This is a genomic window from Nostoc sp., assembly GCF_036918015.1.
Classification (GTDB): Bacteria; Cyanobacteriota; Cyanobacteriia; order Cyanobacteriales; family Nostocaceae; genus Nostoc.
The window spans coordinates 1-57,671 of sequence record NZ_JBALEO010000098.1; the positions used below are offsets into that span (position 1 = coordinate 1).

The window sequence follows — 57,671 nt, forward strand, 5'->3', positions numbered from 1 at the left end:
TGCGCTCATCTAACTCTTGGAAGCGATTATCCACATCAACTATGCGCTCCTCCAACCCTTGGAAGCGATTATCCACATTAACTGTGCGCTCATCTAACCCTTGGAGGCGATTATCCACATCAACTATGCGCTCATCCAACCCTTGGATACTAGTATCTACTTGGGCTTTTAAAGTTGCAATTTGCTCTATTAGCTGGTGATTAAGTGCTACAGACTCTTTGAGAGAACTAATTATATTGAAATTGACTTCTCGTTGATCTTTAAAGAGAAAATTGATGATTTTTAGAATAAGTTTTTGTAACTTAGCACTGAAATTAAAAGGAAAGAAATTAAGCTTATCTGGCCACTTGGTACGTACATTTGAACGAAATTCTGCATTTTTAAGAAAATTTTCGATATAACTAATACTTAACTTCAGTTTTGATGTATCTAGATTAGACTCTGAATTTATTTCTTGAGAGTACACTTGACGTTTAACTACCTCTTGACGAATTTTATTCATTAACTCATCAACATTAATCTCAGGATTATTTGCTTCCATAATTTTTCACCCATTGAAAATAAATGACTTTTTTTTGCGAAGAAATTTTTTTGACTTGATTTACTTAGCTTCCATACATGAGCATCTATGACAAAGTGAGCCATTGTTAACTTTATAATTTTGGTTCTTCAGTACCTGCTATGCCAAATTATGAGTTAAACACCAAAACTAGACTTAAGAATAAAGGTCAAAAGCCCAAACCATTGCTAAACCGCTAAAATGTTAGTTAGTAAATAATGTTCGTTTTTATTGGATAGCAAGTGGTTCATGGTCTTGGAAATTTTATTTAGCATAATATTTAATGAAGAGCCATATTTTTTTATAAGAACATATGTAAATCTTGAAATAATAGTATAACTACCAAGTAAATGAAAGAGATATCAACAAATCCAGATTATTGATTATATTTTTTCCAGTTTCGGCACTATACCTTTATGTTCTTGGCTATCTAATTTGATTTTAGATTTTAAGTCTACTAAGCCCTCACAAAAAATGCTGTTATTTACTTCAAAAACGAGTAATTCATCGATCCAATCATAACTTAAACCTTCCTCAGAATGTATGCCTATAGTTACTGTATAAACTCCCTTATTCAAATAACATGGAAGCTGAAATATAACTGTTAACTGTTGTGTATTTTCTAAGTTTGGTAGTTTAATATTTAGTAAATGACTATTAGTTCCATAAATTACTAATCCCATCAAATTTCTAATTGAGATTCCTACAATTAAATCTGATATTTCGCTTTGTGCTTCTATTAAGACAGTAATATGATAAGTTTTACCTGTTTCTAGTTTTACAACTTTTTTGCCTTCTAAATCATTAATTTGAACATTCTTAATAAGAGCTAATTTATTTCCATGCCTATGTATATGATTATTTTCTTTATTTTTGGTTAAATCATTATCATTATTGACAATTTCTATTTCTTGTGGACTATTTTCTTCAAGTTGTGCTTCTGTTGGCGTTGAGCTTATTAAAGCAATGTAATGATTTACAACTTCTTTGGGATTACCTATTTCTAGCATTTTTCCATAATTCAATAGTACTGCACTTTTACACAACATCTTGACACTTCCAGAATCGTGAGAAACGAATAACAGAGTTACTCCTTGTTCTTTCATCTGACGAATCCTCTTCATACAGCGAGCTTGAAATTTTGCATCCCCTACGGCTAAAGCTTCATCTACAATTAAAATACTCGGTTCCGTGTTGGCAACGACTGCAAATGCTAGTCTTAATACCATGCCACTAGAATAAGTTTTAACGGGATGCTCTATAAAATCTCCAATCTCTGCAAAAGCAGCAATGTCATCAAATTTAGCTTGTATTTCGTCTCGACTTAACCCTAAAATTTGCCCATTAAAAAATACATTTTGCCTTCCCGTAAATTCGGGATTAAATCCGCTACCTAGTTCAAGTAAGGCTGAAACTCTACCGTTAACCCACACCTCGCCTGTAGTTGGTGTCAAGGTTCCGGCAATGATTTGTAGCAATGTACTTTTGCCGGAACCATTTTGACCAATAATTCCTAGTGTTTCTCCTTTAGGAATCTCTAAGTTAATATTATGTAATGCCCAAAATTCTTGAGCGTGGCTCTTGCCAGGTAGTAAAATTTCTTTGAGTCTATCTACTGGACGAGCATACCGCTTGTAGCACTTTGAGATATTCTTTAGCGAAATTGCAATTTCCTCACCCATAACACCGCATTATTATATTATTAAGAAATCTAATGTGTTTAAATTTTACTTACCGTTCAACTAAGTAATTAAAATTCTCTCTTTTGGTCGAATCATATCGCTATTTACTATACATTAGCATTTGCTTATTTTAAGAACAGTTGATAATCAAACTTGGCTACAACACATCGGCAAAAGCTGGATGCAAACGCTTGTATACCGTGAAACCACAACAAAATATAATTGTTGCTACGACAGAAGCAACTCCCCACTCTCCCCAGTGTTTGACCTCTCCGACTAACACTAGGTCACGATAAACTTCAGCGATCGCTGCTATTGGATTTAACCAGAATATCAAACTTCTCCATTGTTCTGGAATTGCTGATGCTGGATATACAAGCGGTGTCGCATAAAACCAAATATTTAAAATCACTCCTAAAGTCTGCGGGATGTCTCGTGAAAAAACCGTTATTCCCGCCGCTAAATAGCCCAACCCCGCTGTTAGCAATAACTGCGTTAGCCAAATTAAGGGTAATAGCGCCAAGGTAGTATGTAAAGTATGAGCATTTACCGCCACGAACAAAATCAACACCATTAAACCAAAGGAACTCTCAATGAATGTTGACAGAACTGGCACTAGGGGTAATAAAGCTAGAGGAAACACCACCTTCTTGACTAAATTCGGTTGTCCTAATACCGAACTAGAGGACTGCATTAGGCCACCACTAAAAGCAATCCAAGGAAGTAACCCTGCAAATAGCCACAAACCAAAGGTGAAATCATTTGCTGGTAATCCCTTGAGAGTAGTCAGCTTCACCTTTAGCACAGCAGAAAACACATAAGTATAAATCAGTAACTGTGATAGCTGATTTAGCAAAGGCCACAAGTTGCCCAAGATAGAACCCTTATACCGTGTCTCTAAATCCCTGCGTACTAGAGTTCTCAGTAAGTCGTACTTTACCCACGACTGGTTATCTATGGGCAAGATTCGTCTCAATCCCCCTATTTTATGTACAAACATCCGCATTGTTGGCAACAATTTTTGCTTCCTCGCTTACTACTCACTACCCACTCATCTAACTGCTCTTACTGAAGCCTCTTAATATTTATTTATGAAAGCTCCTTTTTTAGTGACTTTCAAATAAATAATAAATATCCAACTATTTATTGTGAGGAGGGCGTCTCATTTGGCTTTGGGCGGGCAGGATGTCCACCCCACCAGACACCAGATTGGATAATTTATTTGGTGGAAATCCTTTCTAGTATTTTTAGAATCTATCATCAATCACTAAAAAATTGTATCTAAATTATCTTGGTAATCATACTATACAGTGACTATTGCCAAGTGTATTTTTACTACAAATATAACTTCTGTTTGTCAGGCTCCTTCTTTGTTAAGGATGTGAGTTTTTGCTTAACTCAAGTTATCTGGATCAATTCCTTGCGATCGCAAATACTCTGCCAGTCTATCAGCCCGTTGGCGTTCCTGTTCTGCCCGTTGGCGTTCCTGTTCTGCTTGTTCTCTTCGAGTCGGCACCCAACCCGCAGAATTATACCAACGCAACCACAAACCTGTTGTCTGCTGATAACTACCTTGCCAAAGACCCAATCCTAGCTCTAACTCTGCCAAAAAGAAGCGGTTCTCTGATAAAGATATTGCCTCGTAGCGAGTACCACTGAGTTTAAAGGCACGCAAATGGTTTTCATAGCGATCGTAGATAACGTAGTAGGGAACCCGTAAAATCTGTTCATATACTTCCCACTTCGTTGGGGGTCGGTTTACTTCGCGCAGTGTTTTTCCTAAGTCTTCTTGTTCTGTACCAGGTGAAAGTAATTCAACTACTAAAAATGGATCAATTCCTTCTTGCCAAATAACGTAACTTAAGCGCAGGTCTTGCTGTTGGCTAGCACTAGGTAATCCTAAAACCATGTACCAATCAGGACGCTTGTACCACAAAGGATGGCGGGGATCGTAGTAAAGATTTAAGTCGCTAGCAAGCAAAATTTCCTCAGATGGATAAGCAAGAGGCTGACAAGTCTCACTGAGCAAATCTGCCTGAATTCGGTGAAATTCATCTGGCAAACCTGATTCCCCCACTAATTCACTGGGTAAATCATACATCGTAGGCATTGTTTCTTGTGGCGGACGGGGTGGATCTGTTTGATACATGATTACTACCTTTGTTGCTGAACTCAAGCTATTTGAAACAACTCTCTCCGATTTTTGACGACAACCAGCTTTGCGTCTAGATAAATTTTCCGCCTGCGATCGCAGTTATTCTTGTTATAACCATCATTGAACCTCAGAAGTCATTAGTCATTTACTATTCTCCTTTATATTCTCCAGTTCCCTCATCTCTACTGAATTTATGAGAGCAGAGTCACGGATTCCGCTACACTGAGACTTGGTTTATCTGAATTGTAATCAGGCATGGAAATCGGACAAAAGGTTAAAGTTTATCGTTTGCGCGATCGCGTTTCTCCCCCAGTTGTAAAAAAACTCGGACAAGTGGGTATTATCCAAGGCTACAAAGTCACCGATGGTGGTGGTATCGGTGTAGTGCTGCTGTTTGACGATAATTATTCCACTTGGTTTTTTGAAGATGAAATCAAACCTGTGTAGTAGTAAAGAACTCAGATCCAAGTTTTTCTTGGTATCTAAAATTTCCAGCACAGGTTGAGAGTCTTTGTTGAGTGCTAAGTTGGAGTTGAAAAGATCGGCGGTGAAAATAGGAATCAACTAATGGCTCTAATATTGACATTTTTGGGCAAAGGCGGCACCGCTCGTACCAAAATTGCGATCGCCGCCGCCAAATTATTGGCAAGTCAAGGCAAGCGCGTACTCCTAGCAGGACAAGCAGAACCAACATTGCAAATCCTGCTGGGCACTCCCATTGGTGCCGATCCCCAGGAAATCGCTCCCAATTTGCAAGTAGTCCAGTTTCAAGCATCTGTACTACTAGAACGCAACTGGGACGAAGTGAAGAAACTTGAGGCGCAATATCTCCGCACACCCATCTTCAAAGACGTTTTTGGTCAAGAACTGGTAGTATTGCCGGGGATGGACAACGCCCTGGCACTGAATTCTATCCGCGAATATGATGCCAGTGGGAAATATGATGCGATCGTCTACGATGGCACGGGCGACTCTTTAACGCTGCGAATGTTGGGTTTGCCAGAATCTCTGAGTTGGTATGTCCGGCGATTTCGGCAATTATTTGTCAACTCCGATTTGGGGAAGACAATTACTGAATCACCCTTGATTCAACCTCTGATTAGCAGTTTTTTCAATATCAACTGGACGGCAGATAACTTTGCCGCTCCCACTAACCAAGTCAATAATTTCTTAGAAAAGGGGAGAGCCGCTCTAGCAGATCCCAAGCGTCTCGCTGCTTTCTTAGTGACTACAGGAGATCCGATTGAGGTCGCAAATGCTCGTTATTTATGGGGTAGCGCTCAACAAATCGGTTTAACTGTTGGTGGTGTTCTGCTTGTGTCTAACGAGACAAATGTCAACCTGTCAGAGGAATTTATACCCCTACCTGTGAGCGTCGTTCCCAACTCGCCCACGGGTGATTGGCAACCACTGATAGACGCTCTACCAAACTTTGAAGCACAAGCTTTACAGGCTCCCAAACCGATTGAAATAGACATCCACAATCGTCAAGTACGCTTATTCTTGCCAGGATTTGACAAAAAACAGGTCAAACTTACCCAATATGGGCCAGAAGTCACTGTAGAAGCAGGAGATCAGCGGCGCAATATTCCTTTACCCCCGGCTCTGAGTGGCAGACCCGTTGCTGGAGCAAAGTTTCAGAATAATTATTTGATAATTTCGTTTTAAGTTATGGGACTGGGGACTAGGGACTGGGGACTGGGAAATAGGGACTGGGAATAGGGAAGAAACTTCATCACTAATGCCCAATGCCCAATGCCCTATTCCCAATGCCTAATGCCCTATGCCCAATGCCCTATTAATCAGTAAATTTTATGTCAGAATCAACTCCCATTACCCCAGACCCTAAACCGTCTGAAGCACTAGACTCAGTGGCAATTAATCCCAGTGAGCAAGCAACAGCAACGAGCGATCGCAGTGCGAAAACTAGGCAGCTGTTGGGAATGAAAGGTGCATCTGCTGGGGAAACTTCAATCTGGAAAATCCGTTTACAGCTAATGAAGCCCATCACCTGGATTCCCCTAATTTGGGGTGTAGTCTGTGGTGCGGCTTCTTCTGGTAACTATACTTGGACGCTGGAAAATGTGCTGAAGGTAGCAGCCTGTATGTTACTGGCTGGGCCATTGATGACAGGTTACACCCAAATCCTTAATGATTACTACGATCGCGAAATCGATGCCATCAATGAACCTTATCGCCCGATTCCCTCTGGTGCAATTCCCCTACCGCAGGTAATTATTCAGATTTGGGTGTTACTGATTGCTGGCATTAGTTTGGCATTTGTGCTGGATGTGTGGTCTGGTCATGAATTCCCCACAATTACAGCGATCGCGATTATCGGTTCTTTCATCGCTTATATTTATTCTGCGCCTCCTCTGAAACTCAAGCAAAACGGCTGGCTAGGTAGCTACGCCTTGGGTGCAAGCTATATCACCCTACCTTGGTCTACAGGACACGCTTTATTTGGCGAACTAAATTCTACAATTGTGATTTTGACAATGTTCTACAGCTTGGCTGGACTGGGCATTGCTATTGTCAATGATTTTAAGAGTGTAGAAGGCGATCGCCAGCTAGGATTAAATTCATTACCCGTAATGTTTGGTATCACCACCGCAGCATGGATTTGTGTAGTGACAATTGATGTCTTTCAAGGATTGATTGCAGCTTATCTTGTCAGCATCCACGAGAATTTGTATGCAGCAATATTAGTACTGTTAATCATCCCGCAAATTACCTTGCAGGATATGTATTTCCTACGTGACCCCGTGAAAAATGATGTTAAGTACCAAGCCAGCGCCCAACCTTTCCTTGTTCTGGGAATGCTGGTAACAGGTTTAGCCCTGGGTCATGCTGGCGTTTAATTTATACTTCTATGAAGTTAAGAATTAGGAGCGGAGCCGGAGACGCTCCGCCTCCGGTTAAGAGGTAATATACTTCTAATTCCTAATTTGTATCAGGACATACTGTGTTAAAAGCGATATTTTTCCTCCTTCATGGGATTCAACCTTTGTTAATCCCAATATGCTTTATCACTGCTTGGACTGTAACTATTCTCGTTGTTTTGAGTCTCTGGACGGCGGCGCGAGATAGCGTGGCTACAGCCAAGCAAATGCATCAAATCCCCTGTACTGGTTGCCAATTTTTTACTGACAATTACCGTCTTAAATGTACTGTACGCCCATCTATTGCCAATACAGAAGAAGCGATCAATTGTCTTGACTATCAACCGAAGACGAATCCTTATCTGTATTAGGGACTGGGGATTGGGGATTGGGGATTGGGAATTGGGGATTGGGGATTGGGGATTGGGGATTGGGGATTGGGGATTGGGGATTGGGGATTGGGGATTGGGGATTGAGGGAGAATAACCAATGACTAATGACCAATACTTCGGCTACGCTCAGTACAAGTGACCAATGACTAATGACCAATGACTAATGACCAATGACTAATGACCAATTTCTAACAATATTTTTAAAACACCCCGACTCTGGGCGTGTTCAAAAGCTGCAAGCCCTTCAATGAGGGGGTAAGTGGCATAAATCAGGGGTTTTACGTCAATTTGTCCTGTGGCTAGTAGCTGGAGGGCTGGGGTAAAGGGGCCACAACGGGAGCCGATGAGAGTGATTTCATCTACTACTAAAGAAGAAACATCTAGGCTGAGATTGCCAGCATAAGTACTTTTGAGTACGAGCGTACCACGGGGACGTAGGGCGCGACGAGCGATCGCAAATCCTCCTGGATTGCCAGTGCATTCTACTGAGATATCGAAATATCCATCTGTAACAGCATCGGCTAGACTCGTTTTTATCCCCCGTGCTTCTAAGTTAGCCAGTTTGTCTCGATGACGCCCCACAGCTAAGAGTTCACAGCCAGCTAGAGCTAGTGTCTGAGCTACTAACTGCCCTAGTTTCCCATCTCCAACCACTAGCACCCGATGGTTTGGATGTAATGGCACTTGCTGCTGAATTTCCAAAGCTGCTGCTATCGGTTCGGTAAATGTTGCTACTTCTGTCGGCACATTATCAGGTACGAGATGCAGATTCTGCACCGGCAAACAAAGATATTCACTAAAGGCTCCGTTGCGGTTGACAATACCCAGAACTGTACGATTTTCGCAGTGAGTTGGTTGTCCGCTACGACAAAACCGACAATGCCCACACACAGCGTTGATTTCTCCAACTACGCGTTGATTAACTAAGTATTCTGGCCCTTTTTCAACCACGCCGACAAATTCATGCCCCAAAATACCAGTGTAAGGATAGTAGCCTCTGAGTAGTTCCAGATCAGTGTTACAGATACCTGCACGCAAGACGCGTACCAAGGCTTCTCCTTGTGGCGGTTCAGGAATGGGAATATCTGTGCGTAATTGCAAATGCTTGTTTTCGAGCCAAAGTCCTTTCATTTCTCTTCACATCCTTGCCTAATTATGTTGTCATAATCACTTTGAAAAATGTTTACAAATATAGGGGCATATATTCTGTAACCCCATACCCACACCTATGTTTCTGTAGAAGGTATTTCTTTAATTTTGCTTACATCAACTTTGCTTAACCAAGTAACTAAGTCGTCTGAGCCAAGTGCAATCTCACTCCCCAAGGTTTTGATATAGAGAAGTCCGTCACTGATAATTAAATCTCTAATTGGGTACCATGAATCTCGTGTTCTAATCAGAAGTTCTAACGGAATCCCTTGTCTTGAACTATGCTTGCAATATTTCCACCAGGCTCGCCATAGAATGACACATTTAGTACAGTTCATCTGATAGCCTTTGGGAACTTCGCAGTATTGATACTGATAGAAACCCCGACTATCTACTTCTCCTTTGAGGATATAAGTATATTCTGCTAATGCCTGATTTATCAATTCCCACTGGGTTGATTTTGGAGAAATCGAGAATTCAGATAAGGTATTAGATAGTTGAGCAGTGGCAATTACACCTTCAGATTTTGCTGTCAGTTGGTTGATTCTATACACTGTTTGCGCTGTCAAAACAGGATTTGACAACAAAATATCTTTTTTTTGAATAGAGTTTTGCACAAACTCTCGAATTAAATCTAGATTAGACAACATAAAATTTTTTATACTAAATTAACCAGTGTAATGAAAGTCACAACACTACTTAAATTAATAACTACACTGGTTTTGCACTCAAATCAGGATTATTACCAGCTTTATTTATACTCAATTCTTTGTTTAACTAGGGTTTTGTTAAGTTTCATATCGGGTATGCTATTGTCCACTAGGCTAGTTGACAAAATCACTGTTTTTAGGTTTACAATCTGCAAATTAAATTTTTACACCTTCGAGAAAAGGTTGAAATACCGGAATTAATTCAGGACGACTAACCACAAGGGTGGGAAAAGAGCGATCGCTATAATCTTCTCCGGGTGACAATGGAAACGGTTCTGACTTCAGCGATGTCCAGACCCCACCAGCAGCCTGGACAATTACCCAAGCCCCGGCTATATCCCAAACTTTTGGTGTCGCCTCAATTCCACCGAGAGTAGCCCCAGTGGCAACTGTCAAAAAATTATAGCTAGCTACACCCAACATCCGAATTTTGCAGGGAAAGCCGTTTTTGATAGCTGCGGTGCTACGGGAACAGAGGTTAAAAAAGTGATTGTTGCTGGGACTATCGATACTAGTGTGGATGGGATGGTGGTTGAGAAATGCTCCTGTTGGTGTTGCTAAACTAGATGAACCTGCCCAGAAACCATGAAAAGCTTGATTCAGAGTTGGTGCGTAAACATACCCAAAAATGGGTGTACCGCGATACAGTAAACCCAGAGATATTGTCCAGATGGGAATGCCGCGCGTAAAGTTGGTTGTACCATCAAGAGGATCAATTACCCAGCACCACTCCGTACCGGGAAATGACTGATCGCTCTCTTCGCTCAAAATACCGTAACCAGAAAAATTAGAAGCGATCGCATCCCGAATTTCCCGATCTGCCCATTTATCTGCTTGCGTCACCAAACTACCATCAGCTTTTTGGTCAGCCTGTACTTTCCCAAAATCTTGCATTAACTGCTTGCCCACTCTGGTAGTGGTAGTTTGAGCAAAATCAAGAATTGTTGTCCAAAAATCATTCATTAGTCATTAGTCATTAGTCATTAGTCATTTGTCATTAGTCATTGGTCATTTGTCCCATGCCCAATGCCCTATACAGTTTAGTCTAAATCGCTTTCTAAAACAGATGCGATCGCTTGCTTGGTACTTGTTTGAAATTCTGTGATATTCACCCGATTCAGAAACCAAATCGACAGCACCATTCCCACTGCTTCTAGAACGAATACCAGTCCATAAGCTAACTCTAGGCTAGGTAATACCTTGCGTCCAATATCCAAAACTGTGCCTCCGATTACCACCGCTATTCCTCTAGAGATGGACTGCGCTAATCCCCATGCCCCAATAAACGTACCTGCGGCTTCTGCTGCGGTGAGATCCAACATCAAGCTAATTGCGGCTGTAGTTAAGAAACCTGTGGCTAAACCGAACAATACCAAACCTAATTTAAGAACTGCTGCATTAGCTGTAAATCCTGATATACCTAGCAATATTGCACAGAATGCTACCAACATACAGCCGAAACGTGCAGTTCTGCGCTTACCCAAACGCGGGACAATGTAAAAGCCCGTAACACCGTAGGCAATCAGTAGACCAGTTCCATAAAAAATATTTAATTTGGTACTTTCCGCTAGGGGCATTTTAAACACTTGACCCGCATAAGGTTCTAAAATGGGGTCTTGCATAAACAAACTGATAGTCATCACCAATAAAAAGGTGAAAAATATACCTGTTTGTGGGCTAGCTGTCAAAATTTTCCAAGCATTGCCTAGAGTAATGCTGTCTTCCCGGTTCACCAGTGTGGAACGGGTTAAGTATTGAGAGTACTTTTTTTCTACGCCAAATGTCGCTGCGATCGCTAAACCAAATACAATTGCTGGGACGATAGTAAACAACCTGTTGATGGCTGGCTGCAAGGTTTCTACAGTTGCTTCTGGCGTTAACTGTTTCAGCAAACTGGCACTAATAATCGCCCCAACAATAATCCCCACCATTAGCATCGACCAAACCACACCGACTACTTTAGAACGGTTATCTTCTTCAGATATATCCACCAATAAAGCAGCAAAAGCAGTACCGCTAGCACAAATTCCTAGACCGTATATAGCAAAAACTAAAGCCAAAAGCCCTGTCCAGCCGATTGTTTGGGTTGTCCATACCCAAGTACCTGCATTATTTCCAGCAATATTAAGCTGCCATATTACTTGTATAGCTAAAAATGCTGCGATCGCAAATATTGCCGCGCCCACCCAAACATAAGCTGTGCGGTGGTATCCCCATAACGGCTTGGCATCGGAAATCTGGCCGAACCAGATACGGGAAGGAGCAACAAATAAAGGCAGTGCTAGAACTACTGATACCAGCGTCGCCGGAATTGCTATTTCTTGAATCATGACTCTGTTGAGTACCCCCAGAGTCAAAATAGACATCATGCTCAACCCCATCTGAAATAAACCCAGCCGAAACATGGTCAGCAGGTTTACCCTTGGCACAGATAGGGATTTTGTTTTGGTATCAAATACTTCACCGCTTGCCATAGCTACTTTTTCGTATGGTTTATAGGATTTAATCTCTCTCTCTTTAAATAAAGATAAACCCTACTCGCTCGAAATCAGCGAACGAAAAGTTGAAGTTGCGATTTGGCAAGCGATTATACACCTCAATTAGGGTATGCTTCAGCCAAGTTAGGATTAATTTTTAGAACTTGGTTGTAATCTGCAATGTCTACGACGGTCACTGAGCGCAGCCGAAGTGCGGGCTACGCCTACGCATAACGAGAGAATTTTAGGATGAAATAGTGAAACGAGACTCCATTTACTATCAAATTTTTAAGCGCTTTCCTGGGTTACTCTTTGAACTGATTGATGTCCCTCCTCCTCAAGCACAAAACTATCGATTTGAATCACTTGAAGTCAAAGAAACGGCTTTCCGCATCGATGGTGTGTTTTTACCTCCAGAGGGTGCAACATCCAGAGTTATCTTTTTTGCTGAAGTTCAATTCCAAAGAGATGAAGCCCTCTACCATCGGTTCTTTACCGAGTCGCTGATGTACCTTAACCGGAATCGTTCTCAGTACGATGACTGGTTTTGTGTGGTAATTTTTTCATCACGCTCTTTGGAACCAAGCGATCAAAGAACTCATCGAATATTTCTCAACAGCGACCAAGTGCAGCGAATCTATTTAGATGAGTTAGGCGCGACTAATCAGCAGCCAATAGGCATCAACTTGATGCAGTTGACTCTAGCATCGGATGAAGTGATGGCAGAGCAAGCAAAGCAATTGATTGAGCGGGTAAAATTAGAGTCAACGGACATGCTGCCGAAAAACGAAATACTAGACATCATCACCACAATCGTCGTTTATAAGTTTTCAACCTTAAGTAGAGAGGAAGTTGAAGCTATGTTAGGACTAACTTTGGAGCAAACAAGGGTTTATCAGGAAGCCAAAGCCGAAGGTCGAGAAGAAGGTCGAGAAGAACGGGAAGCTGAAATGTTGAAACTTACCGTCCCTCTGTTACTAAAAACAGGGATGAGTGTGGAGCAGATTGCTCAACAACTCAATGTTGATATAGAAGCTGTCCAGATTGCCGCACAGTCAACCACATAGAATGAGGAAGTTAAAGCTATGCTGGGATTGACTTTGGAGCAAACAAGAGTTTATCAGGAAGCGAAAGCTGAGGGTCGAGAAGAACGGAAAACTGAAATGTTGAAACTTACTGTGCCTCTGTTACTAAAAACAGGCATGAGTGTGGAGCAGATTGCTCAACATCTAAATGTTGATATAGAAGCTGTCCAGCTTGCCACACAACAAAATATATAGAATGGACATTTTTCAACATTAATTGAGATAATTTTGCCAATGTACTCTTGTGTCTCAACTTTGGCACGGATACTTTTTTTTATTTGTACAACAACGCCTTAAGTTACTCTTGAGGCAGAAAATAGGGCTACGTAACGAGTTTTCAGCAGAGCATTACGCTTAGTAAGCAGTTATTGGCTATGCTTAAGAAGCTATTTACTGTCAAAAGACTCATTAATAATCCACTTGAGTTATTTTGCGACTATCTTAATCATTAGCTACTGGAACTTCTAGTTATGTTGCTAGGCGATCATTTGAATTCAACTAAGCTAAAATCATTTTCGATTAATGGCTTGTTTGGTTTTAAGAATGTAAAAATTCCTTTTGAGAAGGAAGCCGTTATTCTGATTGCAGAAAATGGTTCCGGGAAAACTACTATTTTAAATGCCTTATACTACTCAATCTCTTGCAATTTCCACAAGTTAAGCGCCATAGATTTTGACTCAGTAGTTCTTGAGTTTGAATCTGGAGTCAGTGTCGAGATCAAAAAAAGTGATTTAAAATCATATGATCAAGATGATATTTTTAAATTTATCTCTTTGCTCAGACCGTATTTACCTAGCCGAGAAATAGATAGATTGAAAATGGAGATTAAAAAAGGTTCATCGTCTGAACTTGTTCGCAAAGAGTTGTTTAAACTGATAGCTAAATATGGTTTACCCTCCAGATATATGGAAATAGCAGAAGAAATCGGTTTGAGACTTAGAAGTGATAAAGAAGAAGATCAAAAAAGTAAAATCGATAAAAATATAAAAACTATTCAAGAAAATCTAAATGAATCTATTCTATATTTTCCAACATATAGGAGGATCGAAGAAGATATAAAAAACTTGGGGTATGAAGAAGAGAAATTTGAGCGCCTGAACTTTAGTGAGGGGGAAGGTAAGCTTATTCAATTCGGAATGAATGATGTCATTGGCAAGTTTGATGAGATAAAAAAAGCCATTAAAGACTCAGCACTTAATCTCTTTTCAAAAGTAACGGGTGAAATTTTAACTCAGTTTGTTGAGGGGATTGAAATTAATCAAGAAATGAGAGACAGCATTCAGCCTGACACGTTGAATATAGTTTTAAGTCGTGTTGGCGAAAAAAATATATCAAAATCTGATAGAGAAAGAATTGAAAAGCTAGTAAGTTCAGGAGAAATAAATTCTCCTCAATATGATCAGCTCGTCTATTTTTTATCAAAATTAGTTGGTTTGTATGAACAGCAAAAAGAAAAAGATGAGTCCATAAACCAATTGGCCACAATATGCAACGAGTATTTAAATAAAAAACGTATTATTTATGATGAAGCTAATGTAGATATATCTATAGTCCAAACCAGAAATAGCAGCCCGATTGAGATTAGAAATCTTTCATCTGGAGAAAAGCAAATCATCTCCCTCTTTTCCAAGATTTATTTGGAGTCCTCTGAGGACTTCATTCTACTGTTTGATGAGCCAGAATTATCACTATCTATTGAATGGCAAAAGCTTTTACTTCCGGATATTTTGAAGTCAGGGAAATGTAGGCTACTTTTAGCAGTAACTCATTCCCCGTTTATCTTTGATAACGAGTTAGATTTGAATGCCAATGATCTAGATATTTTTGTGCGAGAGGAATGAATGTCAGTAGACAATTTAAGAGCTTCCCGTGGTAAAGCTGTCGTCGTTTTTACTGAATTCACTAGACTTTACAAGCAGTATGATTCTGCACTTTATTGCTTCTTTGAGGGAGAAGATAGTAAGTATTATGGGATTAGAATAAAGAACGTCACAAGACCTGAGAAAGATATTTACCTTAGCTGCAATGGTAAGGAAGGTGTTTTAGGTGTTCACAGAATGCTCTCATCCCGTAAACGTTATGCAAATGTTAAAGCGGCTTATTTTGTAGATAAAGATTTTGATATATCAATAAAAGAGACGAGTTTGAGTAGGATATATGAAACACCTTGTTACTCAGTAGAAAACTTCTATACATCAGTTCAATGCTTTTCTGAAATTTTGAGAAGTGAATTTAAGCTAACCGAGTCAGATGAAAATTTTCAAAGATGCATTTCTCTTTATACGAAACTACAAGAAGATTTTCATAACGGAGTAGAATTGCTAAATGCTTGGATAGCTTGTCAAAGAGAGCAGTCTAGTAAGTTAAACATTTCGGGGCTTAGTGTATTGGAATTTGTGCATATTGACTTAGATAAAATCACAGTAAAATATACAATTAATGATTTATATGACAGGTTTCCAAATGTATCTATTATTCCTCAACGGGAACTAGATATTAAGATATCTGAGCTACAATCCAACATTCGACAAAAAAGTTTTAGAGGTAAGTTTGAGATTGAGTTTTTATTTTATTTTCTTCAGAAACTTATGAACGAAGCTAATAATGGGAATTATCCATATTTCACTCGAAAGGTGAATGTTAAAATACATTTATCAAAAAAGACGATAATTTCTGATTTGTCTCAATACGCTGATACATCAAGCTGTCTCTATAGCTATCTTGAGTCTTTTGAAGTTGCCTATTGAAATGCTAACTGCTCGTGTTACTCTACTACATTCATTTTGAAATCAGGAGAGTAAAGCACATTTGTACGAAGTGTAGACGGCATAATCCTCTTGTCTCAGTCAAAAAGCTTGAACAAAGACTTATCACAATATTGAGCAATAACTAGCTAAAAAACAGCGATCGCACTCCAGCAACTACAATGAGAGTAAAAGATGCAATCCCCCTGATTACCTTGGTTTCTGTCCGTTGAAACATTATGAAAATGTGGTTTTAACTACGCTATTCCATTGAATTAGTAAGATAAACTTGCCGTATGTATGTCATCAAAATACTTACCTTCATCTAGTAACCAAAAAGGCATAAGCAATGAGTAAAGAACCAGTCAAAGTAATATTATGGGAAGAAAATCAAAAAGATTTTCTAAAAAAGTTCTACGATCTTCAATTTACTCCCAGAGTAGGAGAGGAAGTTTACCTAAAAAAGGAGAGATGGAAAGTAACCAGAGTTGAGCATGATGTAGAAATTAGCGAGATTAATGTCTACATGGAATTAATCAAAAAACCCAAGCAGGATAAATCATCTAATTCATAAATACAAGTAAATACACTGAACTATAGCAATCCTATTTGATTTGTGAGAATTGCGACCCGCAGATCCCCGACTTCTCGAAGAAGTCGGGGATCTTATTTATGCGCGTTTGATTCAGGTTTTAAATCTTTATGCAAGGTGCGATGTCTACACGGGCGTAGCTGCGACACCACAAGATTTGCAGACAAGTGGCGACGATCGCGCCCAATCTTGGCTATAACGATACACTATAAAAGTAAAGAAATGTAAATAAATTAAATTTTGCAACCGTGGAAAACATCACATTGGGGCAAAATGGCCCAGTTGTTACACCTTTGTGCATCGGCACTTGGGCTTGGGGTGATAAACTATTTTGGAATTATGGCGATCGCTACGGCCCAGAACAGTTACAAGAAGCCTTTACCGCAGCCTTAGAAGCTGGTATTACCTTCTTTGATACTGCCGAAGTCTACGGAATGGGACTATCAGAGAAATTTTTGGGACAATTTCTGCAACAGACACAACAATCTGTACAAATTGCCACAAAATTTGGCCCCCTACCGTGGCGATTTACAGCCCAATCGGTCTCTGATGCTTTAACAGCCAGCCTCAAACGCCTACAACTTGAGCGAATCGCCCTGTATCAAGTGCATTGGCCTTTCGCCTTCTTTTTAAGTCAAGAAACTTTGATGAATGCTCTAGCGGATGAAGTGAAGCGGGGCAGAATTGCCGCAGTTGGTGTGAGTAATTACTCAGCAGAGCAAATGCGAGACGCGCACCAAATATTGGCTACTCGTGGAGTGCCTTTGGCTGTGAACCAAGTACGCTATTCTTTACTCAGTCGCCAAGTTGAAAGCAAAGGTATTATCACAACTGCCCGTGAGTTGGGTGTGACTATCTTGGCTTATAGTCCTTTAGCACAAGGATTACTCACTGGCAAGTATAGTATTGATAGTCCTGAAACCCCCACTGGTGCGAGGAAAATAGACCCGCGATTTAAGAAAGAAGGACTGCAAAAAATTGCCCCAGTCATATCTTTACTACGCAACTTCGGGGAAAAATACGATCGCACTCCTGCCCAAGTTGCTCTCAACTGGTTAATTGCTCAGGGGAATGTTATTCCCATTGCTGGGGTGAAGACAGCCGAACAGGTACGGCAAAATTCTGGCGCTTTGGGCTGGAAATTGAGCGACGATGAAATTGGAGAGTTAGAACTAGTTAGTCGTCCTTGGCTGTAGTATTTCTGAACTACTCAAACACAGGAGGCCAAATTTCTGACACTACTAGCTCCCAACCTGGTAGTAAGTCTGGTAGTGTCAGTTTGTCGTTGTCCTGCAAAACTATAGACCACGAAGAATGCATTTTTAAGTTTATCTTCCTACAAACTGGTAGAAAAAATTACCCAAAAAGCCAAAAAGTCAAGAGCCAAAGTCAAAATATTGACTCCTAACTCTCAACTCTCCAATTTTAGGTTTGGATTTTGGATTGAAGAAAAAACCTCAAATCTAAAATCCAAAATTGATTAACTTGTAACTGTTGACTAAGAAGCTGATTCTCTAGCTGTAGGTGAACCTATTTTTTTACTAGGGGATGCAGAAGACTCGTGCCCACTTGTCCGCAGTTTTGGCTTGGGAGAAGAATGTCTTTCATCTCCATTGCTGCTATCTGATTTCCATGCAGCACGGGGACGATCGCTAGAAGATTCACGACGCTTACCGAGTCTTGGTTTGGGAGCAGAAGATTCTTCTTGGGGAATTTCCACGTCTGAACTCAACCAAGCGGGACGAGTTTGATCGTAAGCGATTTGTAGTGCAGCTGCGGCGATCGCTTGAGCATCATATTCTTCAATCAATTCACTGACAATGGGCAAGAATGAAGCCAAACGCTCACCTGTCAAAGCTTCCCGCACCAGTTCTTGCAATTTCAGAATGTGTTTTGCTTCAATCTGGGCGCGTGTTGGAATCGTCAGCACTTGCCAATTTTGGCGGTTATGACGTTCAAATGTTTGCTGTTTGCGCCGCTCAAATGGTTGAACTAAAGAAATTGCTGTTCCTTCTTTACCAGCACGACCAGTACGACCAATACGGTGGACGTAGGTTTCTACGCTATCGGGTAAGTCGAAGTTGATTACATGGGAGAGTTGATCGACATCTAACCCTCGTGCTGCAATATCAGTTGCTACCACCCAACGAACTTGACGGTTACGGAATCTGACTAATAAGCGTTCCCGCGCTTGTTGGGACAAGTCACCGTGGTATTCATCTACACTGTGACCAGCGCCTTGTAATTGACTGGTGAGTTCGGCGGCTGTGCGTCTGGTGCGGACAAAGATTAAAGCTGTTTCTGGATCTTCCATTTCCAGAATTGGCTGTAAAGCTTTGGCTTTTGTCCAGTGGCGGGGGATCAAGTAAGCTACTTGATTAATCTTGTTGGGAGCGGCTTTTGGCTGCTCAACGGTGACAGTTGCAGGCGATCGCAAAAACTTGTTCACCAACATCCGAATCGATGGTGGCATTGTTGCCGAGAATAAAGCTGTTTGGCGATCTACGGGCGCTTGCGAGAGGATTTTGATTACATCGTCGATAAAGCCCATGCTCAACATTTCATCGGCTTCATCTAACACAAACCATTTCACTTGATCCAGCTTTAAACAGCCGCGATCGAGCAAATCTATTACCCGTCCGGGAGTGCCCACAACCATGTGAACGCCACGTCTGAGTTGTAACATTTGGCGGTCAATTGATTGACCACCATAGATTGCTAACACCCGCAATCCTTCATTACCGATGAATTGGGCGATCGCATCGTGAACTTGCATCGCTAATTCACGAGTTGGTGTTAAAACTATGGCTTGTACGGCTCTTTGATTGATATCTAGCCGCTCTAAAATTGGCAGTGAAAATGCTGCCGTTTTGCCTGTTCCAGTTTGAGATTGACCGACTACATCACGACCGGCTAGCAATTGGGGAATTGCTTGCACTTGAATGTTAGTTGGTTCGGTAAAACCGATTTTCTCTAGTTCTTCGACACGCTCTTGGGAAATTCCTAATTCTTGAAATGAAAGAGTCATTAATTCGTCCTAAATTTTATGTAAGGATTTTTGGATTAGTCATTTAGTCATTAGTTATTTAGTCATTAGTCATTAGTCATTAGTTATTGGCTACTAGTGAGCCAAGGGCGATAGCGCAGCCTCAAGCTATGCCAACGAATCCGCGAACTTCAGGTAAACCCTCACGAAAACTGCCATTAATGCAGCGTTGACCTCAGAATAAGGGTGAATCTGGAAGGGTCATTTAACAAAAGACAAAGGACAAAAGACAAATAACAATTTAGTTATTGACTACCTGACCATAGAGGTCGTATGTATCAGCGTGGTGAATCGCTATTGGCACGATGGTTCCTAATTTTGCCTGGCCTTTGACATATACCAGACCATCAACCTCTGGGGAAAATCTACCTGAACGACCTATTAATTCACCACTTTCAGGATTTTCTTGCTCAATCAGGACATCAACGATTTTGCCTACTTCCTGTTGATTTTTCTTTTGGGAAATCGGTTGCTGGATTTCCATAAGTTGGTATCGCCGCTCGTCCATCACTTCTTGGGGCAAGTGATTTGGCAACTTGTAAGCTGGGGTTCCTTCCTCAGAGGAAAAGGTGAAGACACCAACATGATCGAATTCATGCCTTTGAACAAACTCTAATAAATGCTCAAAATGCTCGCTTGTTTCTCCTGGGAAACCAACAATAAATGTTGTCCGCAATACGGCTGTTGGTAGCGCCGTTTTGATGCGATCTATAATCCCATCATTTACGCGTCCTTGCCAAGGACGATTCATGGAGCGGAGAACATCTGGATGAGAATGCTGCAAGGGCAAATCCAGATAAGGCAAGACGTTGGGTGTTTCTTGAATCGCCGCGATCACATCTGGGGTCAGTCCCGTGGGATAAGCGTAGTGCATTCTGATCCACGGTATATCTACTTTCCCCAAAGCGCGAAGTAATTCGGCTAATTTTGGCTGACCGTAAATATCTAGACCGTAGTTAGTGGTGATTTGGGAAATTAGAATAATTTCCTTTACCCCTTGACTAACTAACTGCTCCGCTTCGGCGACGATAGATTCTATAGTACGCGATCGCTGGTTCCCTCGAAGATGAGGAATTATACAAAATGCACAACGATAATCACAACCTTCGGCAACTCGGAGGTAAGCAACGCCCTCTGTTGTAGTGCGATAGCGCGGTGTAGTTTCGTCGGCAATGTAGGTTGGCTCTATACTAACCTGTTTGACCCGCTCGCCAAGTTCAACACGCTCAATTACATTAACAATTTTGTGATAATCGCCTGTACCCACCACCGCTACTGCTTCAGGTAACTCCTCCAAAAGTTGCTCTTGGAAGTGCTGCGCCATACACCCAGTGATGACGATCTTTTTATTTGCCTCTGCCAGTTCTACCAACGTTCTGACAGATTCTTGCCGGGCCGCTTCAATAAAACTACAAGTATTAACAATAACGTAATCTGCTAACTCTTCATTTGTATCTACACCGTAGCCTGCTTCTACGAGCAGTCCTAGCATATGTTCTGTATCAATTCGATTTTTCTCGCAACCCAAATGAGAAATGGCAATCGTTGGCTTGTCACCCATATTTTGAAAATATCTTCATTTTTTTTCTTGTAGTCAACATTCCGGCGCTAATTTCAATTTTTTCCACCGCTATCCTTCTAATAACAGCACGTTGGCAGATTTTCACTGTCAGCAACTGTCCGTAGAATTATGACCCTATCAATAATAAAAATAGAGGTCATGTTATGATATTTTTATCAATCTGTTCCCCAGGGTAAATTGAAGTGTCTTTGGGTACATTTGACACTTGTAATGTTTTTTAACAATTCGCTTATTGGTATTTTACATTACCACAGCGTGTGCGTTGTTAACCTACCCATCGGGAAGCCGCCCAAAGGGCTTGTTGTGAGAAGTCGCTACCCTCAGGGAAATCGACGAAAGCGACTACGCCTATAAAGCAGTAATGCTACCCTGGCGATTGGCAAGTCCTACGACAGTGCGCGGACAAGACGCCTAAACCACGGAAAGCTGCCTTGCGTCTAGTGAGTGGCAAACTCCTCTTGTAGCCAGGTTTTATCTTAACATATCTTATGGGAGGTTTCACGCCAATTTCCATCTCAGGAAAGAAGCAGTAAGCCGACTATCATAAAACACATTTGACTAATTAATGGAAAGTCAAGAGTCAAGGGTCAAAAGGAGCCAGTCACGTGCGGGGTTTTCCCCGTTGAAGAGCCACCCCTGTAAAAAGGTTCCCGACCTTAACAGGAGTGGCGTTGAACTGGCGTTCAATAGTCAAAAAATTCTGGACTCTGGACTCCGCGAGGCGGATTAAAGACGTGGACTTATATCAGATATTTAAAACTCGTTCCCCAATTATTGGCGTGGTTCACCTGCTACCACTGCCTACCTCACCCCGTTGGGGAGGTAGTTTAAAAGCGGTGATTGATCGTGCCGAACAAGAAGCCGCAGCCTTGGCAAGTGGAGGGGTTGACGGTCTGATTGTCGAGAATTTTTTCGACGCGCCGTTTACCAAAAACCAAGTCGATCCAGTGGTTGTGAGTGCCATGACCATTGTGGTGCAGCGCATACAGAATTTGGTGACTTTGCCGATAGGTTTAAATGTTTTGCGAAACGATGCCAAAAGTGCAATAGCGATCGCTAGCTGTGTACAAGCGCAATTTATCCGCGTCAACGTCCTCACAGGCGTGATGGCAACCGACCAAGGATTAATTGAGGGAGAAGCCCATCAACTACTCCGCTATCGACGGGAGTTGGGCTGTGATGTTAAAATCCTGGCCGATGTGTTGGTAAAACACGCCCGTCCTTTGAGTTCTCCAAATCTCACAGTCGCCGTGAAAGACACCATTGAAAGGGGTTTAGCAGACGGAGTGATTTTATCTGGTTGGGCTACTGGTAGTCCTCCTAACTTAGAAGATTTGGAACTAGCTTGTGGCGCAGCAAATGGCACGCCAGTGTTCATCGGGAGTGGGGCTAATTGGGAAAATATTGATACATTGATGCAAGCAGCAGATGGTGTAATAGTTTCCAGTTCCCTAAAACGTCATGGACGTATTGAGCAACCAATTGACCCAATTCGCGTCAGTCAATTTGTGGAAGCCGCCCGTCGCAATTGGAACTCCAAAGGTGAAAGCAAATCAGCAGAACAAGTGAAGTTACATTCTTAGAAAGTGGGGAAAGAGAGTTGGGAGTTAGAAGTTAGGAGTTATGAGTTATGAGTTATGAGTTTTAAACTAATTGTTCCTAACTCCTCATTCTTAACTCCTCACTCCTCACTCCTCACTCTTAAACTCCTAACTATTACTAATCCCCATTCCCTAATATTTATGATTCGCCGTCGTTCTACTCCTTGGATTCATAAATGGTCACGTCCATTGATTGCCGCGATCGCTGGATGTGGTGCCTTGATCACAGGTTATCTGACTATAGAAAAGTTAACAGGAGGCAGTGCTGCTTGTGTGGCACAGGCTGGTGCTAAGGGCTGTAATGATGTGCTTTCCAGCCCTTGGGCAACGGTTTTTGGTCAGCCATTAGCTTTGTTTGGGTTTTTGGCATACATCAGTATGGTGATATTTGCTTTGGCTCCCTTGGTATTCAACTCAGGGGAAAATAATAACCGCAAACAATTGGAAAATTGGACGTGGTGGCTGCTGCTGGCGGGTGCGATCGCTATGTCTGTCTTTAGCGGCTACTTAATGTATGTGCTAACATCTCAAATCAAAGCTATTTGTCCTTACTGTATCGGTTCAGCTTTGTTCTCTGTGAGTCTTTTGATACTAACGATTATCGGTCGGACTTGGGAGGATATTGGACAAATCTTGTTTACCGCCCTAATTGTCGGGATGGTAACGTTGATTGGTACTTTAGGCGTCTATGCTGGCGTGAATCAATCAGATGTGACACCTGGAACTCCTGGACAACCTACAAAAATTACCTTTACTCCCAAGGAAAACCCCAACCCAGCGTTCGGTTGGGAAGTTACCACTACTTCTGGTGAGGCAGAAATAGCCTTAGCACAGCATCTAGCGAAGGTAGGTGCTAAGGAATACAGTGCTTATTGGTGTCCTCACTGTCACGAACAAAAGCTGCTTTTTGGTAAAGAAGCTGAGGAAATAATCAATAATGGTATTAAGGTAGAGTGCGCTCCTGATGGACTCAAAGCTCAACCAGAACTTTGTAAAGCTGCAAAAATTGAAGGTTTCCCCACTTGGATTGTTAATGGTAAAAGCTATAGCGGAGTCCAAAACTTAGAGGAACTAGCGAAAGTTTCTGGTTACACAGGGCCTCGTAACTTCAAGTATTTCAAGTAATTGCCTTGAGTTAGCCTCAGCCGCGGTTGCCAATTGGGAAGGCTACACCGTACCGCTAGGTAGGTGTAGTTCACAACCTATAGATAGTCAACTGGATGAATACAGCAAAGTCTGTTTCCAGTTGGCTTTTTTGTTTTTGGTAATAGATGATATAGCGTTTACTAATCACATAAGGTACATCATAGTCCCCTCTCGAAGAGCGGGGAGGGGATTGGAGTGGGGTTCTTGTACCTCACTCAACTGAGAACCGCTATAAATGTTGTCCAATACTCCATTACCAATTTTTCTGCGGCTTTTATCCGCCAACACTTGAAGCTGAAGGAAATTAATCAAGTATATTTACTCTAATACAATGTATATTTTAATTTCTTTTTGCAGCATTTGGGAGCCACCTTGGGATGTAATCATGTCAGCGCCGAACCCAAAGGTCTGTCTGTTGGAAGTTACGGTAATTCTCAGTAAAATATTCAATTAGATCGTAAATGTACGAGTTTAATTGAGTAAGCTTTACCAAACAAGAATTTGGACGTTAAATTCACTGAACTCACTTTCAACAATATTTCTTAATTTGTGCTGATAACCACAAAAGACCCAGTTACCGTTTAGTCAGATAATTGGCCTCAATATATGGTAGTACATCACAAATACCACGATATCTTGAAGAACCTTGCTGAGTTGAAAAAACTCTTAGAAACTCTATTTAGCTCCCACTTGAGCTATGTTAGTCCGATAGTTAATAGCTTAGAACTTACGCACTGTACAAATTTATTATCTTGTGAATTCACAAAAATACCTTCTTTCAAACCAAAGGATATTTGATAAATAGCGTAGGCGTAGCCCGCCGCCGGCATCGCCTAAAAACTGTCGCTAGCTATAGGAAATAGAGAATATTTCTGCCTACTAGGTAATGGGAATGAATCAGCAGCTAGGCAAGCGTTTTGTGAAGTTAACCTTTGGACTGAAACAATCGCTTAGTCGAGGACACAGAGAATTGATGACTGCGGCCAGCGTTGCAGTCTGCGTACTGCTTTTGCACTCCATTGGATTATTGCAATCTTTGGAGTTGGCAGCTTTGGATCAATTTTTTCGCTTACGTCCAAATGAACCGCCAGAAGACCGGATTACGATCGTAGTGATTGATGAGGCTTATTTAAACGAAGTAGGTTCGTGGCCAATTCCAGATGCGAAGGTTGCCCAGTTGTTGCAAAAATTAAATGTCCACAAACCCCGCGCGATTGGCTTAGATATCTACAAAAATTTACCAGTAGAGCCTGGTAATCAAGAACTACGTAATGCTTATCAGTCAATACCCAACTTGATTGGTATTGAACTACTAGCAAATGATAACAACAAAAACTTTAGTGTTTCGCCTCCACCAGGGCTGAATCCGGATCAAGTGGGCTTTAATAACGTGCTGTACGATCTTGATGGTAAAGTACGTCGCAGTTTGTTGTATTGGCACATTAAAAGTGAATTACATGAAAGTTTTGCCCTGAAGTTGGCTTTATTGTATTTAAAGTCAAAGGGAATTACTCCCACTAAAGCAAAAAGTAACTCTGAGTATTTGCAATTGGGTAAGGCAGCATTTACTCGTTTTGAGGCTAATGATGGTGCTTATGTGGGAGCTGATGACAGAGGCTACCAAATTTTGAGCAATTTTCCCAAACCTAAATGTCAAAGTTCGTCTGGAGAGTTGTGTAGTTTTCGCCAGGTATCGATGAGAGATGTACTGGCAGATAAAGTCAAAGCAAACTTAATCAAAGATCGGATTATACTTATTGGTTCGACTGCGCCCAGTCTCCCAGATTTTGTATTTATTCCCTACTCTAGCAGTTTAATGGGTACGGCAAAGCCTGTACCTGGTATTCAATTGCAGGCTTATTTTATTAGTGAGTTAATCTCTGCTGCTGTTGATGGAAGACCATTACTCAAAGTTTGGCCAGACTTGGTGGAATACTTGTGGGTTTTTGTTTGGTCTTATCTGGGAGCCGTGACGATATGGCGGATACGACACGCAACTAGTAGTCTCTTCTGTATCCTAGTTTCTTGCTTTGTATTGACCGTGAGTGCATACCTGGCTTTTTTGTACGGTTGGTGGATACCACTCATTCCCTCACTGTTTTGCTTTGGCACTTCAGCTATTTGGATGACTAGTCATATTGCTCAGATGCAGGAAGAGTGGAAACGTTCCAAAGAATTTTTGCATCACGTTATCAACACGATCCCCGATCCAATTTTTGTGAAAAATGAACAACATCAGTGGATTGTTTTAAATGAGGCGTATTGTCGATTTATCGGTTATCCAAATAAGTTTTTAATTGAAAAGTCAGACTATGACTTTTTCCCAAAACATGAAGCTGATGTGTTTCGACAACAGGACGATCTTGTTTTTCGGACTCAGCAACCCCAAGAACATGAAGAAGAATTTACAAATGCCGATGGTCAGACTCATCAAATTGCCACTAAGCGATCGCTTCACAAAGACTCAGCTGGCAATTTCTTTTTAGTTGGTGTCATCCGAGATATTACTCAGCGCAAGCTGATGGAAGAACATCTGAAGCGTACTGCGGCTGAACTATACCGCTCTAACAATGAATTAAAACTCAAAGAAGACCACTTACGTTATTTAGCGTATCACGACCCCCTCACCGGTTTATCCAATCGCAAATTTTTTGCCGAACAACTTTACGAGTCCTTACATTGGGCGCAACACAATAACTTGTTGTTGGGACTGCTGTTTATCGATCTAGATGGCTTTAAGCAAGTCAATGATACTCTGGGACACGAGACGGGCGATCGCTTGTTAATGACTATTGCTGAAAGACTCAGCAACTCTTTACGCGCTAGTGATACAGTTTCTCGTTTGGGTGGCGATGAATTTACTGTGATTCTACAGGCAATTCCTAATGTCCAAATAGCTGCTAAAGTCGCCGAAAAAATTTTAAGCAGTATTACCAAGCCAATTGTTTTGGACGGCTATACAATCCGAGTCTCTGCTAGTATTGGCATTAGTGTTTACCCATACAACAGTCAAGACAGTGAAACTTTGATGAAAGAAGCTGATACTGCAATGTACCGTGCCAAGCGCCTGGGTAAAAATCGCTACGAGTTTGCTTAATTAGTTAAGAGTCAAGTCTCCAGTTTTTTCACTATAGTTACAATTTTTACCTTCAAATTAGGAATTTAGACTGGAGACACGTCTAAGGCACTATTTTGAAAAATATAGCTTATGTACTGCAAGGTAAATTTTTAGCCAATATATATACCCAGCAAGGCTTTTTGGCTTGAAGACTAAACCTCATAACTGATGCCACAAAGCAATCAGCGATCGGAAATAATTAGGAAAATAATTTGCAGTGTAATTTAAATTACACTGCAAATTATACTTGTATTTATTCGCTTATTACGCTGTTTTATAGTTTTAAAAATCCTTATAACACGATAAATATGTTGTTGTATCTTTACACATCTTTACTCTATTAAGTCTAAACTATACAATCAAATAAGTATTATTTCATATTTTTCTGAACTCTTGATTTAGCAAACATAGTGTTTACACTTAAGAGTGTTAAGATATTATTAATAAATAGTGAATTAAGCAAAATGCTCACAGTAAATCATTGACATATCTAACCTGAGACTGATGTAAAAAACGCTTATTAAGAATACCACTTAAGTATAAAGACTCTTTTATATGGGCAGATTAAAGTTAATCGACAAGCGAATACCACAATAATTTGTACGCTACCAGCAATAATTTCATAAAGTTAAAATACTTTTTCCAAAAAGTACAGTAAATATACGGTAGTAAATATAATACGCTTTAAAATGAGAAACTAGTAAAATTACCGAAAGACATGAAGACTAACTTCCGAATCACAAAGTTTATGATATTCTGCATAGGTGCTTATATACTGATCCCCAAAATTGCCGCTTGCACAGGTATATTAAGTACTGCAAGTGCTAATTCTTTTGGCCCTAGTAGCAGTGATACCTTAATCGTCCGCAAGGTCAATTCTCAAAATTTACAAGACATATACATTCCACCAAATTATGGTGGTCCCGACAGTCATAATGGTAGCGGTACTCGCTGATGGCAATTTTAGATTTTAGATTCTGGTAAAGCAGCGCGATGAGTTAACTACCGTCTTGGACACCACGTCTTTTACTTGGCAAGCTCATTGCAAGATGTTGTGCTTAGGGTTGCGAAAACCGTCAGGCTCTTTAAGATAGTTGATTCAAGACAATAGTGGAGATTTCCACCAATGATTTGTTTGTATAAGTGTGTGGACTTGCCAACTTGAGTCTGGTTGAGGATAATCTAAACGGAAGTGTCCGCCTCGGCTTTCGGTTCTAAAAGCAGCACTTTTGAGAATTAAATCAGCTATATCTAATAAATTGCGGGTTTCTGCCCAAAGTCCCAATTGTCGTTCAACATCTGGTAGGTCAAAACTAGCGGGTTCTACTGGACGTAAAGCAAGCAAGAATTTAGTTAAAGGCAAGGCAGCGAAATCTTGCTGCCAAGATTCAATAGTAGCGATCGCACTTTCCAGCCTTGATTGCTCCCGGCAAATACCAGCACTTTCCCACACTAGACGCGGTAACTTCTCCCTGAGTGCTTCTAGCTGTGCTTGTTCGATGTGCCACTCACTAGGATCGGGATTAAATTTCCGTAATGGTAGCACTGGTGTTTCTGAGGACAGCCCAATATTTTCTAACTTAATATTAGCCATTTGGGCCCCAAACACAATACATTCCAACAGAGAATTACTAGCAAGGCGATTGGCCCCATGCACTCCAGTACTAGCGGTTTCACCCACTGCGTACAAACCGGGGATATTTGTGCGATTCATCAGATCCGCGACAATTCCACCCATCCAATAATGGGCGGCTGGCGCTACAGGAATTGGTTCGTGGAAGACATCAACACCCCAATGCTGACAAACTTTGATGATGTTGGGAAAGCGGTGACGAATCTTGTCGGCAGGGATGGGGCGCATATCCAACCACACATGGGCAGTAGCCAAATCAAGGGCGGTACGTTGTAAATGGCTGAAAATTGCTCTACTAACCACATCTCTAGGTGCAAGTTCACCCGCAGGGTGGTAGTCAAAGGCAAAACGCCGCCCTTCATTATCGATAAGATGTGCCCCCTCGCCGCGTACAGCTTCGCTGATTAGGAAGCGATCGGCACCAGGTTTAGTGAGGGCGGTGGGGTGAAATTGGACAAATTCTAAATCGCGGAGGATAGCCCCAGCCCGAGCTGCGATCGCTACCCCATCACCGGTACTCACAGCCGGATTAGTGGTTTGGGCAAATACCTGACCGCCACCGCCGGTTGCTAGTACCACAGCACCAGCTCTTATCCAGGTGATTTTACCTTGATAAAACAGGCTAATTCCCTGACAGCAACCAGTTTCGGGTTCAATCCACAAACTCAAAGCCAAAGCTTGCTGAATGACTTGAATATTTTGGCGACGTAATACTTGAGCGGTGAGGGTAGTAGTAACTTCCCTCCCTGTGGTGTCCGCAGCATGGAGAACACGGCGGCGAGAATGGGCGGCTTCCAAAGTTAAAGCTAAGGCTTGACCATGACGGTCAAAAGCTACCCCCAAGTTAACTAGGGATTGAATACAGCTAGGGGCGTGTTGGGCGAGAAATTCGACAGCGGTGCGATCGCATAAACCGGCACCCGCCTGGATCGTATCTTCAATGTGCAGCGTGGGAGAATCTTCTGGGGCGATCGCTGCGGCAATGCCACCTTGTGCCCAATCACTGGCGGATAAAGCAACGGTTTCTTTGGTAATCAAACCGACTCGCAAGGATTCTGGCAGACACAGCGCTGTGTATAGTCCAGCGGCACCAGCGCCGACTACTAAGACATCAAATTGGCTGGGAATATCTATTTGAGACAAGGTAATGGAGAAGTTAGGAGTTAGAAGTGAGGAGTGAGGAGTTAGAAGTGAGGAGTTAGAAGTGAGGAGTTTTGAATTTTTAACTCATAACTCATAACTCATAACTCCTAACTCATAACTCCTAACTCATAACTCATATCATGCCCCACTCCCTAGAATCAGAAGTGGGCTGCTATTTGCTACATTAACTGCAATTCAGTTATCTGTAGATACCGTTGTTAAAGCGATCGTCTCCTTCATTGAAGGCAGGCTCTAATTCCGTCACGGTGAATTTATCGAGGTTGGCTTGCAGGGTTTCTTTCTGGCGATCGCTCAATCCGGCAAGATCCAATACATCCTCTACCTTTTGGTAAGGAGCATTGGTGATGATTTTCTTAGCCAGGGTGGGATAAAGCCCTGGAAACTGTTGAAAAGCTCGGACGTTGGTATTATTCAAATCAATTTTTTTACCAAATTCCGTTCCTAGTTTAGCGTCTGCCCGATTCTGCCGCTCAATTGCCAGAACTGGGACTTGGGGAAAAGCAAAACTGTTGAAACTAGCAGCTTGGGCTATCTGAGTTGTTCCCAACCATCCCCAGCAACTAAGTAACAAACTAAACACTGTTAATAAACGCGCCAATCCTTTCACGATTTTTCTACCTCTTTCCATCAAACAGAAATAAAAGTTTTAAGCTAACAACAGTTATTAGTCATTAGTCATTAGTCACTTGTACTGAGCGTTCGCGTAGCGTCTCGAAGAGAAGCCGAAGTATTAGTCATTAGTCATACCCTGCGGGAAGCCGCTAATGCCTCTACGTGAGAGCGCCAAGGACGAAGGACAAAGGACAAAGGACAAAAGCTGATAGCTTAGTCAACACAGCAGTCATCAGAAACTAATATACAGCGTATTAATATCCACAATATTTACCGTTACTGGGTTTGACTATACTTTTGGCAAAAATTTTCATCGTGGAAAGAGTACCTACATCGCTGCAATCGCTTTGCATTGACGATCCCCGCAGCATTCCCAGCTAGACGAAATCTTTTCGGGGTGGCTGATTCTACCTCTCAAGCAGACACCAAACTGTATGATTTCTAAGATCGAAAACCTTACCAAAAAAGACTTGAAACTGATGGATTTTTATGTAATATTTCTTAACTAATTAATCTTTTACAGCATCATTTTTGATGTGTCGTAGATTGGGCTGGGAAAAGTTTCAGTAAGAGAAGCCTACACGCTCATTGCAACATATAGTGTCTCCTACCTTTTTCACGCTGCGATCGCAGCTAACAAAAATAGGCTGTCTACTAAAATTGTGCTTAAAACTGCGCCACCAAAGGCATACCAGTGTCTTTGATTTCGACCTAAAGCTGAAATTCCTACTGTTAATAGCACTGCGGCGAAAAGTATCGCCCAAGTTTGCCCCCAAGGTGCTTGTACTTGTATGAGAGCATTTTGTAAGATTTGCGGTACTACATCTGCATCTACTCTCATGATTTGCCGCCAATAGGGCATTAAATCTACTATATAAAAATATACATCTGTTAAAACTGTACCGAGTAAAGAACCTAAATAAAACCAGTTACCTACCTTGCCCCAATTCTTCGCAAGACACCAGCAAGCAAACGGTAAGCCGATAAATTCCACCGGCAGATGCCATAAAGGTTCCCAACGTAACCAACCCCAGTAAATCGCTCCTGCTAACCAACTCCAGCTAAACCCCAAGAGCAAATCCCCCCAGACATAAGTTGCAGGGCGTGACATTAAGGCAAAACTGAGACACACCCAAAATCCTGTCAGGGCTAAACTCAGAATTGGTAGCGATCGCACTATTGGCGCTTCTATAAATACTGGCACTGTTACCAAAAACACCGCTGCTGCAAACACTAACCAAGTTTGTCGGGCAGGAGTAGATAAGGGTAGAGAGGGAGAAAAGGAAAGTGTAGATTCCAATTGTCTGATACCATTCTGCCCAGTATCAGCTAAATCCAACTCGGTATCAATAGAAGGGGTAGAAGCGCTGTAGGAAGACAATGTATTATTAATCAAAGTTTTTAATATTTGTTACTAAACTTTATCTTATTTAAGATATCACATTTTCAAATCCCCCCCAGGGGCATTGTAATTATACTGAAATTTCCACTAGGGCTGGTGCAAACCAAACAAAACATTCTGCGCCAGACGAATCCATTCAAGTTGCACTGTGTACAGAACTCCTCTGTAGTTACTTGTAGATGAGGGACTACAGAGAGGTGAAAAGTCAGCTGCTATGAGTCTGCTAAATATTAAAGTTTGATGAATTTCTCAAATTGCGTTGACTTATTGAGGTGGGTGTAAGAACATAGTCAGCGTCTTCGATGATGTTTTCGATCGGTAAAATTGAGTTTTCTACAAGATTGGGTGCAATAGAGAGTATATAAAGCAACATCATCAGCTAAACAATGTTCATCACGATCTCTAGAACACGAAAAAGGTATTAATTGTATATGGAGTTTATTCAAGCTTTTATTTTAGGTATTGTTCAAGGTATTACAGAGTTTTTGCCAATCAGTAGCACCGCACATCTTCTGATTTTTACCAAGCTATTTGGTTGGAAAGAACTAGGCTCTAAAGATTTTGTTGATGCAATTCAATTTGGCAGTGTTATAGCAATTGTGGGGTATTTTTGGTCGCTGATTTATAGTATTGTCAAAGGTGGAATCGAAGCACTAAAAGCCAAAGACTGGGAACGCGAAGAATGGAAGATTCTTGTCGGTATTGCAGTCGGAACACTGCCGGCTTTAATTTTCGGCTTCCTTTTGAAAGATATTTTACCTGAAAGTGCATTAATTATTGGCATCATGTCAATTATTATGGCACTTGTACTAGCTTTGGCAGAAAAAATTGGCACTCGTAAGCGCGGTTTTGAGTCATTGCAGATTCGGGATGGTATTTTGGTGGGATTGGGACAAACACTTGCTTTGATTCCGGGCGTTTCTCGTTCTGGCTCGACGTTAACGACTGCCTTATTTTTAGGATTAGAACGCGATACAGCAGCGAAATTCTCATTTTTGTTAGGGTTTCCAACTCTTACCATTGCGACGCTGTATAAAAGCCTGAAAATATTCAAGTTGTTTCAAGAACACCAGTTGCCAGATAATATTGTTGGACTGTTAATTGTAGGAATTATTTCAACCTTTATTTTTTCCTACCTATCAATTGCATTTTTGATCAAATATTTAGCAACCAAAAACACTTTGATTTTCGTATGGTATAGATTAGCATTTGGTAGTGCGATCTTACTAGCGATCGCAGCAGGTTGGAAAGGATAATATTCATTTGTCATTTGTCCTTTGTCCAAAGCAAATGACTATCGCGACTGCTCGTTTGTATGTAATACAATCTAACCTCTCTTCTTGTAGGAGAGAGGCTTTGAATTTTACTCCCTAACGCTAGTAGGGAAGGAGGTAGGGGTTAGGTCTGTATTAGACTCAACTAAGAACGCTATAATGCCCCATTCCCCATGACTACCATTCATCCTGCCCGAATTACCAAGGTTCTTCCAGACTCAATAGCCGCAGAGATTGGTTTTGAAGCTGGGGATGCGATCGTTGCAATCAATGGTACACGTCCCCGCGACTTAATTGATTATCAGTTTTTGTGTGCTGATGAAGTCTTGGAATTAGAAGTTTTAGACGCTACTGGTAAAACTCATAGCCTGGAAATCGAAAAAGATTACGACCAAGACTTGGGGCTAGAATTTGAAACTGCCCTATTTGATGGCTTAATTCAGTGCAATAACCGCTGTCCTTTTTGCTTTATCGACCAACAGCCACCAGGTAAGCGCACCAGCTTGTACTTTAAAGATGACGATTACCGCTTAAGCTTTTTGTACGGCTCTTATCTTACCCTGACCAATTTGCCAGAAAGAGAATGGCAACGGATTGAACAAATGCGCTTATCTCCTTTGTATGTTTCTGTTCATGCCACGGAGCCGGAAGTTAGAATTAGACTGCTGAAAAATCCCCGTGCGGGACAAATCTTGCAACAACTCAAGTGGTTTCAAAAAAGACGGCTACAAATTCATGCTCAAGTAGTTGTTTGTCCTGGTATAAATGATGGCGAACACCTGGAGCAAACCTTAAAAGACTTAGCATCCTTTCATACTAGTGAAGTGCCTACGGTGGCGTCGGTGGCAGTTGTGCCAGTCGGATTGACAAGATTTCGTCCTCCAGAAGACGAACTTATACCCGTAACTAGAGAAAAAGCGAAAGAAGTGATTTCTCAAGTGCGAATACTCTCACAACAATTTCGCCAAAAGTTTTCCTCTAATGTCGCTTGGTTAGCTGATGAGTGGTTTTTGATTGCAGGTGAGGAATTACCGAGCGAATCTGAATATGAAGAGTATCCCCAAATTGATAATGGTGTTGGTTCAATTCAGTTGTTTATCAAGCAATTTGCAGCCGCTGCAACAGAATTACTACCGCCAAAAGTTTATCCTCAGAGAAAATTAACTTGGGTAGTAGGCAACGCAGTAGAAAACGCCTTTGAACCTATCTTGAAACGGTTAAATTCTGTTGAAGGATTAAAAGTAAATATGCGTGCTTTATGTAGTGATTATTGGGGACAGAGTATCACTGTCACGGGATTATTAACGGGTCATGATTTGCTGTTGAATTTACAAGGGCAAGATTTGGGAGACGGAATTTTACTACCAAATGTAATGCTCAAACATGGTGAATTGGTATTTTTAGATGATATGAGTATAGAAGAATTAGCCTGTAAATTGGAGACAAAAATTTTACCAGTAGGAGGAGTTGAAGATTTAATCAACACCTGTATTCTTTAAGCTGTTTTTGTTAGCTCTTTAGTCTATAGCAGTTCCACGGTAGATCAAGTGCATATCAAAATCTCACTCCCAACCCCTATTCTTTCTTGTCAAGAAAATGCTTTGGGGGTGGGGTTATCTGTTATAAACGTTTTTTAAATCAGTATAATTTTAAGCATTTCAACTCAAACTAATTTTTTTGTATCCAAACATTTGGATGCTAAATACAAAATTGATAAGCTTTAATTAAATATAAAAATATTGCTTTACATTTAATAAATTTTAGTGATTGTAATTGCGACTGTTGAAATTATTGTTTTCTCCTATCTAAAACTTTCTAGAAAAGCTCGTGAGAAATTATTGTTAGTTTAACTCTGGCGATCGTCAAGAGTACTAATTAGACTTATTGCACAAATACTAAATCTGCCTTCATCCGCCAACCTCTTCTCCCAAAATTGTGAGAAAGGGAGCCGAGCCAATTTCAAAGTCCCTCTCCCAAGCTTGGGAGAGGGATTTAGGGTGAGGGCTTTAAGATGCACTAGTATTACTTTTTTAACTCACAAAAACTCTGAAAAACAGATAATTAGAACAAGAGTGGCGTTTTTTATTTTAGGTTTAAGTGAAAACTCTCTGCCATTACGCAAAAGCCTGTGGAAATTGGTAAATGCAAAAGTTTCTAAAAAGCTAGTCACTAATGGAATTAAATTCACAATGTAATAGCTAACAATTTCTATAGAATCGCCTGGGAAGTTGAGTATCCATCTTGGCATTTTTTACTGGTTTTGATAGGCTAGATTGATGAAGGTCATTCACTAAGTACTTCTACGAAAAGCTTATAGAAATCCTATTTGATTTTTGAAAAGCCAAATATTAGCTTTACTTAATCCGGCCGAGAATCTCAGTAAAATTACTAGGAATCAAGCTAGGGTTGTGTATTGTGTACTAATGAATTATGACTATTGAAGAAGAATTCAGAAGTCAGAATGGGCTAAACGCACCGCTACCGCTAACAGGAGCCAGAATGAAGACGCTCGTGACGCTCGTTCGCCTTGGCGCTAGCCTCTCCCTTTGGGAGAAGCTAGCGCCAAGGGAGAAGACCACTAAATATGCAGATTTAGTGGGGGTCTTAAACCTCTGGATTCATCCACCAGTGATGCACTAAGCCGGTCGTTGTGTCGCACAAAATTCATTCTGTTAGCGGATAGCTAAGGTTTAGCCCATTCTGGCTCATGACTCCTGAATTCTGTTTCGATAACTAAATTAATTAATAATGAAGTGAGGAGTCACTGGTGAAGTATCAGGAAAACCCAAAAGATATAAGTTTAAAAATTAAAAAAGCTAGAAGATTATTTATTTTAAGTTGTGAAATTGTAGTTTTAAATTTTTTGAGTATTTTGCCAGTAACGGCGGCAACTGAAGAACCCGTATTGAGCGTAGTGTATGGCCAAGAAAATGCAAATCAATGGGGAGGGATAAGCGATCGCTTACAGACAATAGGGGTAAAGTATTGTGTAATTTCCCTAAATGATGTCAAGAGTGGGGCAGATTGGGGCGATCGCCGAGTATTATTTTTGCCAAATGTTGAGACATTAACACCAACTCAAGCGATCGCTCTAGAAGACTGGATGAGTAAGGGAGGGCGTTTGATTGCTAGTGGGCCTGTCGGTAGTCTGTCATCCCCAGGAGTACGGCAGTTATTGCGATCGCTCTTGGGAGGTTATTGGGGATTCAGCTTTAGTGACACAGAACAGATTCAAGCAGCAAAAACCAAGATCCCAGAATGGACAAATCAAACTGGACTATTTGGTAAAGTGCGCGGCGGCGTTGTGATTCCTAATGATATGGGTAGTGAATCTCCTGCTGTTTGGAATTCCAAAGATCATCCGGCCGCAGTAGTGACAACTGAGCGTTCTACCTTTTTGGGCTGGCGCTGGGGAACAGATACAGCCTCAGCAGCCGAGTTGGATAATGCCTGGTTAAAAACTACTATCAATCACTATTTGACAGCATTAGCGCCATCAAATCGCGCCAAAAAAATACCAGGAGGTTCCCAAAGCTGCTCTACAACTGTGGCGGCTGCGCCCTCAGCGCAGGGGAGCAGAGGGGCAGCACTTCGGCTACGCTCAGTGACCGAGGAGCAGAGGGGCAGGGGGGCGGAGGGGCAGGGGGGCGGCTCATCTCTCTCATCTCCTGCTAAAACTGCCACTGCTCCCATACCTAGATCGCTGCCTATGGTCAAACCTCCAAGTTCTCAGGAGGCTATTGACCAATTAGAACAAGCAGTACGTTTGGATGTTGCACCCAACTCCAATGAGCCGATTGATAACAGGCAAGCGATCGCTCTCCAGCAAGAGTTAGAAAATCTGATTGGTCGAGTGGAAAGCGCTCATTTAGCGGTGTTAGCTGATGCGGCTAATGTTGGCGAAAGAATATCTGAGGAAAAGCAGTTTTCTAGGCATTTGAACACCCCCCAGTCTGTCAAAGAACAGCCAACACAATTAGCCTCAACCAAACTGGGGGCGCTAGCCATAAGTAAAGACCAAGCATTAGCACAAGCAAGGCTAATTGCTAAAAATTTACCCCAATTGATTGCTCAAAAAAACTACGCTTTGGCTCGTCAGCAATGGCTGGCCGCTAAAACAACTTTGTGGCAGCAGTTTCCTGTCGATCGCAAACTAGCTCAACCAGAAATTCGCGCAGTTTGGTTAGATCGGGGGACGATTGTTCGTGCTGGTAGTAAGGCGGGACTGGCACAGATTTTTGATCGCCTCGCCCAAGCCGGGATTAATACCGTCTTTTTTGAAACTGTTAACGCTGGCTATACAATTTATCCCAGCCAAGTCGCAAAAGAGCAAAACCCATTAATTCGTGGGTGGAACCCACTGGAAGAAGCGGTGAAACTAGCCCATGAGCGAGACATGGAATTACACGCTTGGGTTTGGACTTTTGCTGCTGGCAATCAACGCCATAATGAAATTCTCAACCTTAATCCTAATTATCCAGGGCCAGTACTGGCGGCTCATCCCGATTGGGCAAATTACGATAATCTAGGCAACATGATTCCTGTTGGTCAGAGCAAGCCATTCTTCGATCCAGCCAACCCCGAAGTGCGGCAATACTTGCTCAAGCTGTATGAAGAAATTGTCACTAAATATAAGGTGGATGGTTTACAGCTAGACTACATTCGCTACCCTTTCCAAGACCCATCAGCAGGTCGAACTTACGGCTATGGCAAAGCTGCAAGAGCGCAATTTCAGCAACTTACTGGTGTAGATCCAGTGAATATTTCTCCTAGCCAAGCAGACTTGTGGCAAAAATGGACAAAATTTCGCACCGAGCAAGTTGATAGCTTTGTCGCCCAAGTATCACAGCAGTTACGACAAAAGCAACCGAATTTAATTTTATCGGTTGCAGTATTTCCTTTGCCAGAACAAGAGCGGATTCAGAAAATTCAACAAAATTGGGAAACTTGGGCAAGGCGGGGGGATGTAGATTTAATCGTTCCCATGACTTATGCTCTGGATACTTCCCGCTTTCAACGACTAGCCCAACCCTGGATTGCCTCTAAACAATTGGGAGCTACCTTGTTGGTGCCGGGAATTCGCTTGCTTTCTTTGCCAACCATCGGAGCATTCGATCAACTCCAGTTGGTAAGGGACTTGCCAGTTAGTGGTTATGCACTATTTGCCGCAGAAAATTTTAGCAACGATCTCCAAAAAATCTTTAGTAGCACCCAAGGTAGGATTCAATCCACAACAAGTGAACCGATTCCTCACCGCCAGCCTTTTCAAAGTGCCGCCATTCGTTACACCGCGCTACAACGGGAATGGAAATTTGTTTTCCAAAATGACCAACGACAAAGGTCATCTCAGAAACTTTCAGATTTTAACAACCAGGCAGAAGTTTTACGCAGTGCTTTAAATCAGCTTGCCGCTTCCCCTTCTGCTAGTAAGTTAGTCGTTGCGAGAGCCTCTCTAACTCGTTTCCAGTCTCAATTCCGGGTATTGATGAGCCAAGAAATTAAGTCGAATTCCTATCAAGTCAAAGTTTGGGAAAATCGACTCGTAACTATAGAAAGGCTATTACGTTATGGTGAACGGCGGGTGCAGTTGCGTTCTTTGTGAAGAGGCAGGGGAGACAAGGGGACAAAAGAAAACTCCTAACCTGGATTTCTCACAAGTGAGAAATCCAAGGGGTGTGGGAGGTGTGGGAGGTGTGGGAGGTGTGGGAGGTGTGGGAGGATGGGGAAGAAGTCTTACCCCCCACACTCCCCACACTCCCCACACTCCCCACACTCCCCACACTCCTCTTGCCCTGAAGCCTACACTATGCGTGAGAAATCCGGGCTAACTCAGCACGGGCTAAACCTTAGCTATCCGCTAACAGCACTCAGTACTCAAAACTGTTTTGCCCAATGCTCAATACCCAACTAGCTGGATATAAGCTGGTTTGTAATTCTTAACACACTTTTTGTAGTGTTTGTAACCCAAATATTACTACTTGTTTAGCGTCAAAATATTGGAAAATACTTAGATAAGCAGCTTTAGATAACTATTATTTGATGATAGCTATCGTGAAAATCTATGCAAGCTTTACCTCAGCTCATCAGGCTACAAAGCTGAGAGTTAAGAATTGACTGTTTGCTCCTGATGGTTATGTTAAAAACATCACTATTAGAGTAGATGCTATTTCTACAACGGGCTACGCTTACGCACTGATGTAGCACGGGGTAAAAGTATCTTTTTTTTTCATCTTCGCAGATAGTAGGGTACTTCACAAAGCATGATATGGTACTGTTTGTAGCTTCTGGAACTAGCTTGAAAACAGCCAATACTTTTGAAGTTATGCATACCTTAGTTATGACATTGAATATGTCAGAATTTTCGGAAATAGTCTCAGTGCTATCACGGTTGAGCCAGCAGCAGTTGGAACTGCTTCTAGTTGTAGATAAGCAAGGTAATATTACTGACAATATTACTCCTGAAAGTATCTGTATCTGTCAAGCACTGGCACAAAAAACAGAGAAAACTAGAGGTAATACTAGTATTGGTTCCTTTGAAGTAGAACATCAGATTTTCATTGAGAGACAATTACTCAAGTCCCAATGGTTACTAGCACGCGCTATAGTACGTAAAGCTACGACAGGCAAATACACTCACTTCATTGAAGTTTATGACGAAGATTTGGACTTGTACCGTAAGTCTAATAGGATAATGCAGACAAATACGCCCAAATATCACATAATCATGACTGAAATGTTGAATGATGTGTTGATTATCGGCCAGTTAGAAGTAGGAAAATTAGAGTGTAGAGCAACATCCTTCAATTTAGTTGAACATAGCCAACAATCGCCAGAACAAATACAGATGAATCTGGGCTATCAGAGCTTGATTTTTTTCACCAGTCAATATAAATTTGTAACCTTCTGCATCAATGAAAAACTGTTGGCACACATTTGGACTAACTTGTTTTCAAATGCGATTAAATATTTATCCTCTGATGGCATTTTCAAGTTTAATTTTCTTATTCAAGATAGACAAACTGCATTTGAAGTTAAAGATTTGCAGATTGGGATTTTTCAAGGATGTATAGTGTATCTTCTTGAATCATTTTATCATACTATAAACGGTGTTGATATACTAGTTGGCGTATTAGAAATGGCATTTTCAAAAAAGTGTGTAGATATCTACACTACAAAGGTAAAATATATAATTATATTTGCAATAAATATTTATGTATATTGCCATTAAATAACAAAATATAAATATGAGGTAATTTATGCCAAAAATCTTAATAATAGAAGATGAAGAAGCAGTACGTGAAAACATTTTAGATTTGCTAGAAGCTGAGGACTTTGAAACTATTGCTGCGGCTAATGGCAGAATCGGGGTACATTTGGCTATCTCCGAAGCTCCTGATTTAATTCTTTGTGATATGATGATGCCAGAAATTGACGGTTACGGTGTGCTAGCAGCATTACGTCAAGAGCCATCAACTGCAACAATTCCCTTCATCTTTCTCACTGCCAAATCTGCCAAATCTGACTTCCGTCAAGGTATGGATATGGGCGCAGATGACTATATAACTAAGCCATTTACTCGGGCTGAGTTATTAAGTGCCATCATGAACAGGCTGGAAAAATACGCTACTTTAAAAAGGTATTTATCTCCTCAAACTGTAACTAACAACTTGTCTCCAAAAATGCAGTTGTTAGAAATTAGCTTACACCGAGCTATAAAACAACATAAATTTCAAGAATTTGAAATTTATTATCAACCAATAGTCGATATTGCATCTGGAAAAATAGTAGGTGCTGAAAGTTTATTGCGCTGGCAAAGTCCAGAATTGGGAATGATTTACCCAACAGAATTTATTCCGTTAGCAGAGTCTACAGGTTTAATTGTTCCGATTGGAAAATGGGTATTAAAAAGGGTATGTCAACAAATTAAAAGCTGGCGTGATGCTGGAATTAATTCATTGATTGTTGCTGTAAATTTGTCAGTAATTGAATTTAATCAGCCAGATTTCATTCATAATGTAGTTAATTTTATATCTGTGAATAATCTAGAACCACATGACCTAGAACTAGAACTCACTGAAAGTATGATTATGCAAGATGTAAATAGTGCGATCGCTACTATGAGCAAATTGCAATCCTTGGGTATAAAAATTGCGATCGATGATTTTGGTACTGGTTACTCTTCTTTGATTTATCTGAAAAACTTACCAATTAATACATTAAAAATAGACCGCTATTTTATCCATAATGTTGCTAACGATTCGCAAAAGTCAGCCATCACTAAAGCATTAATTCAAATGGCTCATAATCTCAATCTAGATGTAGTGGCTGAAGGTGTAGAGACAGAAGCAGAACTAGGTTTTTTACGCCAACACAACTGTAACTCTATGCAAGGTTTTCTATTTAGTCGTCCCTTACCAGCAGCAGAATTTGAAAATTTTTTGTTCACTAACAAATGCTTGTATGTGTAAATACAGCAGTTTTCTTTTGCATGAGGTACAAGGTCACTGGTTTTGAGGCAGAAGGCAGAAGGCAGGAGGCAGGAGGGAGAAGATTTGATTTGTGAATCCTTGGTTCTGTACCTCATTTAGCTGCAAACTGCTGTATTGAGCATTGGGCATCCCTTCTCTGCGAGACGCTACGCGTTAGCGGAGCTTTCGCTTTAGCGATACGCTCAGGGAAAGTGGGAATTGGGAATAGAATTTAGTCACTAGTACGCCACGGCGTAAATATAGCAACCATTTAAAATCTCTAAAAAGACCATTCCATAATACTTTTGATTTTTGACCCTTCGACTGCGCTCAGGGTCAATGCTGAGGCAAGCCGAAGCCTTGATTTTTGACTTCCGCCTTGTGCTACTAGTGCTTTAGGGAACTCCAAGAAATAAATTATCCAATATTGTGGAGTGGGCAACATGAGCGCCCAGTCTATAGGGCTATCGTGTCGCCATTGGTGTCAACTTAAGCTGAAAACTATATCAGACAGGCGTTTTGCAAATCCCTCACACCCTCATCCCCTAACCCCTTCTCCCAAAGGAGAAGGGGAATTGAATGTCTAGCTCCCCTCTCCCATCCGGGAGAGGGGCTGGGGTGAGGGCAAAACGTTGTCACCAAGCGGGTTTAACCTTAACTTGACACTAATGGCGAGACGCCCACCCCACAAGAGTTAATTGAATATTTTTTTTATTTGGAAGTCCCTTACTTTTGAATTGTTAATAGGTTGACTAACTAAGAAAAATCAAACTTTTGACTGGCGACAATTATTAAGCATCAAGTCTAGAGTAGGAAGATTGTGTATAGTGTCTACCACCATGAAAGTTCCTGCGCGTTTTTTGCTGCCAGTTTTTTTAATGATTTTGGCAGCAGCCTGTAACCAGACTCGCGCTAACTCAGATAATCCTACACCTCAAAAATCTGTACCTTCTACCCAACGGACACAGAATCCTACACAGCCAAAAAATATTGTCCGTACTGAAGCACTTTCACCTACACCCATCCGCATCAATCTGAAGAATTTACCAGCACCCTTCGCAACAGACAGCGCCTCGAAGCGGCCTGAGGTTGTGCCCATTCCCCAAAATCCGGTGCTGCGTGTACCACAAGGCTTCACAGTAAATGTTTTTGCCGAAGGTTTAGATGCGCCACGCTGGCTAGCTTTAACTCCCAGTGGTGATGTCTTAGTAACTGAAACCGGGCAAAATCGGATTCGTTTGTTGCGTGACAGCAATGGCGATGGTGTAGCCGACGTTCGAGAAACCTTTGCTAGTGGTGACAACGGACTTAATAGACCCTTTGGTATGGCTTTTGCAGATAATTCCTTTTTTCTGGGGAATACAGATGCTGTGGTGCGTTTTCCCTATACTCAAGATCAAAACAAAATTACAGGTAAGGGAGAAAAAATTGCCGATTTGCCCGCTCAAGGTTATAACAATCATTGGACGCGCAATGTCGTTGTCTCACCCGATCGCAATAAATTATATATTTCAGTTGGTTCAGGAACCAATGTGGATGAAGAACCCCTACCACGGGCTTCAATACAGGTGATGAATTTAGATGGTTCCCAGCAGCAAACTTTCGCTTCCGGCTTGCGTAACCCTGTTGGTTTAGACTTTCATCCTATAACTAAGGAACTTTATACTACTGTCAATGAACGGGATGGAATTGGTGATGATTTGGTACCAGACTATTTGACACGTGTTAAACAGGGGGCATTTTACGGCTGGCCCTATGCTTATCTAACACCAAATAACCTCGATCCGCGGCAAAAGACAGATGACAAAAGTAAACGTCCTGATTTAGCAGCCTGGACTCAAACGCCAGATGTACTGTTCCAGGCGCACTCCGCAGCATTGGGTTTGCAGTTTTATGATGGTAAAACGTTTCCGAAAAAATACCAGAACGGTGCTTTTGCGGCTTTTCGTGGTTCTTGGAATCGCGATCGCGGCACTGGTTATAAAATTGTATTTGTTCCCTTCGATGCTAAAGGGCGATCGCTTGGCTACTACGAAGACTTTCTCACAGGATTTTTACTAAATCCTTCTGTACCCAGCACATGGGGACGGCCTGTAGGTTTACTCGTGTTGCCAGATGGCAGTTTACTATTAACAGAAGAAGCCAATAATCGGATTTATCGGATTCAATATACGGGGGAGTGAACAATTCACGCCTTCAAACATTTAGAAATTTACGGATAGGATCTGTTGCCTAAAGTAAAGTTAGAGCAGTTGTCATCAATAGAGACGTTGTGACTGCATCTCCCTACCCAGGTTTATCTCGTTTACGGTAAATTACTGATAAATACTAATACTTATCTGGTTGAGAAATGAATTATGACTGCCAATGAAAATAATACTCAGTTAAATATCAACGAATTGTCTCCACATTCAGGTACACGATATTGGGGTGAGGTAGAGGTAATCGAAGAGGGAGAAACCTATAGAATTAGTCGTGTTGAAATCAAGCCCAGGCACGGCATTAAACCACAAATTCATTATCACCGCAATGAACATTGGGTTGTAGTTTCCGGTGTGGCAAAAGTGACTTGTGGCGATGCAGAAATATTACTGAATCGAAACGAATCAACTTATGTACCCGCAGCAACACTACATAAGGTAGAAAATCCTGGACATATCCCGCTAATTATTCTGGAAATTCAAAACGGTGAATATTTGGGTGAGGATGATACTGAGCGCCCTTATGACTTAAACTTGGTCAAACCTGTAGCTGAAGGACAGTAAGGGATGGGGGAGCAGGGGAGCAGGGGAGCAGGGGAAATGAGGGACACAAGGGGACAAGGGGACAAAAGAAAACTCCTAACTCCTAACTCAGCACTCAGCACTCAGAACTGTTTTGCCCAATCAAAACCACCCTTCTTGTTCTAGGGTTTCAATCAGCTGTAAGCCACGAGGATCGCCCACTCCTAATAGTGAGGCTTTGGCGTCTTCGCGGACTCCCAAATCTTGATCTTCGGCAAAGGCTTGAATTAGGGCATCGATCGCTGTGGCATAAACTACATTAGAAGGTAGTTCGCGGCACAGTTGACCAATTGCCCAAGCACTGTTACTTCGCACTGCTGCTACGGGATCTTGGACTAAGGCTTCAATTAAAGGTGGTGTTGCCCCGATAACTGCTTCATAACCGACTTCTGCCATTTGTGCTAAGGCGCTAGCAGCCCACAAACGCACTGCGGAAATGTCGGTTCTGAGGGCGTTTGCTAGGGGTGCTAAAGAACGGCGATCGCGACAGTTTCCTAAAGCCCAAACTACACCTTTACGCACATAGCCATTCCAATCACTGTTGAGTTGAGCAATTAACGGACTCACTGCTTCTAAACTGGGATTGCGTCCGATGCCATAAGCTGCACTTACCCGCACTAACGGACAGGTATCAGTTAACAGGCGAATCAGATGGGGGGTAGCACGGGCATCTTCTATATCACAAAAAGCACGTGCCGCTAACATCCTTTGCTGGGGCTGGGGATTTTCCAGCAAGGCTAGCATCACTTCTGGATCGGGCTTTGCCACAACTGATTCGGCAGTTAGCGGCTCTATTTTATCTAAGGGGCTTTCTAGCTCCTCCTCAATATCGAGTAGGCTTAGATCGTCTTCGTCATACATAATTTGATTTCAATCCCGAAAAGGGATTAACACATAATCCCCCGCGCCAATAAGTTAAAGCTTTATATATATTAGTTGGGTTCTTATACATTTTCCTTTCTTCCTCGTTGAGTTTTATCCAAACGAGAACCTCCATAACTCAGATACAACAGTAGATTATCGCTATTCTTGAGTTTATTTTTCTGCACTCAGGAATTTTACCATCCATAGGGATTGGGTTTGATAACCTAACTGATTATAAAGATTCAATGCGGGTTTGTTTGATTGAAACACTTGCAGACCAATTTGGCGATCGCCTCTTTGAATAGCCCAATTTTCCACATATTGCATTAAAGCTGTACCAATACCCCGTCGTCGATGTTCTTGTACAACGTAGAGGATAAAGATGTGAGCATGACGGTTTCCATGTACTTGATCTATAGCATTGCCCACCCAGAGGCAAGCTATCGGGGGATGGAGGGCAGAGGGGCAGAGGGGCAGAGGGGCAGAGGAGAGAGATTCTTTATTGCTCCCTTGCTCCCCTGCTCCCCTGCTCCCCTGTTCCCCCTCCTCTTCTACCCACCACAAGGGCGTATCGCTGGAGAAGTATTGCTTAACTGTTTGCTCTAAATGAGAAAAATCCTCATTTGGAAAAATATCCTGGTAAGTTTGCTGCATGAATTTAAGCAGCAGCGATCGCTCTAAAAGGGAGCCACGGCGAATAATATATCCAGGTAATAGTTGCTCAGACACTTAAATACGTTTATTGACTTAGCTAGCTCGCGTTATGTGCTGCTGGTGATAAATCACTTGGAGTAGATTGAGAACTTACCCCCACCTCTTCAATGGGTGCGGGTGCTGCCATATCGGAGGGTAAAAAGATGCGGGCGCTGACTGCCACTAGGGCAAAGAAAAATACTAATACTGCAAGCAGTGGGGCGATGTATTGACGAAAAATAGCCATATTTTAATTGCAAGAAGCTAGGAACTTTTATGAGAACCTAGCTGAAGATTTGTGAAGTATTCTTGATTTATTTTAGCAATTTTCTGTGCATGGGAATTGGGAATTGGGAATCCCTTCGGCTTCGCTCAGGGCAAGTGGGCATTGGGCAATACTTCTCTCCCCCTGCCTCCCCTGCTTCCCCTGCTTCCCCTGCTTCCCCTGCCTCCCCTACTCCCTCTGGCGATCGCTCTCCAAGTCATCGAGTACTCTTTCGCAATACCAATTCTCCGGCATCCCAGGATAAGTTTCCTTTGCCTGTTCAATTAACCGTTCGGCTGCGGCAGTGTCACCAGATAATTTAGCGATTAGCCTGTTTTTGAGATAGCTATCAGATCCACCATCATCTACCTGGGTTGGTATCCCTTGATTGATGGTTGATGGAGTTGATGGTCGGGATTGTTCTCTCCGCAACTGCCAAAATAAAACGTAATAAAGTGTACCAAAAATTAAAATTAGGCTGAGTGTTCCAAAAAAAGTTAGGAGGTTAAATGCTAGAAATCCCAGAACTAACTGCGAGAGAACATACCCCAGTAATAAACCTGTGAGTAAGAGGATGAATGTGCCGACAGCAATAACTACTTGATTCCCCATATATCCTCTTCTTCGTCCTCAAGTCCTGGTCTGGATATTGCCACTGGCTGAGGGTTCCAGGGGGCAAATACTGGTAATAGGAGTAGTCCTGGTACGGCGGCGGCGATGGTAATTAAGAAAAATACAGGCCAACCCGTGCTTTGAGCGATCGCGCCTCCAGGGGCCGCCAGAATATCGCGACTGACAGCCATTAAGCTGGATAATAAAGCATATTGGGTTGCGGAAAACCGCTGGTTACAAAGACTCATCAAAAAGGCAACAAAGGCTGCTGTCCCCAATCCACCACAAAATTGTTCTACGTTGATGGCAAGTACCATAGCTTGGTAGTTTTGACCGATGTATGCTAGAAAAAAGTAAGCTAAATTACTTACTGCTTGTAGAATACCAAAAACCCAAAGCGATCTATTGATGCCAATAGCACTCAAAATTGAACCACCTGCTAAAGCACCAACAATCGTCGCAATTAACCCCATCCCCACTTGAATTGCCCCAATGTCGGTTTTGGTAAAACCAGTTTGCAGTAAAAAAGGCGTGGTCATATTGCTCAACAAAGCATCACCTAGCTTGTATAGGGTAATGAATGCCAGCATTAGAATAGCTTTAATAATCCCTTGACGCTGAAAAAATTCTCGAAAGGGCAAGATTACAGCATCAGCGAGAGATCCTGGAGGGCTAATTTCCTTGGGTTCCGGTGCGAACAAGGTGGCAAGAATACCAATTACCATTGTCCCTGCCATAAACAAGTAAACCGATGACCAAGGCAGTTTGTCAGCAAGTATTAAGGCTAAAGCACCTGCGACTAATAGGGCAATTCGATAACCTAAGATAAAAACTGCGGCACCAGCCCCCATTTCTAGTTTTTCTAAAACGTCGGTACGGTAGGCATCAGCAGCGATATCTTGAGTTGCACTGATAAAAGCGATTACTATGGCGTTGATTGCTAATAGCTGTAATGCTTGTTTGGGTTGTTGAAAAGCCATGAATGCGATCGCTACAATCAAAGCAATCTGCGTCAAAATTAACCAACCCCGTCGTCGTCCCAAAATTGGTAAGGTGAACCTGTCTACCAACGGCGACCACAAAAATTTTAAGGAATAAGGCAAACTCGCAAGGCTAAACCAACCAATAGCGGCTAAGTCTACCTTCTCTACGGTCATCCAAGCCTTTAATGTATTACCAATTAACAATAACGGTAAACCCGATGAAAAACCTAAAAATAATAAAGCCGCCATCTTGCGACTACCGAAAACTCCCAGTAGTGATTTAATTTTCCTCATTGTTTCAACTTTTTGCCTCTTTTGAGGAAATATCAATAAAATACAACGAGGAAATGCAAAAGTATATCATGTAACTAGTACCTATAAAGGTTTGAATTATTGGAGCAGCAGGAGTTCCTTATATAATCCCGATCGGGGATTGAAACTTGCCAAAGCTGCTGTGTGATTTCTCGCAAACATGACAAACTACCAAGATTTACTTGGGTTAAATACAAATTCAGGATAACCTTATAGCGTCAGCGTTTTATTAACTTTCTTCAATTGGGTAAACCTGATGTCCCCTGATTTCGACTCTGTGGGCAGCGAGGCATTTTTCCCAACCTTCACGAGTACCGATGTCGCTTTTGCTATTGAGCAATCCTAATTCCTGTTCTTGTTGGGTGAGTTTAGCAAATTCTTCGTAGCGTGGGTAGTTGCTGGTAACAAATGTTTCCTTTCGGTGCAAAATCGGCGGATTTGCCCTAGTTTCGTAATCTCGATGAGTGACGAAGAGGGTTTTTAAATCAATACCTATGCTGGCTTTTAACGCTGGATGGGGGTCAATGTCGAATTCGGGGTAAGACAGATAGGATATTTGCGGCTTATCAGTGTGATATTTGATTAATGTGGCTTCATCTACACGCCCAATGGTACGGCTAGCGCAACCTTCACAAATTCGTAGTATGGGATCGAGTGCTGCTAATGCCGAAACATGGACGTAAAGCGCACCGCGCGTATGTTTACCAATTTTGCTTTTTTCACAAGCAGTTTTAATCACCCCAGGTTTGCCTAAGCTGAAAAGCTTTTGGTCAGCTACTTGACAAGCTTCCTCGTAGCTACTAAAAAAGGCTTTGATATCGTGCCGCATTTCTGGGGCTAACTTTTGCCATGCAGGGCGTTTATCAAAGTGGGTCAGGGCGAGATAAACTTGGATATCTAGAGAACGACGATAAGCGATCGCATCCCATTCAGCCTCATCGGTAGCTTGTAAAACTACACCGAAAGCACGGCGAAAGTTACCAAATTCACTCAGTAACTCCTGTTCATTTTCCAATTCGCCTTTCACAGGTAATCTACCGCGCTTGGTAAAGAAAGCCATGAGTGGTTGCAGCTGTTCTTGATAGTCTTCAAACCGCTTGATGGGGATACGGACTCGCGGTGTAGAAGTCGCAGAAAAGAAGCGGATAGCTTTGTAGCTTTCTTTTTGGGCTTCATCTCGAAAAATAAAGTATACGCCTAGTGCGATCGGTACTGCATCAACATTTAAGACTTCATCAATATAAGTTTTGAGTTCTTGTTGTTCGTAATATTTCTGAAAAGTATTGCGGCGCGTCACAATGCCATCATTGTAAGCAAGTTGGGTTTTGCTAGGAGCGTTAATCAGGATTTGAGCCGCGACAATTAAAACTTTGCCGGTGAGTTCCCAAGCTTGGATTAGGCTTTGACGGCGTTCCTCTGAGTCTTCAATGACGTTGAGGACATAACCCAAATTGACCACATCGGCGGGGGTGCGTGGTACATCAGGATAGTAGTAAGGGTCCCAACCTGCACTGGTGTAACCTAAGTTTTTTACTCGCTGCACATCACCACCGTAGCCGCAGCCGTAGTCAAAAAAAGTCGTGTCTGGATTCAGGATTGACCCTTCTATAGCCAATCGCACGGGGCGAGATATATCAATGCGAGCGATCGCAGCTCTATGACGCTCGATTTCTAGCGTTTCAGGCATAATATTAGTTGTCAGTTAACGGTGAACAGTTAACAGTCAACTAATATCCTTTCAATTTTTAACCGCCAGTTCAATTAAATCTTCAATTTTCTTGATATTTGGATCGCCTGCTAAGTAGCCAATACCGCGATGCAAATGTAAGCGAAATTGGGTGGCGAGGGTTTCTTTGTCGGTGGGATAACCGTCATTGTGACAGCGTTGCTTGAGGGCGAGGAGGAGTATATCGGACATTTCGCCGCCAAAGACGCGCCAACTCATTTCGACGTTGCTATCTTGGGGGATTGGAACGGGGGAGGGTGTGGTTGATTCTGCGAGGGAACGACAAAATGCCCAACGGCAGAGGATATTCCATTGGTCGATTTTGGTGCTGCGCTTAAGTTTGGTAAGTTGGTCTTTGGCTGTTTGGGAAAGTTTTATTCTTTCGATTGGGGATTCCATGATTCAAGGTTAAAGAAATACTCTACATTATGCTTTCACATAATTAATAATAGTTAACAGCTTGTTGGTAATCTGGTATAATGTGCGCTTACCCAAATAAATATCAACAACCATATTTATCATTCAATGTACAAATTGTCTCCTGAATTCTGACTCCTGAGTTCTGAATTATTCTTCAGAAGTTTTTATTTTAAAAGGATATTATGGCTAAATTACAATTACATTTTAATGGTTCTTTTGCGCTAAAAAAAGACGAAATAAGTAGAATTATTCATGCTGCTGCCCAAGATAAAGGTTTAAATGATAGTTTACCCAATTTGATGGGGAAAACAAGTTTAGGTAATGGCAAAGTAGGACGAGTAAAAAGTTGGGCGGTACGTGCAGGATTAATTAAGAATAATCGTCCAAGTCCAGAAGGGGAAATTATCTTGCGGCTAGATCCTAGCTTGGAGTCAAATATTACAGATTGGTTGATGCACTTTTATTTAAGTTTTGGCGATCGTGGTCTACAACCAACACCAGAAAACCCTGCTGATTGGGGTGTATGGACTTACTTTATATATACATTTCTGCCTCGCTATCCTAAATTTACTAAAGAAGAATTGCTGTATCATAGTGCGTCGATATTTGAAGAAGAAAGCAAAGTAATTGCTAACAGAATTAATTACATATTACGGGCATATATTGAGTTTACTGCTTTAGCATCCTGCAAGTTTGCCACCCAAGATAATGGTAAATATATTAGTGGAAATGCTAATTTACCTAACTCTTATCTCGTGGGATATTTCCTGGCAAAGCTGTGGGAACGTAATTTTAAAAGTGAAGGTTCCGTTCTCACTGAGTCGATATTGAATGAGAAAATGGGACTTGCTGCCGTACTGGGGGTAAAAGCAGAGGCATTACAAGAACAGCTAAATGCACTGGAAGCTTATGGCATCATTGAACAGCGACGGGCAGTATCTCCTTTTCAAGTGATTCCGCGCTGGGATGAACCCTTGGCACTGCTAGAAAAGGCGTATGACAGATAAAAATTACTTGCTGCTGGGAGATGCCAGACCTGATGACCGAATTCATCTGCTACTTTGGGACACACCTGATGAAACCGAACTGCTGCGTATCGCTCATTACAATAATGCCCATCGGGTCAATTACCGAAAAAATTTGCTACAACGGATTCATCCGGGAGAAAGTTTTCTTGCTCTTCATCACAATTTAGATATCGAACTCAGTGCCATCAAGTCCATGTGTTCTAGGGTTAGCAAACAGATTGTTTTACTCGAAGGGTTAGATTGTCTGATTACCTATCTGCAAATCACATCTGGCAGTCGCATTACTCTTTTCTGGAAACAACTGGAAGAAACTCGCAAGCTAGAAAGACTTTTATGGATACTGCTACCCCAGCAACTAGCACCGAAAAATTGGCCGCCAGAGCGAATTAAACGTATTCCTTCAGGATAATCATCCTTTTGCATTTGCCATTTTAAATTTACTATGCTCCTCAACCAACTTGTTGAAATCAACGAAAAGGGTAGTGTTGCCAGTTCTGTGAACTTTGGCATGATTGATGATTCACAGAAGAATTTATCTTTATGCGAAAGTTTTATCTTTAACTACGACCCAACAAAACCAGAGTCATCGACAGTTGGTATTTTGGATGCGGTGCGTCGTAGTTATCATAGTGCAAATCAGCCGAATATCCATTTGATGATTCAACAATATGGTAAGGGAAAGTCGCACTTTGCGATCGCAATAGCCAACTTTTTCCAAAAACCCTTCCACAGTCAGGAAGTGCAAGGAATTTTATCACAAGTAGAAAAGGCTACATCTGGGAAAAGTCAGGCTGTTATTACAGGCTTGAAGCTATTTAAAGAAAGTCAACGCCACCAACATTTAGTTATCTGTCTGAGTGGTGACACAGGTGGCGATATTAAGAAGCAATTTCTGCAACAACTCGTCAAAAGTCTTGAAGTAGAAGGTATTCAAGATTCTTTAGCACAACATATATGCAGCGAACCCCTACGCTATTTGGAAAACTTGAATCCAGAGAATAGGGCAGAAGCAGAGAAATATCTACAAAGTATTGGTAATCCTGATAGTGATTTAAATTCTCTCATCCGCTTACTCAGAGAAAATAACTCTGGGGTTATATCAACTGTCAAAAAACTTGCCTTTGAAATCACTGGATTTACTCCTGATTTTACTGCTGATGTAAATATTGAAGCAATTTTAAAAGACCTGATAACAAATCATTGCACTGGACAAAAAAATGCCCACTTTGAAGGGATTTTAATTTTATTTGATGAGCTAAACCAATATCTGAAAACTTGGGCAGCAGATGATATAGGTGCTGGAGGTACGGCACTGCAAAATATTACTAACATTTGCGAAAACTACAAAGTTAAAATTGCTCTATTAAGTTTCACCCAAATTCATCCCAGTGAAGGAGTTGGAATTCCTGCTAATGTAAGACTAGAATACCAAAAGATTGCAACTCGCCTTGCGCCAAAAGATGGAACTACTTACAACGCTAGTTCTAGCTTAGAACTGGTTATAAAGAATTTATTGTTGCAAAAAAATGACTCTAATTGGCAAATATTTTGTTCTCAGTGGGATAACACTCTGAGGAGAGAAGCTGAAACAGCTTTCCAGCGAAGAATTAAAATTTATAAAAATCAAGGCTGGTCTTTTGAAGAATTTTATACCCGCTTATCCAAGGGTTGTTTTCCCCTCCATCCTCTGACAGCTTATCTACTATGTAACCTTGATTTTACTCAAGATAGGACTGCTATCCAGTTTATAAAAGGTCATGTCAAAAATTTTATTGCAACTCAACCTGTAGAAAATGCTGGCAAAGTCAATTACATCTATCCCATTGCTTTAATAGATACCTTTATTGAAAACTTTTCTAACTACCCTGTTTATAACCACTACAAAAAAGCTGTGGATTTAGCGGCAGGTGGCGAGAATGACGATGAATTAATTGTTCTAAAATCTTTGTTTTTATATGAGGCTAGTGGCGAGAACCTGACCAAACCAGACCAAGAAGAACACCAAGAGATTTTAGTCAGTCTGACAGGTTTACCTAAATCTCGGCTCCAAGCAGCACTAGATAAACTTGAAAAAGAACGAGATTTAATTTACTATCGACAAGAGATTAAACTTTATCGTTTTTGGGAAGGAATTAATCCTAGAGGTATTCAAGAAGAAATTGAGGAAAAAATTAAATCACTAACAACATCTATTAATGATGTAGTGACCTACTGTGGTGAAATTAATCTTCTTAAACAATATCCATCTAATACTACAATTAGTGCTACACAGTTTGTCAAAGATAACAAGTTAGTGACTGAAGATTGGCGGTTTGAGCGTAAGATATATAGTATTGATAAATTCATTAAAGCGCTAGAAAATAATCGTATTTTTAGAGAAACTAAAGAAAAAGGAATTTTAGTTTATATATTAGCAGAAACTCAAGAGGAATTGCAATCTTTTCGTAACCATATAGCTGATTACTTGTCTAAATCACCAATCAAGAATCGAATTGCAATTGCTATTCCTCAAGAAGAAACCGGAAATTTAGCTCGTGTAATTCTCAAAATAAAAGCTCTTGAAGAAACTAACCCGACTTCTCAAAAATTGTTAGGAAAAGTTTATCAAGAACAACTTCACCGTTGGCAACAAGAGGCGAACGGAAGATTAACAAGTTTATTAAAAAATTGTACTTACTATTGTGTAGGAATCGAGAAAATTCCCTCTGCTGAACAACACAAAGCACAACGAGTAATCAGTGTACTGCTACAAGATTTATATCCCTTCGTTCCGCCTGTGGATGAAATTGATAAAATGCGTTCAGATCATCAGACAGGTAAAAAGATTGTCGGCTGGACTGCAAAACAAATCTTCATAGAAGATAATATTAGTCAACAAACACTTCAAGACCAGTCTTATAGGACTGTTATTGACCAGATTTTTGTCAAGTTATGGGGTCTATTTAAGAAAACATCTGATAAATATATCGTTCAAGAACCAACTCATGAAAAAATCCGCGCTGCTTGGGATAAAATTTCTGAAATAACAAACTTAGAAGGATTACCACAAAAGATTATTGACTTAGAAAAAATTTGGCAAGTACTTTCTGCCCCACCTTTTGGTTATAGCGAGTATAACTTTACCATGTTGCTAGCAGGATGGTTGGCAATCCACCGCAAAGAAGTTATTTTACGAGGACGCATCAAACTTACCACTAAAAAAGTAGAGATTGTTCCTTTACAAGATAAGTCTCTGCAAGCTTGGGGCAATACTGATATTCTCCAAAACCCCACAGCATTTGTTGAAGAATGGATTATTAAACAAAAGTCTAAACTGATTCGTCGTCAACAAACACAAATGCCGACTCTTCCGGCATCGCCTATAGACTATGACCAGGCGCAGGAGTATCTAGAAGCCGTTGCTGCTTTTTTAGAGTCTAATGAACCGGAAGGGTTAGAAAAAGAAGAATTAACTAAGAATAGAAAGCTGGTGAGTGCTGCGGTTGCTGAAATTAACAAGTGGTTCCAACCAGTACAAGCTGTAGAAAACTTACCTCATGAGGCACAGTTGGCAGCACTGTTACCACTTTACCCGCAACTGCTGAAGCGATCGCCAAATACTTCTATTTTACCAACACAACAACAACGCGATCGCTTCTCCCAAGCATTGCAAACAGTCAGTGATAAAATTGACCAACTTGTAGCAGCAGAAAACAAGCGTGCTGAGTCACTATCTACTGAACAAGCTTGTAGTGCTTATCAAATAGAAATTCAAGGAATTATTGACCAGATTACCCAGATTGCAGACTTGCCTCGCCACCTATTTGAGGATTTGCAAAATGCCCTGAGTACCAGCAAAATCAGATTAACAGACATCAGACAGCAGGCAGAAGCAGGACAAAAGCAAGCCGAAGATACACAAATCATGCAGAATATTCGCAATTCTGCAACTAAAATCCAAACAATTCATCTTTCTCAAGATGCACTGCAAGAAATTGAAAATTTACGATCTCGCTTTAACTATCCCGATAAATTTCAGCAGGAAATTGCTGAACTTGTGCAGTCAATCCACAATAAAATTACTAATTATCATTCCAGTTTGGCAAATCTTCGGACTCGACTACAGTCGGTAAACAATCTCTCAGACTTGGATGTTATTAACACAGAGTATGCCAAACTGGATGTTGTCTTTAAAGATTCGGCTGATTATGGAGACTATCAAGAAATACAACCACAAATCCAGAGTTTAAAAAATGACTTTGAGCAGATACAAAATCTAGAGACTCGCTATCAACAAAGTAATTCTATTGCCAGTTGTAACGATGTTTTGGGCATAATCGTTAGTCGTCAGTTTAATATCTACAATGCTGACCGCTTCCAAGAAAGAATTACTCAGTTAGAAGTTAATTTTCGGCGAAAAATCCAAGAATATACTGTTGAATTACAAGAATATAATCATAATTTAGAGTATTTGACAACAGTAGAAGATGCACAAAGATTCCAAAAAGAGTTACTGAAAAAATCGCATTGCTACTCACGCTCGGAAATAGAAGCAGAGTATGAAGCAATTATCTCGGAACTAGCGCCACTAATTGATTTATTGCAAATAGCTGAGTCATCAAAAGTGGAGACTTTGGAAACTTGTCAAACTCAGTTAGATAGACTAAAAGATTGGGAAAATAAGACTGAAGGACTGAGAGAAAAATTTAGCGATCGCGTCCACTCACTCCGTACAGAAATAGAACGAAAAAAATCACAATTTCTTCAGCAATGGCTTAATGATTTAGAAAATAGTTGCACCGAAATCAACCAATTGTCAGATGATACAGAAAAACTCGAAGCTGCAAACAATTTACTAGAGCAAATTCAAGCTGAAAAAAATAATTATATTAACTTATTTAGTATTCTCGAAACTCAGTTATTAGAAAATATAGAGCGTCAATGCATCGAAGAACGGAATAAGGATATAGTCAATCAAATTTTCGTGCTGTTCCGACAACTTTCTGATTTACAGCAACAAAATGTCTACGATGACTTAGGGCAAATACTATCAGAAAAGACGGAGGAATAATAGGGATGAATGATAAGCATATCATACTAGACCCTACCGGACTATACGATATTCCCTCCGGCTATATCCCTGTCACCACAGAAGTGGAATGGATACAGTTTTTTGGTGTGAGTACTACTCCCTGCTGGGTAAAAGGTGAGCGATTATGCGAATGGGCAAAAACTTGGCTACGAGTGTGGAATAAGACTGAGGAAATCGCAGAAATTAAGCAAAATCCCCGCGACAAGCTAACACAATTATTTGATTCCGTTCCTTTATCTCAGGACTGGACTAACGAGCAAGTATTGATTTTAGTCACTAAGTTAGATTCTTATCCCCCAGACAATCCCATTGCCCACTTTTTGGCAGATAACATCACTGAAAGTAATGGACAGATATGGTTTGCCGAACCTTCCATTTCACATCTCGCTGCTTGGTTAGCAATTTTAGTGCCACAAGATTATAAATCTCTAGAGCGAGTCTGGCAGCAGCAGTTTAAGGAACATGAGTTAGCAACTTACTACCAGACTGAAGATAAATTATTACTTTTGCGTCGCTGGTTAGGCATAGCAGAACCAGTTTTGAACGACATCGGCAAGTATCCCTTGCCAGTTCCCGACTTACTCACCGAAGAGTTTGACCGCTACTGGGAACAACTCATATCGCGCACCGAAGGCAAAGTTCTGGATTCCCTAAAGCCTATTAACCAAGTAGGTATGGAGCGGATTGCCAATTGTGCTTACAAAGTTTTCGGCAATCGACCTAACTGGATTAATCGGACAAGGGAAGCCAAAGTTACCCCCTATCTGAGCTATCAGCAGAAGCAAGAATTAAGCTTTAACCAGCCTCCACCCCAACCTCTGACTTTAGATGCTACTCCGCAGCAAGCTTTAGCTTGGGCGATAAAAGATTACCTACCCTTCCGTCGCTGGGAAGTCATCAAGCAACCTGGTGCTGTACCAAAAATTAGTGAGAGTTTGGCGGATAGCTTTGTCGAATGGATACTCCAGCACTATCCCCAGATGCAGATAGATTCTGTAGAAAATTCGTACCTCAACTACAACGTTGCTTCAAAAGTGCAAAATCTTTGCCAAGAAAGTCCTGTGTTTTGGGTTGTGGTCGATGGCTTGGGATGGTTAGACCACTTAGAACTGTTATCTTTACTAACAAACAATTACAAACTCGCTGTAGAAACTGCGATCGCACCTTACTTTAGCATCCTGCCCACGAAAACAGAATATGCTAAATGGAGTTTATACGCTCAACTATTGCCTAATGATCCTAGTTGGGTTGCTGATGCTGGCAAAGCTTTTGTAAAAATGGGCGTGGGCAAACGTTATACAGATGGACAAGTTGATAAACTCTACAGCGCTTTGAGAAAAAAGACACATCAGTTATATTGCTGGGATACAGATGAGTTCGATAGCCTTTATCACAATCAAAAAGACTGGCAAAGCTTTTACGAACTTGACCGTCCCCACAC

General features: G+C 41.3%; 45 protein-coding genes and 3 pseudogenes (1 of these 48 running past the window's edge). 27 read left to right on the forward strand and 21 right to left on the reverse strand.

Features of this window, described 5'->3' with window-relative positions; genetic code table 11:
* The 4 genes and pseudogenes from V7K61_RS30795 to V7K61_RS30810 form a co-directional block, all read right to left on the reverse strand.
* Positions 1-541 (reverse strand): annotated as a pseudogene (locus tag V7K61_RS30795) (SAM-dependent methyltransferase); the annotation flags it as partial.
* A 401-nt stretch (positions 542-942) separates the two neighbouring features.
* Positions 943-2,241: an ABC transporter ATP-binding protein gene (locus V7K61_RS30800; protein WP_335059509.1), complete on the reverse strand. Its 1,299-nt coding sequence runs from the start codon at positions 2,239-2,241 to the stop codon at positions 943-945.
* 157 nt (positions 2,242-2,398) lie between these two features.
* Entirely contained in the window at positions 2,399-3,247 is an 849-nt protein-coding gene (locus tag V7K61_RS30805) for an ABC transporter permease (RefSeq protein ID WP_335060090.1), read from the reverse strand.
* 387 nt (positions 3,248-3,634) lie between these two features.
* Entirely contained in the window at positions 3,635-4,390 is a 756-nt protein-coding gene (locus V7K61_RS30810; RefSeq protein WP_335059511.1) for a Uma2 family endonuclease, read from the reverse strand.
* 261 nt (positions 4,391-4,651) lie between these two features.
* On the opposite strand from V7K61_RS30810, the gene petP reads away from it, so the two are divergent.
* The 4 genes from petP (at position 4,652) to V7K61_RS30830 (ending at position 7,649) form a co-directional block, all read left to right on the forward strand.
* Positions 4,652-4,843 carry a cytochrome b6f subunit PetP gene (gene petP, locus V7K61_RS30815; RefSeq protein WP_334768076.1) on the forward strand — a complete coding sequence of 64 codons (192 nt, stop codon included), beginning with the start codon at positions 4,652-4,654 and terminating at the stop codon, positions 4,841-4,843.
* A 120-nt stretch (positions 4,844-4,963) separates the two neighbouring features.
* Positions 4,964-6,064 (forward strand): Get3/ArsA fold putative tail anchor-mediating ATPase NosAFP, encoded by a 1,101-nt coding sequence (locus tag V7K61_RS30820; protein WP_335059514.1) that lies wholly within the window; start codon positions 4,964-4,966, stop codon positions 6,062-6,064.
* Between the two features lie 146 nt (positions 6,065-6,210).
* A complete protein-coding gene (gene chlG, locus V7K61_RS30825; RefSeq protein WP_335059516.1) occupies positions 6,211-7,257 on the forward strand; it encodes a chlorophyll synthase ChlG in 1,047 nt (348 codons plus the stop codon).
* A 104-nt stretch (positions 7,258-7,361) separates the two neighbouring features.
* Positions 7,362-7,649: a hypothetical protein gene (locus V7K61_RS30830; protein WP_335059518.1), complete on the forward strand. Its 288-nt coding sequence runs from the start codon at positions 7,362-7,364 to the stop codon at positions 7,647-7,649.
* A 195-nt stretch (positions 7,650-7,844) separates the two neighbouring features.
* Here V7K61_RS30830 and V7K61_RS30835 read toward each other — a convergent pair whose 3' ends face one another.
* From V7K61_RS30835 to V7K61_RS30850, 4 genes are all read right to left on the reverse strand, one after another.
* Entirely contained in the window at positions 7,845-8,801 is a 957-nt protein-coding gene (locus V7K61_RS30835) for an MDR/zinc-dependent alcohol dehydrogenase-like family protein (protein WP_335059520.1), read from the reverse strand.
* A gap of 95 nt (positions 8,802-8,896) precedes the next feature.
* On the reverse strand, positions 8,897-9,469 hold the full coding sequence (locus V7K61_RS30840) for a hypothetical protein (RefSeq protein WP_335059522.1): 573 nt from the start codon (positions 9,467-9,469) through the stop codon (positions 8,897-8,899).
* A gap of 216 nt (positions 9,470-9,685) precedes the next feature.
* Complete coding sequence (locus V7K61_RS30845; protein WP_335059524.1) at positions 9,686-10,492, reverse strand: inositol monophosphatase family protein; 807 nt, start codon at positions 10,490-10,492, stop codon at positions 9,686-9,688.
* Between the two features lie 77 nt (positions 10,493-10,569).
* Positions 10,570-12,003, reverse strand: a complete 1,434-nt coding sequence (locus V7K61_RS30850; RefSeq protein ID WP_335059526.1) for a BCD family MFS transporter — start codon at positions 12,001-12,003, stop codon at positions 10,570-10,572.
* 260 nt (positions 12,004-12,263) lie between these two features.
* On the opposite strand from V7K61_RS30850, the gene V7K61_RS30855 reads away from it, so the two are divergent.
* The 7 genes and pseudogenes from V7K61_RS30855 to V7K61_RS30885 all read left to right on the forward strand — a co-directional run bounded on the left by V7K61_RS30855 (position 12,264) and on the right by V7K61_RS30885 (position 17,623).
* Positions 12,264-13,073: an Rpn family recombination-promoting nuclease/putative transposase gene (locus tag V7K61_RS30855; protein WP_335059528.1), complete on the forward strand. Its 810-nt coding sequence runs from the start codon at positions 12,264-12,266 to the stop codon at positions 13,071-13,073.
* Between the two features lie 3 nt (positions 13,074-13,076).
* A pseudogene (locus V7K61_RS30860) lies at positions 13,077-13,286 on the forward strand (hypothetical protein); the annotation flags it as partial.
* Positions 13,287-13,561: 275 nt separating this feature from the next.
* Positions 13,562-14,932 carry an AAA family ATPase gene (locus V7K61_RS30865; protein ID WP_335059532.1) on the forward strand — a complete coding sequence of 457 codons (1,371 nt, stop codon included), beginning with the start codon at positions 13,562-13,564 and terminating at the stop codon, positions 14,930-14,932.
* Positions 14,933-15,838 (forward strand): DUF4435 domain-containing protein, encoded by a 906-nt coding sequence (locus V7K61_RS30870; protein WP_335059534.1) that lies wholly within the window; start codon positions 14,933-14,935, stop codon positions 15,836-15,838.
* A 346-nt stretch (positions 15,839-16,184) separates the two neighbouring features.
* Positions 16,185-16,409 carry a hypothetical protein gene (locus V7K61_RS30875; RefSeq protein ID WP_179066759.1) on the forward strand — a complete coding sequence of 75 codons (225 nt, stop codon included), beginning with the start codon at positions 16,185-16,187 and terminating at the stop codon, positions 16,407-16,409.
* Between the two features lie 49 nt (positions 16,410-16,458).
* Complete coding sequence (locus tag V7K61_RS30880) at positions 16,459-16,626, forward strand: hypothetical protein (RefSeq protein ID WP_335059536.1); 168 nt, start codon at positions 16,459-16,461, stop codon at positions 16,624-16,626.
* A 49-nt stretch (positions 16,627-16,675) separates the two neighbouring features.
* Positions 16,676-17,623: an aldo/keto reductase gene (locus V7K61_RS30885; RefSeq protein WP_335059538.1), complete on the forward strand. Its 948-nt coding sequence runs from the start codon at positions 16,676-16,678 to the stop codon at positions 17,621-17,623.
* A gap of 10 nt (positions 17,624-17,633) precedes the next feature.
* On the opposite strand, the pseudogene V7K61_RS30890 reads toward V7K61_RS30885, so the two are convergent.
* The 3 genes and pseudogenes from V7K61_RS30890 to rimO form a co-directional block, all read right to left on the reverse strand.
* Positions 17,634-17,729: pseudogene (locus tag V7K61_RS30890) on the reverse strand (Uma2 family endonuclease); the annotation flags it as partial.
* A gap of 196 nt (positions 17,730-17,925) precedes the next feature.
* Positions 17,926-19,455, reverse strand: a complete 1,530-nt coding sequence (locus tag V7K61_RS30895) for a DEAD/DEAH box helicase (protein ID WP_334701258.1) — start codon at positions 19,453-19,455, stop codon at positions 17,926-17,928.
* Between the two features lie 259 nt (positions 19,456-19,714).
* A complete protein-coding gene (rimO, locus tag V7K61_RS30900; protein ID WP_335059540.1) occupies positions 19,715-21,034 on the reverse strand; it encodes a 30S ribosomal protein S12 methylthiotransferase RimO in 1,320 nt (439 codons plus the stop codon).
* 755 nt (positions 21,035-21,789) lie between these two features.
* On the opposite strand from rimO, the gene btpA reads away from it, so the two are divergent.
* The 4 genes from btpA (at position 21,790) to V7K61_RS30920 (ending at position 27,875) form a co-directional block, all read left to right on the forward strand.
* Complete coding sequence (gene btpA / locus V7K61_RS30905) at positions 21,790-22,638, forward strand: photosystem I biogenesis protein BtpA (RefSeq protein ID WP_094352113.1); 849 nt, start codon at positions 21,790-21,792, stop codon at positions 22,636-22,638.
* Positions 22,639-22,797: 159 nt separating this feature from the next.
* Positions 22,798-23,781 (forward strand): vitamin K epoxide reductase family protein, encoded by a 984-nt coding sequence (locus V7K61_RS30910; protein WP_099101378.1) that lies wholly within the window; start codon positions 22,798-22,800, stop codon positions 23,779-23,781.
* 913 nt (positions 23,782-24,694) lie between these two features.
* Positions 24,695-26,899 (forward strand): CHASE2 domain-containing protein, encoded by a 2,205-nt coding sequence (locus V7K61_RS30915; RefSeq protein WP_335059542.1) that lies wholly within the window; start codon positions 24,695-24,697, stop codon positions 26,897-26,899.
* Positions 26,900-27,668: 769 nt separating this feature from the next.
* A complete protein-coding gene (locus tag V7K61_RS30920; protein ID WP_335059544.1) occupies positions 27,669-27,875 on the forward strand; it encodes a hypothetical protein in 207 nt (68 codons plus the stop codon).
* Between the two features lie 144 nt (positions 27,876-28,019).
* Here V7K61_RS30920 and nadB read toward each other — a convergent pair whose 3' ends face one another.
* From nadB to V7K61_RS30935, 3 genes are all read right to left on the reverse strand, one after another.
* Positions 28,020-29,696: an L-aspartate oxidase gene (nadB, locus tag V7K61_RS30925; protein WP_335059546.1), complete on the reverse strand. Its 1,677-nt coding sequence runs from the start codon at positions 29,694-29,696 to the stop codon at positions 28,020-28,022.
* 199 nt (positions 29,697-29,895) lie between these two features.
* Positions 29,896-30,324: a photosystem II complex extrinsic protein PsbU gene (gene psbU, locus V7K61_RS30930; protein WP_094352300.1), complete on the reverse strand. Its 429-nt coding sequence runs from the start codon at positions 30,322-30,324 to the stop codon at positions 29,896-29,898.
* Between the two features lie 621 nt (positions 30,325-30,945).
* Entirely contained in the window at positions 30,946-31,725 is a 780-nt protein-coding gene (locus V7K61_RS30935; RefSeq protein WP_335059548.1) for a DUF3120 domain-containing protein, read from the reverse strand.
* 437 nt (positions 31,726-32,162) lie between these two features.
* On the opposite strand from V7K61_RS30935, the gene V7K61_RS30940 reads away from it, so the two are divergent.
* The 8 genes from V7K61_RS30940 (at position 32,163) to V7K61_RS30975 (ending at position 44,238) form a co-directional block, all read left to right on the forward strand.
* Positions 32,163-32,987, forward strand: coding sequence for an undecaprenyl-diphosphate phosphatase (locus V7K61_RS30940; protein WP_335059550.1), 825 nt, complete (start codon positions 32,163-32,165; stop codon positions 32,985-32,987).
* Positions 32,988-33,178: 191 nt separating this feature from the next.
* Positions 33,179-34,504 (forward strand): TIGR03279 family radical SAM protein, encoded by a 1,326-nt coding sequence (locus V7K61_RS30945; RefSeq protein WP_335059553.1) that lies wholly within the window; start codon positions 33,179-33,181, stop codon positions 34,502-34,504.
* A gap of 1,268 nt (positions 34,505-35,772) precedes the next feature.
* A complete protein-coding gene (locus tag V7K61_RS30950; RefSeq protein WP_442936390.1) occupies positions 35,773-38,607 on the forward strand; it encodes a family 10 glycosylhydrolase in 2,835 nt (944 codons plus the stop codon).
* Between the two features lie 55 nt (positions 38,608-38,662).
* Complete coding sequence (locus V7K61_RS30955) at positions 38,663-38,833, forward strand: hypothetical protein (RefSeq protein WP_335059555.1); 171 nt, start codon at positions 38,663-38,665, stop codon at positions 38,831-38,833.
* Positions 38,834-39,270: 437 nt separating this feature from the next.
* Positions 39,271-40,233: a hypothetical protein gene (locus V7K61_RS30960; protein WP_335059557.1), complete on the forward strand. Its 963-nt coding sequence runs from the start codon at positions 39,271-39,273 to the stop codon at positions 40,231-40,233.
* Between the two features lie 28 nt (positions 40,234-40,261).
* A complete protein-coding gene (locus tag V7K61_RS30965) occupies positions 40,262-41,473 on the forward strand; it encodes an EAL domain-containing response regulator (protein ID WP_335059559.1) in 1,212 nt (403 codons plus the stop codon).
* A gap of 839 nt (positions 41,474-42,312) precedes the next feature.
* Positions 42,313-43,656, forward strand: a complete 1,344-nt coding sequence (locus V7K61_RS30970) for a PQQ-dependent sugar dehydrogenase (protein WP_335060096.1) — start codon at positions 42,313-42,315, stop codon at positions 43,654-43,656.
* A gap of 174 nt (positions 43,657-43,830) precedes the next feature.
* On the forward strand, positions 43,831-44,238 hold the full coding sequence (locus tag V7K61_RS30975; RefSeq protein ID WP_334720794.1) for a phosphomannose isomerase type II C-terminal cupin domain: 408 nt from the start codon (positions 43,831-43,833) through the stop codon (positions 44,236-44,238).
* Positions 44,239-44,358: 120 nt separating this feature from the next.
* On the opposite strand, the gene V7K61_RS30980 is transcribed toward V7K61_RS30975, so the two are convergent.
* From V7K61_RS30980 to dndE, 7 genes are all read right to left on the reverse strand, one after another.
* On the reverse strand, positions 44,359-45,117 hold the full coding sequence (locus tag V7K61_RS30980; protein WP_069068994.1) for a HEAT repeat domain-containing protein: 759 nt from the start codon (positions 45,115-45,117) through the stop codon (positions 44,359-44,361).
* Positions 45,118-45,291: 174 nt separating this feature from the next.
* Complete coding sequence (locus tag V7K61_RS30985) at positions 45,292-45,849, reverse strand: GNAT family N-acetyltransferase (protein WP_335059562.1); 558 nt, start codon at positions 45,847-45,849, stop codon at positions 45,292-45,294.
* A 22-nt stretch (positions 45,850-45,871) separates the two neighbouring features.
* Positions 45,872-46,060, reverse strand: a complete 189-nt coding sequence (locus V7K61_RS30990; RefSeq protein ID WP_335059564.1) for a hypothetical protein — start codon at positions 46,058-46,060, stop codon at positions 45,872-45,874.
* Positions 46,061-46,267: 207 nt separating this feature from the next.
* Positions 46,268-46,690 carry a hypothetical protein gene (locus tag V7K61_RS30995; protein ID WP_069068991.1) on the reverse strand — a complete coding sequence of 141 codons (423 nt, stop codon included), beginning with the start codon at positions 46,688-46,690 and terminating at the stop codon, positions 46,268-46,270.
* Positions 46,675-47,967, reverse strand: coding sequence for an AmpG family muropeptide MFS transporter (locus tag V7K61_RS31000; protein ID WP_335059566.1), 1,293 nt, complete (start codon positions 47,965-47,967; stop codon positions 46,675-46,677). The genes V7K61_RS30995 and V7K61_RS31000 overlap by 16 nt, the downstream gene beginning before the upstream one ends.
* A 247-nt stretch (positions 47,968-48,214) precedes the next feature.
* On the reverse strand, positions 48,215-49,672 hold the full coding sequence (locus tag V7K61_RS31005) for a DNA phosphorothioation-associated putative methyltransferase (RefSeq protein WP_335059568.1): 1,458 nt from the start codon (positions 49,670-49,672) through the stop codon (positions 48,215-48,217).
* A gap of 51 nt (positions 49,673-49,723) precedes the next feature.
* Positions 49,724-50,110, reverse strand: a complete 387-nt coding sequence (gene dndE / locus V7K61_RS31010; RefSeq protein ID WP_094345020.1) for a DNA sulfur modification protein DndE — start codon at positions 50,108-50,110, stop codon at positions 49,724-49,726.
* 203 nt (positions 50,111-50,313) lie between these two features.
* On the opposite strand from dndE, the gene V7K61_RS31015 reads away from it, so the two are divergent.
* The 4 genes in view from V7K61_RS31015 to V7K61_RS31030 are tightly spaced (at most 33 nt apart) and all read left to right on the forward strand, a layout consistent with a single transcriptional unit that may run on beyond the window.
* Positions 50,314-51,138 (forward strand): DUF4007 family protein, encoded by an 825-nt coding sequence (locus V7K61_RS31015; RefSeq protein ID WP_335059570.1) that lies wholly within the window; start codon positions 50,314-50,316, stop codon positions 51,136-51,138.
* Positions 51,128-51,568, forward strand: coding sequence for a hypothetical protein (locus tag V7K61_RS31020; protein WP_335059572.1), 441 nt, complete (start codon positions 51,128-51,130; stop codon positions 51,566-51,568). The genes V7K61_RS31015 and V7K61_RS31020 overlap by 11 nt, the downstream gene beginning before the upstream one ends.
* A gap of 33 nt (positions 51,569-51,601) precedes the next feature.
* Entirely contained in the window at positions 51,602-56,209 is a 4,608-nt protein-coding gene (locus tag V7K61_RS31025; RefSeq protein WP_335059574.1) for a hypothetical protein, read from the forward strand.
* 5 nt (positions 56,210-56,214) lie between these two features.
* On the forward strand, positions 56,215-57,671 hold the 5' portion of the coding sequence (locus V7K61_RS31030; RefSeq protein WP_335059576.1) for a hypothetical protein. It continues 733 nt past the right edge of the window; the window shows 1,457 of its 2,190 coding nt (coding positions 1-1,457); it begins with the start codon at positions 56,215-56,217; its stop codon lies beyond the right edge, outside the window.

Bases quoted from the DNA above. Each gene is read 5' to 3' on its own strand.
- V7K61_RS30915 (WP_335059542.1), top strand. From the start codon at position 24,695: ATGAATCAGCAGCTAGGCAAGCGTTTTGTGAAGTTAACCTTTGGACTG.
- V7K61_RS31005 (WP_335059568.1), bottom strand. From the start codon at position 49,672: ATGCCTGAAACGCTAGAAATCGAGCGTCATAGAGCTGCGATCGCTCGC.
- chlG (WP_335059516.1), top strand. From the start codon at position 6,211: ATGTCAGAATCAACTCCCATTACCCCAGACCCTAAACCGTCTGAAGCA.
- V7K61_RS30960 (WP_335059557.1), top strand. From the start codon at position 39,271: ATGGTACTGTTTGTAGCTTCTGGAACTAGCTTGAAAACAGCCAATACT.
- V7K61_RS30975 (WP_334720794.1), top strand. From the start codon at position 43,831: ATGACTGCCAATGAAAATAATACTCAGTTAAATATCAACGAATTGTCT.
- V7K61_RS30800 (WP_335059509.1), bottom strand. From the start codon at position 2,241: ATGGGTGAGGAAATTGCAATTTCGCTAAAGAATATCTCAAAGTGCTAC.
- V7K61_RS31015 (WP_335059570.1), top strand. From the start codon at position 50,314: ATGGCTAAATTACAATTACATTTTAATGGTTCTTTTGCGCTAAAAAAA.
- V7K61_RS30945 (WP_335059553.1), top strand. From the start codon at position 33,179: ATGACTACCATTCATCCTGCCCGAATTACCAAGGTTCTTCCAGACTCA.
- V7K61_RS30965 (WP_335059559.1), top strand. From the start codon at position 40,262: ATGCCAAAAATCTTAATAATAGAAGATGAAGAAGCAGTACGTGAAAAC.
- rimO (WP_335059540.1), bottom strand. From the start codon at position 21,034: ATGGGTGACAAGCCAACGATTGCCATTTCTCATTTGGGTTGCGAGAAA.
- V7K61_RS30835 (WP_335059520.1), bottom strand. From the start codon at position 8,801: ATGAAAGGACTTTGGCTCGAAAACAAGCATTTGCAATTACGCACAGAT.
- V7K61_RS30970 (WP_335060096.1), top strand. From the start codon at position 42,313: ATGAAAGTTCCTGCGCGTTTTTTGCTGCCAGTTTTTTTAATGATTTTG.
- V7K61_RS31025 (WP_335059574.1), top strand. From the start codon at position 51,602: ATGCTCCTCAACCAACTTGTTGAAATCAACGAAAAGGGTAGTGTTGCC.
- V7K61_RS30990 (WP_335059564.1), bottom strand. From the start codon at position 46,060: ATGGCTATTTTTCGTCAATACATCGCCCCACTGCTTGCAGTATTAGTA.
- V7K61_RS30910 (WP_099101378.1), top strand. From the start codon at position 22,798: ATGATTCGCCGTCGTTCTACTCCTTGGATTCATAAATGGTCACGTCCA.
- V7K61_RS30820 (WP_335059514.1), top strand. From the start codon at position 4,964: ATGGCTCTAATATTGACATTTTTGGGCAAAGGCGGCACCGCTCGTACC.
- V7K61_RS30980 (WP_069068994.1), bottom strand. From the start codon at position 45,117: ATGTATGACGAAGACGATCTAAGCCTACTCGATATTGAGGAGGAGCTA.
- V7K61_RS30995 (WP_069068991.1), bottom strand. From the start codon at position 46,690: ATGGGGAATCAAGTAGTTATTGCTGTCGGCACATTCATCCTCTTACTC.
- V7K61_RS31000 (WP_335059566.1), bottom strand. From the start codon at position 47,967: ATGAGGAAAATTAAATCACTACTGGGAGTTTTCGGTAGTCGCAAGATG.
- V7K61_RS30940 (WP_335059550.1), top strand. From the start codon at position 32,163: ATGGAGTTTATTCAAGCTTTTATTTTAGGTATTGTTCAAGGTATTACA.
- V7K61_RS30870 (WP_335059534.1), top strand. From the start codon at position 14,933: ATGTCAGTAGACAATTTAAGAGCTTCCCGTGGTAAAGCTGTCGTCGTT.
- V7K61_RS30845 (WP_335059524.1), bottom strand. From the start codon at position 10,492: ATGAATGATTTTTGGACAACAATTCTTGATTTTGCTCAAACTACCACT.
- V7K61_RS30895 (WP_334701258.1), bottom strand. From the start codon at position 19,455: ATGACTCTTTCATTTCAAGAATTAGGAATTTCCCAAGAGCGTGTCGAA.
- V7K61_RS30850 (WP_335059526.1), bottom strand. From the start codon at position 12,003: ATGGCAAGCGGTGAAGTATTTGATACCAAAACAAAATCCCTATCTGTG.
- V7K61_RS31020 (WP_335059572.1), top strand. From the start codon at position 51,128: ATGACAGATAAAAATTACTTGCTGCTGGGAGATGCCAGACCTGATGAC.
- dndE (WP_094345020.1), bottom strand. From the start codon at position 50,110: ATGGAATCCCCAATCGAAAGAATAAAACTTTCCCAAACAGCCAAAGAC.
- V7K61_RS30840 (WP_335059522.1), bottom strand. From the start codon at position 9,469: ATGTTGTCTAATCTAGATTTAATTCGAGAGTTTGTGCAAAACTCTATT.
- V7K61_RS30875 (WP_179066759.1), top strand. From the start codon at position 16,185: ATGAGTAAAGAACCAGTCAAAGTAATATTATGGGAAGAAAATCAAAAA.
- V7K61_RS30810 (WP_335059511.1), bottom strand. From the start codon at position 4,390: ATGTATCAAACAGATCCACCCCGTCCGCCACAAGAAACAATGCCTACG.
- V7K61_RS30920 (WP_335059544.1), top strand. From the start codon at position 27,669: ATGATATTCTGCATAGGTGCTTATATACTGATCCCCAAAATTGCCGCT.
- V7K61_RS30805 (WP_335060090.1), bottom strand. From the start codon at position 3,247: ATGCGGATGTTTGTACATAAAATAGGGGGATTGAGACGAATCTTGCCC.
- V7K61_RS30865 (WP_335059532.1), top strand. From the start codon at position 13,562: ATGTTGCTAGGCGATCATTTGAATTCAACTAAGCTAAAATCATTTTCG.
- petP (WP_334768076.1), top strand. From the start codon at position 4,652: ATGGAAATCGGACAAAAGGTTAAAGTTTATCGTTTGCGCGATCGCGTT.